The organism is Shinella sp. M31 (assembly GCF_049199205.1).
Taxonomy (GTDB): domain Bacteria; phylum Pseudomonadota; class Alphaproteobacteria; order Rhizobiales; family Rhizobiaceae; genus Shinella.
Genome location: NZ_JBLZPH010000079.1, coordinates 100,715 through 153,869, shown reverse-complemented (window position 1 = coordinate 153,869; position 53,155 = coordinate 100,715). Strand labels below are relative to the sequence as shown.

Sequence of the window (53,155 nt, the reverse complement as noted above, 5' to 3'; positions counted from 1 at the left end):
GATAGACGCCGCCGCCAGCATGGTAGCGGTTGGTGTAGGGATCGTAGGTGCGGTAGCGGTTCATGCACCAGCGCACATGGGCGTTGCGCCCGCCGCCATAGTAGCGCGGCCGTTCATAGCGCGGACGATAGTAGCGGCGCTCATAGCCGTAATGCGGGCGATGATGGCGGCGGTAGTAGCGCGGGCGCTCACAGCCATAACCGACGCAGACTTCCATCTGCGCCTTCTGCACGTCGCTCTTGGCCTGCAGCGGTACGGCAAGCGGCACGGCCTGGGCCGCTCCCATGGGCGCGATTGCGGAGGCGATGCCCATAACGCAACCGAAGACGAGATTTTTGATCTTCGACATGTGATCCTCTCTAGCTTTGGCGGGATTTCTCCCTGTCACGTCCCTGCTTTGCATTACGTTCACGCATTTTGTTTTATTCATGGTCGCGCGCCCGTCCTGTAGAGAGGATTTATCGCGGCGCGAACGATCCGCAAGAGGCAGAGGTGTTGCATGAGCCTGAAATTCGGAACCAGCGGCCTTCGGGGTCTCTCGGTCGATCTCGAAGGGCCGGCGACCGCGCTCTACGCCACCGCGTTCGCCCGCCATCTGCTCGCCTCCGGCATGGCCAGGCCCGGTGACGATATCCTGATCGGGCGCGATTTCCGCGCCTCCAGCCCCGCCATTTCGGCCATCGCGATCGCCGCCCTGCGCAAGGCCGGGCTTGAGCCGCGCGACTGCGGGACGCTGCCCACGCCGGCGCTCGCCCTGCTCGGGCTTTCCCGCAAGGCCGCCTGCCTGATGGTGACGGGCTCGCACATCCCGGCCGACCGCAACGGCATCAAATTCTACCGGCCGGACGGCGAGATCGCCAAGGGAGACGAGGCGGCGATCACCGCCGCCGCCGAGGCGATCCGCGCCGAAGGCACCGTCTTCGATGTCGGGCAGGAAAAGGCGCAGGATCTGCACGCCGAGACCATGGCGCTTTATGGCGCGCGCAACCGCGCCCTGCTGCCGGAGGCAAGCCTTTCCGGCCTGCGCGTCGGCGTCTACCAGCATTCCACCGTGGCACGCGACCTCTTCGTCGAGGTGCTCGCGCATTACGGCGCCGATGTCGTGGCGCTCGGCCGCTCGGAGAGCTTCATTCCCGTCGATACGGAAGCCGTCTCGCCCGAGACCGTGGCTCTCCTGCAAGGCTGGGCCGTGCAGCATGGCCTGCATGCCATCATCTCCGCCGATGGCGACGGCGACCGGCCGCTTGTGGCCGACGAGACCGGAACGCCGATGCGTGGCGACCTGATCGGCCTCATCGCCAGCCTCTTCCTCGGCGCGACCGTGATCGCGACACCCGTCACCTCCAATTCCGGCATCGAAGCGGCCATCGACGGCCGCGTGCTGCGCACCCGCGTCGGCTCGCCCTTCGTGATCGCGGCGATGAACGAAGCCGTAGGAGCCGGCGAACAGGCGGTTGCCGGTTTCGAGGCAAATGGCGGAACGCTGACGGCAACGCCCTTCCGCGTGAACGGTCATGATCTGGCGCCGCTGCCGACCCGCGACAGCCTGATGCCTATCCTGGCCGTGCTGTCGCTAGCGGCAGCCGAAGAAAAGCCGCTCTCCCTTATCGCGGCCGGCTTTGCCCTGCCCGCCGCCGCCAGCGACCGGCTGGAAAACTTCCCCGTCGAGACGAGTGCCGCCCTGATGGCGGAGCTGCGTTCGGGTGCCGGGCCGCTCGCCGCCTTCCTCGCGCCGATCGGCGTGCCGCAAAAAGTCAGCGACATCGACGGGCTGCGCATCACGCTGGAGGACAGGAGCGTCATCCACTTGCGCCCCTCCGGCAATGCGCCGGAAATGCGCTGCTATGTGGAAGCCGCCGACGAAGCCGCCGCCGTCATGCTTCTCGTCGCGGGACTCCAGCGCATCCGCGACTGGGCCCAAAGCCGATAAACAAGCTTTTTGCCAAGCCGTTGCAAAAACTTCAAAAAGCCTGTTGACACCGGCGGGCGGTCCTTCTACATCGCTCTCCGTCGCCCAGATGGCGGAATTGGTAGACGCGCCAGCTTCAGGTGCTGGTACTCGAAAGGGTGTGGAGGTTCGAGTCCTCTTCTGGGCACCAAATTCCCCGCTTCCTTACCAGGAGCGTTCTCAAAAAGCCCGGCTCAGCCGGGCTTTTTTGTTGCCGAAACGGCGCTGCTTCCTTCTCCTCCGGCAAAACAGAATCTTCCCCGGAAACGCTTGCGTTGACGGCGCGAAGGGCGGATAAGCCTGAAAAATAGTCATCTGCCTTTCATAGATCAGGATCATCGTGGCCCCACCTCAACACGATGCCCACAAATCGGGCATCCTGTCCAAATTCCGGCTCTTCTCTCCTATTCTTGCCGGCGCAACGTTGAAGGAACGCCTGATCGGCTGCCTCGGCGCGCTGATCGGCATCGGCCTCACCGGCCTCGTTACAAGCGTCTTCATGGGTCACGACCCGCATCTGCCGCTGATCGTGGCGCCGGTCGGTGCTTCCGCCGTGCTGCTCTTCGCTGTGCCGGCCAGCCCGCTGGCGCAGCCCTGGTCGATCGTCGGCGGCAACGTGATCTCCGCCTTTGTCGGCGTCACCGTCGCCACCCTGGTGCGCGATCCCGCCATCGCCATCGGCCTTGCCGTTGCGCTTGCCATTCTTGCCATGTCGCTCACCCGCTCGCTGCATCCACCGGGCGGGGCGGCGGCGCTGACGGCGGTCATCGGCGGGGCAGCGGTCGCGCGCGCCGGTTTCTGGTTCCCGATCGTGCCGGTCGGCGTCAATTCGTTGCTGCTCGTCCTGCTGGGCATCGCCTTCCACCGCTTCTCCGGCCGGCAATATCCGCACAAGCAGGCGGTCGCCCCCGTCAACACGCACAAGACCGCCGATCCGCCGGCCGCCTTCCGCGTCGGCTTCAACACCGAAGACATCGACGCCGCCGTCGCGAGCTTCAACGAGACGCTCGACATCAGCCGCGCCGACCTCGACGTTCTGCTGCGGCAGGTCGAGTTGCAGGCGTTGATGCGCCAGCGCGGCGATCTCGTCTGCGCCGACATCATGTCGCGCGACGTGGTGACGGTAACGGCGGATGTAAGCGCCGAGGAGGCGCGCAGCCGGCTGCTCGATCACGACATCCGCACCCTGCCGGTCGTCGATGCCGAGGGCCGACTTCTCGGAACCGTGGGCCTGCGCGAGCTGGCCGCCATGGCGCCTGTCTCGCCGCTTCCGATCTCGCAGGCCAGGACCGCCAGTTCAGGCGACCCCGCCATCGGTCTCCTGCCGCATCTCACCGATGGCGCGACCCATGCTGTCGTCGTCACCGACGACGACAACCGCGTCGTCGGCATCATCTCGCAGACCGATCTTCTGGCGACGCTCGCCAAAAGCCTCTCCCAGACCGGCCCGACGGGCGTGATGGGCGGGCACGGACAAGGAATCTGACCCCCATGCAAAAGCAGTGTTGCCGCGGGCTGATCGGTGTGAAGCCGGCAGCCCCCTTCCAGTGATTTTTCAGAGAAAGACGAAAGGAGTGCCGTCATGGCGACTGTCGACGAGAAGCTTGAACCCATCCTGGCCCAGGTGCTGCAACGCAACCCCGCCGAGCCGGAATTCCACCAGGCGGCCCGAGAAGTGCTTGAAAGCCTCGGCCTCGTCGTCTCCAAACACCCCGACTACCTGAAGGATGCGCTGATCGAGCGCATTTGCGAGCCGGAACGCCAGATCATCTTCCGCGTGCCCTGGGTCGACGACAAGGGCCAAGTCCAGATCAACCGCGGCTTTCGCGTGCAGTTCAATTCGGCGCTCGGACCTTACAAGGGCGGCCTGCGCTTCCACCCCTCGGTCAATCTCGGCATCATCAAGTTCCTCGGCTTCGAGCAGATCTTCAAGAACGCGCTGACCGGCCTGCCGATCGGCGGCGGCAAGGGCGGCTCGGACTTCGATCCGAAGGGTCGCTCGGAAGGCGAGATCATGCGCTTCTGCCAGTCTTTCATGACGGAACTCTACCGCCATCTCGGTGAATATACCGACGTACCGGCCGGTGATATCGGCGTCAGCGGCCGCGAGATCGGCTGGATGTTCGGCCAGTACAAGCGCCTCACCAATCGCTTCGAGGCCGGCGTCTTCACCGGCAAGGGCCTGAGCTATGGCGGCTCGCTGGTGCGCAAGGAAGCGACCGGCTACGGCGCCGTCTACTTCACCCGCGCCATGCTGGAGAGCCGCGGCACCGGCTTCGAGGGCAAGAAGGTCACCGTATCGGGCTCCGGCAATGTCGCGATCTACGCCATGGAACAGGCCATTGCCTACGGCGCCAAGGTCATCGCCTGCTCGGATAGCTCCGGCTATATCCTCGACGAGGCGGGCATCGACCTCGATCTCGTCAAGGAGATCAAGGAAGTGCGCCGCGAGCGCCTGTCGCAATATGTTCTGACGAAGAAGGACGCGCATTTCATCGCGTCCGGCAAAGGCTCGATTTGGGATGTGCCTTGCGATGTCGCGCTTCCCTGCGCCACGCAGAATGAGCTGACCGGCAAGGACGCCAAGTCGTTGATCAGGAACGGCGTCATCGCCGTCGCCGAGGGCGCCAACATGCCCTCGACGCCGGAAGCCGTGCGCGCCTTCCAGGAGGGCGGCGTGCTGTTCGGCCCCGGCAAGGCGGCCAATGCCGGCGGCGTCGCCACCTCGGCGCTCGAGATGCAGCAGAATGCCAGCCGCGACAGCTGGAGCTTCGAGACCGCCCGCGAGCGCCTCGGCCAGATCATGCAGGGCATTCACGACCGATGCGCCGAGACCGCCGAGGAATATGGCGCCAAGGGCAATTACGTGCTCGGCGCCAACATTGCCGGCTTCATCCGCGTGGCCGAATCCATGCGGGCGCAGGGCGTCATCTGACGCGCCTACCGATCCCTAGGCAGCAGACGGTCCCGGACCCTCTCCGGGGCCGTTTTCGTTGGCGGCGACGAAGGCCTGACCGAAGCGACCGCCGGCCACGAGGCGGATGCGCGGGCGCGCCTCCGGGGCAGGCTGAGCGGATGTCGGCTGGTAGAGCACCTTTTCCAGCACGACCCAGTCGCGCCGTCCCTCCGGCCGGTCGAAGGCCATGGACTGGCCCTCGCGCAGGCCGAGCAGAGCAAGGCCATAGAAGGTCGTGACCGGCATGAAGGCGCCGCCGGCTACATAGGTGCCGGGCAGGCAGAGCGTCCTGACATCGGTGAGGCCGCTCGCACAGCGGAAGGTCACGCGGGCATCGATCATCGCGAGATCGGCCGGGATGCTGCCTTCAAGCACCAGGCGGTGGCCCGAGAGCTTGCGGCGGAGGAGTGTGCGCCATTCCTCCGTCAGCGGCGGGGTGTCGGCCGCCATCTTTTCCAGCACATAGCCGTCGCGTAGCGTCAACAAGGCGGGATTCTGTCCCATCGTCATTCTCCATGTGAAACCTTGGTGGAGAAGCCCCCTGGCCGCGGATGCGGCACAGGGGGTCACGATCCTGCGACGAGGCAGCCTCCGATGCGCCCGGCGAGGGAAAAGGACAGGAACTTCATGGCACGCGTAACCGTCAGGAGGCCTGGGCGGCTTCGGGGGCCGCATGCACGGCGATCACGCTGAGCCGCCGCACACGCCCGTCACGCCCCGCCCAGTCGATCGACTGGCCGGCGGAAAGACCGAGCAGGGCCGCGCCGACCGGCGTCAGCACCGAGATGCGCTGGCGGGAAATATCGGCATCGCCGGGGAAGACGAGTTCGGCACTCTGCGGCGCCTCGTCGTCGATGCGGAATTCGGCGAAAGAGCCCATCCGCAGGATGCCAGGCGCCACGCGGGCGTCATCGACGATCTTCGCGCGGTCGAGCTCGACGGCGAGCTGTTCGGCGGCGTGCGGATCGCGCTCGACCAGCCGGTCGGCCAGGTTCGACAGGCGCTCGTGTTCGGAACGGGCGATGGTGATGGCCGGCCGGCGGCCGCTCTTGGTCTTGGCAGTCATGGAAACCTCGCGCACGGGGTCACGCGGCCCTCAAGGGCACGCGGAAATTCGGAACCTGGGAAATGGATGTCGCGCTTTTCTGGCGCGGTGACGTGCTGGACGAAACCGCTATGCCCCCACGGCCGGGGCGCGACGCGACCAAGCCGAGGGGCTAGTGTCCTGCGAGAGGAAACAGCCGTTTCAGAAACCGGGCAAGGGAAGGCATCGTCGTCATGCCCCATGATGGGACGAGGCTGGCGGCAAAGTCAAGCAGGGCATGCTGGCTGTGCTGCTGAAAGACAGCTAGGCCGTCCGTCGCGAGAATTGATTTGTCAGTGTACTGACCACGCTTCATCCTGCCGCCCGGATGTTCCAGACCGGATATCTGCGAGGAGGAGGATGCGATGGCAGATGACGACAGACCCGCGATTTTCGCCTCGCCGGCCTGCTTCCTGCACGAGATCGACCCCGCCTATGCCGGCCTGCCGGGGCCGCTCGACGGGCAAGCCTGGACGGATGTTAACCGCTGGCGCAAGGCCGAGCGGGAGCGATTGATCGCCAAGCGGCTCGCCCTGCCGGCCGCGACGCGTCTTGCCCATGACGAGGTGATCGCGGCCCATGTGCTAGACGAGATCGGCGATGTGACCGGCCGCATCGTTAGCGCCTACTGGCCGTTTCGCGGCGAGCCGGATTTCCGGCCCTTTCTACACGAAGTATCCAAGCGCGGGGGGCTGACGGCCCTGCCCGTCGTCGTGGAAAAGGGGCGGCCGCTGGAATTCCACCTGTGGCAGACGGGCGAGGCGCTTTCGCGCGGCGTCTGGAACATCCCCATTCCTGCGGAAGCGAGACCCTGCAAACCGGATATCGTCATCGCCCCCGTCGTCGGCTTCGACGCTTCCTGCTACCGGCTCGGCTATGGCGGCGGTTTCTTCGACAGGACGCTGGCGGCGATGGCCGGGAAGCCGCGCGTCATCGGCATCGGCTATAGCGGATCGCGCATTGCGACCATCTATCCGCAGCCGCACGACATTCCGATGGATATAATCCTCACCGAGGCCGGTATCATCAGGCCTCAGGTCTCCACCGTGCGCGCCTTGACATAGAGCGCGCGGCCGGCAAACCAGCCGTTGATGCCGGCGCCGAGGCCAAGCAGCACGAAGAGCACCGCGCTCCAGGCGAAGCTACCCGTCCACCCCCTGATGAGGCCGACGACCAGCGGGCCGATAGCGGCCAAGAGATAGCCGACGCATTGCGCCATGCCGGAAAGATGCGCGGCGACATGCGGATCGCGCGTGCGCAGCACGATGAGGGTCATGGCGACCGCGATCAGTCCGCCCTGCCCGATGCCTTGCAGCACCGCCCAGATCCAGACCGACCAGAGCGGCGCAAACAGCAGGCCCAGCAGTGCCACCACCGCGAAACCACAGAGCGTAACGTTGATGAGCCGCTGGTCCTTGTCCCGCACGGCGAGATGGGGCGCGACGAGACAGGACGCGGCCTGCACCATGACGGACATGGAAACGATCGCGCCGGCGGTGACGCCATCCAATCCGCGATCGCGCAGGATCGGCACCAGCCATCCGAAGACACAATAGGCGAGCGCCGATTGCAGACCCATGAACAGCGTCACCTGCCATGCCAGCCGGTCACGCCACAGCCCCTCGACGCGAAAACCGGCGCGCTTGGCCTGCGTGCGGGTGGCCAGCACCTGCGGCAGCCAGAGCAGCGCCACCAGCAAAGCGGGCAGCGACCAAGCCGCCAGAGCGCCGTCCAGCGAACCGCCGAGTGCATACTCGATGGGCAGCGTCAGGCCGGCGGCACCGGCCGCGCCGGCGCAAAGCGCCATGGTGTAGCAGCCGGTCATCAACGCCGCCCGATCGGCGAAATCGCGTTTGACGAGACCGGGTAGCAGCACATTGCCGACGGCGATCGCACCGCCTGCCAGCGCGGTGCCAAAAAACAGCAGGGGAATGGACGACAGGCCGCGCAAAGCCGTGCCGAGCGCTACCAGCAGAATGACGGCGAGAAGCGTGCGCTCCGTGCCGATGCGCTGAGCAAGTTTCGGCGCAAGCGGCGAGAACAGGCCGAGGCAAACGACGGGCAGCGTCGTCAGCAGGCTGGCGCCGGTGGGCGAAAGGCCGAGCACATCGCGGATTTCCGGCAGCAGGGCCGAGGCGCTGGAGAAGACCGGACGCAGATTGAAGGCGATGAGCACGAGGCTGGCACCGAGCAGGACGCGCGCCGCCGTGCTTTTCGGCCGGTGCGGCTCGGGTGCCGGCACGCTGTCGGCTTCGGCGTCGATCAGATCGATGGCGCCGGAATCGTTTGGGAGGGTCATGACAGAAGCAGCTTATCGAGGGCAGTGAGGACGGGGGCCATGAAGCGGCGGACGGCGGCGTCCGCTTTGTCGGGATCGCCGCTTTCGATGGCATCGACGATGGCGGCATGCGCGGCCATGTCAGGTTCGGGAAGGTCGTCTTCGAGGGTGGCCGCGATGGTTTCGGCGATCACCGTGGAGAAGAAATCGTACATGCCGATCAGCACCGCATTGTTCGACGCGGCGATGACGGCCTGGTGGAAGGCAAAATCGCGGGCAATAAAGGTCGCCCGATCCCGGTCTTCGGAATGGCCACGCTCGGACAACAGCATTCTAAGCCCGGCCACCACGGCGGGCGTCTGGCGCAAGGCGGCAAGACGGGCGGCTTCGACATCGAGCGCCAGCCGCGCCTCGAACTGGTCGCGCAGGCCGGCGCGGCGGGCCATGGTGAGCGGATGCGCGGTATCGGCCGTCGAGAGCACATACGTGCCGGAGCCCTGCCGCGTCTCGAGATAACCCTGTGAGGCAAGCACGCGCACCGCTTCGCGCACCGTGCCGCGGCTGACCGACAGCATGGAAGACAAGGCCGCCTCGTTCGGCAGCTTTTCGCCGATCGCCCAGCGGCGGGCGATAATTTCCGTGCGGATCGCCTCCACGGCGGTATCGGCGAGATTGGTTTTGCTGAGGGCGTGCATGGGCATAATCATAAAGTCATCAGATGACTTTATGATTATCGGACACTGGCGGGATCGTCAAAGACATTCTGCCCGGCACTTGGCCTGCACCGGGCAGAAGAGGATTACTGCTTGCGCGGCCAGGTATCGGCGAGGCGATAGCCGGCCGGCCACGGATCGTCGGGATCCAGCATCACCTGGCTGGTGCCGGTGATCCAGGCGCGGCCGGAGATTTCCGGCACGATGGCCGGGCGGCCGCCGACCGTGGTTTCGCTGAGGATACGGCAATCGAAGCGCGAATCGAGGATCGAATAGCCGGAGAAGGACTGGCCGATCTTGATCTCGCCCTTAGCATGCAGCACGGCCATGCGGGCGGAGCAGCCGGTGCCGGTGGGCGAGCGGTCGAGCTTGGCTGGCTGGATGACCACGGTGTTGCGGCCATGCAGCGCGCCATCGCGCTCCTCGACCGGCAAAGTGAGCTGGCAGAAGGAGATGTGGTTCCATTCCGCGTTTTCCGGATGGGTGAAGCCGAGCTGTTCGTTGGCCGCCTTGGTGATGCGGATGCCGGTTTCGGCGAGTTCCCGCGCCTCGTCCGGTGTGACCGAGAAACCAAGAGCACGGGCGTCGGCAAACACAAAACTGTCGCCGCCATAGGCGGTGTCGACGGTGAGCGTGCCCAGGCCCTCCACTTCCAGCTTCACATCCAGCTTGTCGGCGAAGGAGGGCACGTTGGTGACGGTGATGCGCTCGGCCTTGCCCTTGCGGCACGTCGCCACGACATTGACCAGCCCGCCCGGCGCTTCCAGCACCATGTGGGTTTCCGGCTCGACCATCGGCACGATGCCGCTGTCGAGCAGCACGGTGGAAACGCAGATCGAGTTGGAGCCGGACATCGGCGGTGTATCCTCGGGCTCCATGATGATGAAGCCCATGGTGGCGCGCGGGTCCTTCGGCGGCACCAGCAGGTTGATGTGGCGGAAGACGCCGCCGCGCGGTTCGTTCAGCACGAAGTTGCGCAGTGCCTTGTCCTGGGCGATGAAGTTGCGCTGCTCCCAGAGCGTCGCGCCCGGCGGAGGCGCAACGCCGCCGACGATGACGTCGCCCACCTCGCCTTCGGCGTGGCAGGAAACGATGTGAATGACCTTGCTGCTGCGCATGGCTCTCTCCGATGTCCCATTTTCGCGGCGATGCCGGATGCGGATCGACGCGGATGACCCTTTATAGAAATATTGGATCCAATATACAATATTCATTATCGAAGTGTCGTTTGTTGCTCCGCCTCCGGTTTCACCTTATGACCATAGGCGCGATTTTCAGGGGTTGAACGGGATGAAATTTGCTGCCGTCGATGTCAGGCAGGCCGCGTCGGCGGCCGACCTCGTCTATGAGGCGCTGCGCAAGGCGATCATCGAGGGCAAGATCGCCGTGGGCGACAATCTGCGCCAGGAAGAGATCGCGCAGATGTTCAACACCAGCCGCATCCCCGTGCGCGAGGCGCTGTCGCGACTGGAACAGCACGGCCTCATCACCACCCAGCGCTACAAGGGCGCGGTCGTTGCCGGCCTGTCCATCGAGGAGATCGACGAGATCTTCGAGTTCCGCGCGCTGATCGAGGCGGAGGTCATGCGCCTTGCCGTGCCCAATCTCGACCGCGCGACGCTGGAAAAGGCGCGCGGCTATTGCGATGCCTTCGACCGGGAGACAGATCCGCACCGCTGGGGCGAGATCAACCGCCAGTTCCACACGACCCTCTACGAGGCCTCCGGCCGCCCCTATTATCTGCAGAACGTGCAGTCCTCGCTCGACCGCATCGACCGTTATCTGCGTGCGCAGCTGACCTTCACCAACGGCGTGCCGCGCGCCGGCCGCGAGCACGAGGCGATCCTTATCGCCTGCGAGAAGGGCGATGCCGACCTCGCCTCTCGGCTGACGCGCGACCACATCCTCGACGCGGGCCGTTCGCTGATGACGTTTTTGCGCGAACAACGCGGCTGATCGTTCCGAGGATTTTTGCCGGAATGCTGGGCGGGATTTTCCCGCCCTTTTCGTTTTCTGCCTGCCAAAGTGCCGGAATTGCGGAAATCTCGCCTTGGGGAGACTTGACGACGCTTTCGGCAAAAGGCCCTCTTAAAACGATTGATAGCGCGGGCAGAGAATTGTATTTCTTTTGTCGACAAGAGGATTTTTCATGACCGACACCGATTCCCTTCCCGAGCGCAAACGCGGCTCCGGCGTCAAAATGGTCTACGACCTGCTGCGCGACGAGATTCTCGACCTGAAGATCGCGCCCGGCAGCCCGATCGACGAAGTGCAGCTGGCCGAGCGTTTCAAGATGTCGCGCACGCCGATCCGCGAGGCTTTGGTGCGGCTCGCCGGCGAAGGGTTGATCGAGACGCTGCCGAACCGCTCGACCATGGTGTCGAACATCGATTTCATGAACCTGCACACCTTCTTCGACGCGCTGGTGCTGATGTACCGTGTGACGACGCGGCTTGCGGCGCAAAGCCACCGGCCGGAGGACATCGCTGTCATCAGGGGCTTTCACGAGGACTATGCCGCCGCGCTCAAAGCGCGCGACCATCTGACGATGATCGCCACCAACGCTGCTTTCCATGCGGCCATCGCCGAGGCCGGACGCAATCCCTATTTCACCAGCCTGTTCCGCCGGCTGCTCGATGAGGGGCGCCGCATCCTGCAGCTCTATTACCAGTCCTATGAAGAGCACTTCCCGCAGCGCTTCGTCGATGAGCATGCCGCCATCATCGCGGCCATCGAGGCGCGTGATATCGAGGAGGCCGACCGGCTCGGCAAGGCCCATGCGGAGGCGATCGTCGCCCAGGTGCAGAAGCTGTTCAGCCGCAACGACAGGCTCGACATCGCGCTTTAAATTCAACGCGTTCATCGTTGTATTTTTCTTGTCGACAAATAAAATGCAAGATGCTATACCCACAATCAGAGAGGGGGAGGCCTGAGGCATCGTGCCGGCTGACCACCCGATGAACCGCCAAAGGAGATCGACATGAAGGCCAAGATTTTTTCCGGTGTCATTCCCGCCCTGATGACGCCCTGCAAGGACGACCGCTCGCCGGATTTCGACCAGCTGGTGCGCAAGGGTAAGGAACTCATCGCCAAGGGCATGTCCGCCGTCGTCTATTGCGGCTCCATGGGTGACTGGCCGCTCCTGACGGACGAGCAGCGCATGGAAGGCGTCGAACGCCTCGTCAAGGCCGGCATTCCGGTCATCGTCGGCACCGGCGCCGTCAACACCGCTTCGGCCGTGGCACATGCCGCGCACGCCCAGAAGGTCGGCGCGCAGGGCCTCATGGTCATCCCGCGCGTGCTGTCCCGCGGCTCCGTCGTTGCCGCCCAGAAGAACCACTTCAAGGCGATCCTCTCGGCCGCCCCGGATCTTCCGGCCGTCATCTACAACAGCCCCTATTACGGCTTCGCCACCCGCGCCGACCTGTTCTTCGCGCTGCGCGAAGACCACAAGAACCTCGTCGGCTTCAAGGAATTCGGCGGCGCTGCGGACATGCGCTATGCGGCCGAAAACATCACCAGCCGCGACGATGACGTCTCGCTGATGATCGGCGTCGACACCTGCGTCTTCACCGGCTTCGTCGATTGCGGCGCCGTCGGCGCGATCACCGGCATCGGCTGCGTGCTGCCGAAGGAAGTGCTGCACATGTGCGCGCTCGCCCAGGCTGCCGCCAAGGGCGACCCGGACGCCCGCGCCCGCGCGCTGGAGCTGGAATCGGCGCTCGCCGTTCTCTCCTCCTTCGACGAAGGCCCGGACCTCGTTCTCTACTTCAAGCACATGATGGTTCTGAAGGGCGACAAGGAATACGCGCTGCACTTCAACGAAACCGACGCGCTCACCGACAGCCAGCGCGGCTATGTCGAAAGCCAGCTCAAGCTGTTCGACACCTGGTATGCCGAATGGAGCAAGCTGCCGGGCGCGGTACAGACCTACAAGGTCTAAGCCTGTACGATCCTCCCAATGAGAAAGGCCCTCCGCAAGGAGGGCCTTTTTTGTTTGCAGCTGCCCCGATGACCCAGACCAAGGCATGACTCTCACTAGAGCCTGCCGCCGAAAGGCGGCTAAATATCGAAGAACACCGTCTCCCTCTCGCCCTGCAGATGAATGTCGAAACGATAGTGGTCGCCTTCACCCGCGGCGATGAGGGTGGGCACGCGCACGCGGTGTTCGATGCGGGCAAGCACCGGGTCTTCGGCGTTGGCCGCTTCCTCGTCGGCGAAATAGAGGCGCGTGTTGAGGCCGAGATTGATGCCGCGGGCGACGATCCAAAGCGAAATGTGCGGCGCCATCGGGCGGCCGTCGCGGAAGGGGACGCGGCCGGGTTTGATCGTGTCGAAACGGTATTCGCCGGTCACTCCGTCGGTGGCGCATCGGCCCCAGCCGGTGAAGTTGGGATCGGCGCTGCCGCGCAGTTCGGACGGGCTGTTGTAGAGGCCGGCGGCGTCGGCCTGCCAGATTTCGAGGAGCGCGTCCTTCAGCGGCGTGCCGGTGCCGTCGAGCACGCGGCCGGTGATGGTGATGCGGCGGCCGAGCGTTTTGTCGTTGACCATCGTGGCGCCGAGGTCGGCGTCGTAGACGCCGCGGATATCGGCATGGTTGGGCGTCAGGCCGATATGGACGTAAGGACCTGCCGTCTGCGAGGCGCTTTCCTTGAGGTATCCGAGGGACTGGACCATCAATTGCCCTCCATGCGGTTTTCGAACAAAGTCGAGCGGCGGCCGCGCAGCACGATGTCGAACTTATAGGCGCGCGCATCCATGGGGATCGTGTTGCCCCAATCGAGCGCGGCGACCAGCTGCTCGACGGCCGCCTTGTCCGGGATCGTCTGGACGATGGGACACTTCCAGATCATCGGGTCGCCCTCGAAATACATCTGCGTGATCAGCCGTTGGGCAAAGCCATGGCCGAAGACGGAGAAATGGATATGTGCCGGGCGCCAGTCGTTGACGCCGTTCGGCCAGGGATAGGGGCCGGGCTTGACGGTGCGGAAGGCGTAGCAGCCGTCTTGGTCGGTGATGGTGCGGCCGCAGCCGCCGAAATTCGGGTCGAGCGGCGCGAGGTAGCTTTCCTTCTTGTGGCGATAGCGCCCGCCGGCATTGGCCTGCCAGAATTCGAGCAGCGCGCCGGGCACCGGTCGCGCCCGCTCGTCCAGCACGCGGCCATGGACGATGATGCGCTCGCCGATGGCGCTTTCGCCCGGTTTTGCGAAATTGTGGATCAGGTCGTTGTCGAGTTCGCCCAAAATCGAGTGGCCGAACACCGGGCCGGTGATTTCCGAGATCGTACCGTCGAGTGACAGCAGGGCCTTCTGCGGTGAGCGCAGCACGGAGGTCTTGTAGCCGGGGGTGAGGCCCGGCGGGTGCCAGAGGCGGTCGCGCGAGAAGAAGGCGCCGGTTTCGGGTTCTCGGTTGGGGTGATCGCTCATCGTCGCCTCAGGTCGCCTGTTCCGCATCCATATCCGCAAAGACCTGCTTGGCTACGCGGATCGCCCGGTTGGCGGCGGGCACGCCGGCATAGATGGCCACATGCAGCAGCGCCTCGCCGATATCCTCGCGGGTCGCGCCGGTATTGGCGGTAGCGCGCACATGCATCGCCACCTCCTCGTCATGACCAAGCGCGGCGAGCAGCGCGATCGTCACCATGGAGCGCTCGCGCTTCGTCCAGCCGGGGCGCGACCAGACGGTGCCCCAGGCGCTTTCGGTGATCAGCGCCTGGAAGGGCTGGTCGAAGGGCGTGGCAGCGGCGCTGGCTCGGTCGACATGGGCGTCGCCCAGCACGGCGCGGCGTGTCGCCATGCCCTGCCGGTAGCGCTCGGATTGCGGTTCAGGCATGCAGCTTTCCTCCGGCGGGAAGGGTGTCGATGAAGGCGCGGATCATCTCGGTCAGCATCTCCGGCTGCTCGACGCAGGGAATATGCCCGGCATCCTTGATGACCTCGTAGCGCGCGCCGTGGATGAGTTTGGCCATGGAGAGCACGACATCCGGCGGCGTCGAGCCGTCCTGGTCGCCAACGACGCAGAGCGTGGGCACGGCGATGCGCTTCGTGGATTCCGTGAGGTCGGCATCGCGCAGTGCGGTACAGGTGGCTGCGTAGCCGACGGCGGACTGGCGCGTCAGCATATTGCGGTAGCCGTGATAGGCGGCGTTTTCCGGGCGGCGGAAGGCCGGCGTGAACCAGCGTTCCATGATGCCGTCGGCCAGGCTCTCGATGCCCTTCGTCTCGACGCTTTCGATGCGGGCGTTCCACATCTCGGCCGTGCCGATCTTGTGGGCGGTGTCGCAGAGAACGAGGCCCTTCACGAGATCCGGCCGCTTGGCCTCCAGCCCCTGGGCGATCATGCCGCCGACGGAGAGGCCGCAGATGATGGCGTCGCGGACGTTCAGCCGGTCGAGCAGGGCGGCGAGGTCGAGCACGTGGTCGTCGATCGAATAGGGCACCTGGCCGAGATCGGAGAGACCATGGCCGCGCTTGTCATAGGTGATGATCGGGAAATCGCCGGCAAGGCGCACCACCACGTCGCGCCAGATGCGGAAATCGGTGCCGAGCGAATTGATGAAGACGATGACCGGCTTGCCGGCCGGCCCGCCGATCAGCTGGTGATGCAGGATCACGTCGTTGACGGTTGCGAATTGCACGTCCTTCTCCTCCCGTTGCCGCAGATTGATCCTTCAATCCGGTTCGGTAAAATGATATTTTCGGCCGTTCTGATAACGGATAGGTTATGAAAAGCGTGATCGACAGCCGCATCAAGGTCCGCCATCTCCAGACCTTTGTCGAGGTGGCGCGACAGAAGAGCGTGATGAAGGCGGCCGGCCTGCTTCATGTCAGCCAGCCGGCGGTGACGAAAACCATCCGCGAACTGGAAGAGGTTCTAGGTGTCACCGTTTTCGAGCGAGACGGGCGTGGCATCCGCATCACCCGCATGGGCGAGGTATTTTTGCGCCATGCCGGGGCGGCGCTCGCGGCGCTGCGGCGCGGGCTCGATTCAGTCTCGCAGGCGCGCGCGGGCGAAGCGCCGCCGGTGCGCATCGGGGCGCTGCCGACGGTGTCGACGCGCATCATGCCCAAGGCGATGCGGCTCTTTCTCGCGGAAGAGACCGGGGCGCGGATCAAGATCGTCACGGGCGAGAATGCGGTGCTGCTGGAGCAATTGCGCCTCGGCGATCTCGATCTCGTTGTCGGGCGGCTGGCGGCGCCCGAGCAGATGACCGGCTTTTCCTTCGAGCACCTCTATTCGGAAAAGGTGGTTTTCTGCGTGCGGGCGGGGCATCCGCTGCTCTCCAGCGGGGCGGGCTTTGCCGGGCTCGATGCCTATCCGGTGCTGATGCCGACGGAGGGCTCGATCATCCGGCCCTTCGTCGAGCGGTTCCTGATCGCCAACGGCATTGCCGATGTGGCGAACCCGATCGAGACCGTCTCCGACGCCTTCGGCCGCGCCTTCGTGCGCGACAGCGATGCGGTCTGGATCATCTCCGAGGGCGTGGTGGCGGGCGATATCGCCGAGGGCGTGCTTTCGGCCTTGCCGATCGAGACGAGCGAGACAAAGGGCGCCGTCGGCCTCACCATGCGGGCGGAGATCGCCCCCTCCCTGCCGCTCGCCATTCTCATGCAGACGATCCGCGAGGTGGCGGGCGTGGTGGCGCCGCGGGCCTGACGGCGGTTGCGTCCGGCTGCCCATCATGTCAGCCTCGCGGTCTCAATCGCATGAGGAGAACGCGGGATGATCGTTCAGGCCTGCATCAACGGCGCGCGCGACGCGGCCTTTCATCCGACCTTGCCGCTGACGCCGCAGGCGATGGCGGCGGATTGCCTTGCCTGCATTCTCGCCGGTGCGGGCGAAATCCACCTGCATACGCGTGGCCCGGATGGGCGCGAGAGCCTTTCGGCTGAGGTCATGGACGAAACGATGCGGCTGGTGCGCGCTGCGGTGCCGGGAACGCTGGTCGGCGTTTCGACCGGAGACTGGATCGAGAGGAGCGATGTGCGCACGCTTTCGGCTATCGCTGCGTGGCGAGACCTGCCGGACTACGCATCGGTCAACCTGTCGGAACCCGCTGCGCCTGCCGTCATGCAAGCCCTCTCGGCGCGCGGCGTGGGCATCGAGGCGGGGCTTGCCTCTATTGCCGATGCGGAGCACCTTGTCGGCCTCACGCTGGAGCGACCGCCCCTGCGTATCCTTATCGAAATCGGCGAGCAGGATTTCGGCGAGGCGACGGCGGCTGCGGAGGGCATTCATGCCGTTCTCGAAAAAGCGGGTCTACGCCGGCCGATTCATTTGCATGGCATTGACGAGACCGTCTGGCATTTTGCCCGGATGGCGGCGGGCCGGCGCTGGTCGACGCGCGTCGGCCTTGAGGACGGGCGGTTGCTGCCGGATGGCACGGTGGCCAAAGACAATGCGGCGCTGGTGCGGGCGGCGGTGGAAATCTACCGGCAGGCCGCCGCTCAATAGGGCAGGCCGACATAATTTTCCGCCAGCACCGTTTCGGCAGCGCGGGAATGGGTGAGATAGTCGAGTTCGGCTTCCTGGATCTTCTGGTCGAAGGCGCCTGTGCCGGGGAAACGGTGCAGCATGCTCGTCATCCACCAGGAAAAGCGCACGGCCTTCCAGACGCGGGCGAGCGCCTTTTGCGAATAGGCGTCGATGCCGGCATTCGAGCGGTCTTGGTAATGCTCGATGAGGCCGCTTGAAAGGTAATGGACGTCGCTGGCCGCGAGGTTCAGGCCCTTGGCGCCGGTCGGCGGCACGATATGGGCGGCGTCACCGACGAGGAACAGTTTGCCGAAACGCATGGGCTCGGCGACGAAGGAGCGCAGCGGCGCGATGGATTTTTCGAAACTCGGCCCCGTCACCATCGCCTCTGCATGATGGGCAGGCAGGCGGCGGCGCAGCTCGTCCCAGAAACGCTCGTCCGACCAGGCCTCGATCTTCTCGTCCAGCGCGCACTGGATGTAGTAGCGGCTGCGCTTGAGCGAGCGCATGGAGCAGAGTGCGAAGCCGCGCGGGTGGTTGGCATAGACGAGTTCGCGATCGACCGGCGGCACCTCCGCGAGAATGCCGAGCCAGCCGAAGGGATAGACCTTCTCGAAGGTGCGTATGGCCTGTTCCGGCACGGCCTTGCGGCCGGCGCCGTGAAAGCCGTCGCAGCCGGCGATGAAATCGCAGTCGATGCGATGCGTGACGCCGTCCTTATCGTAAGTCACATAAGGCGACTGGTCATCGAAACCGTGCGGCACCACATTCGCCGCCTCGTAGATCGTTAGCCGGCTTTCAGCCTCGCGCGCCTCGATCAGGTCGCGGGTCAGTTCGGTCTGGCCATAGACCATGACGCGTTTTCCCCCTGTGAGATCCAGGAGATCGATGCGGTGGTCGCGGCCGTCGAAGGCGAGCGAAAAGCCGTCATGCGGCAGGCCCTCGGCCTTGAGGCGCGCGCCGACGCCGGCGGCTTCCGCCAGCCGCACCGTGCCCTCCTCCAGCACGCCGGCCCGCACCCGCGACAGGATATGCGCGAGGCTGGAGCGGTCGAGAAGGACGGTGTCTATGCCGGCCTTGCCGAGCAGCTGGCCAAGCAGCAGGCCCGATGGTCCCGACCCGATGATAACGACCTGAACGCGCATGATGTCCTCCCCTGACATGCCGTAAAGTTTCGGGAAGCCGGCGGGTTTGCGCAATGGACGGATCGATCCTCCGCTTGTACAAAACGAACATTGCCATCGGGAGGCAGCGCCATGACGAAAACCGTTCCGACCTACGATCTCTATGGCGAAAGAACGGGAAACAGCCCGGATTTCTGGCTGCATTGCGAGACGATCCCATCGCGCAGCAGCCTGCATCGTTATGAGATCGGCCTGCACCGTCACGAGAGCTTTTTCCAGATCCTGTACATTTCCGCCGGATCGGGCGATGCGCGCTTCGGCACGGAGACGGCGGCGCTGACGCCGCCGGCCATCGTCACGGTGCCGCCGGCCGTCGGCCATGGGTTTCGTTTTTCCCGCGATGTCGATGGCCATGTCTTCACGATGCTCGCCTCGCATCTGCGCCTTTCCGGCGAGGCCGGGCAGTTTGCCGCCGCGCCGCGCGTGACGCCGCTCGATGCCGGCGATCCCGACGGTGCCTTCGTGCTGGCGGCGCTGGAACGGCTGGCCGGGGAATGGGCGGGGCGGAAGAGCGGCCGCACGGACCTGATGGGGGCCTATCTGATCTCGGTGCTGACGCTTGCGGCGCGGCTGTGGAGCCGGGACAATCCGCCGGATAGGCCAACGGATGGCACCGAGACGGCGCGGCGTATGGAGCATCTCAACGGCCTGATCCAGCAGCATTTCCGCAGCCGGAAGCCGGCGCAGTTCTATGCGCGGGAAATCGGTATTTCGCCGACGCATCTCAACCGCGTCGTCAAGGCGGCGACGGGGCTCACGGCGCATGGCTATATCGCGCGCAAGCTGATCGACGAGGCGAAGCGCGCGCTGGTCTTCACCGAGGCGCCGGCGCACGAGATCGGCCTTGCCCTCGGCTTTGCCGATGCCGCCTATTTCTCTCGCGCCTTCCTGCGGGCGACGGGGGTGACGCCGCGCGCTTTCCGGCTGGCGGAGCGGGCGCGGCTGGCGGCTCAGTCGTCGGAGTAACGCTCTTCCGCCCAGGGATCACCGCGCATGTGATAGCCGTTGCGCTCCCAGAAACCGGCCTGGTCCCCCGGCAGGAAATCGATGCGCGTCAGCCACTTGGCGCTTTTCCAGAAATAGAGATGCGGCACGACGAGGCGCATCGGCCCGCCATGCTCGGTGGAGATCGGCTTGCCCTCCCAATGGGTGGCGAGAATGGCGTCTTCGGCGGCGAAATCGGCCAGCGGCAGGTTGGTCGTGTAGCCGTCATAGCTCGTCAGCATCACGAAATTCGCCTCCGGCCGCGGCATCACGATGTCGAGCAGGTCGCGGGTCGAAACGCCTTCCCAGTCGTTATCGTAGCGCGACCAGGTCGTTACGCAGTGGATATCGGACAGTTTCCGGCTCTGCGGCAAGGCGAGAAAATCCGTCCAGCCGAAGGAAACAGGGTTTTCCGCGCCGCCCTTCACATCGAGCCGCCAGCTTTCCGGGCGAATGACGGGTTGCTGGCCGAGATCGAGCACGGGCCAGTTCGTCACTAAATGCTGCCCGGGCGGCAGGCGGTCGGTCTCCGGCCGGGCGATGCGGCCGGTGAGGAATTTCCCCTGGTCTGCCCATTGGCGCTTGGTGCGGGTGAGCTTGCTCTCGTCGTCGGGCATGGCGGCCTCCTGTTGGCTGCAAAAGGTGGGGGCCGCGCCTGCGCTCTGTCAAGATCAGGCAAGCAGCGGCCGCAACGCCGCCTGCACCCCGCGCATCGCCGGCAGGTAGCGCTCGACCATCTCTTCCGCAGCGGCATGGGCAGCCGGCGCGCCGATATTGAGTGCCGCAACGGTGCGGCCACGGGCGTTTTCCAGCGGCACGGCGATGGAGCGCAGGCCGATCTCGAGCTCCTGGTCGATCAGGGCGTAACCCTGCTTGCGGACCGTCGAAAGCTCGTCCAGCAGGGCAACCGGATCGGTCTTGGTGAAGGGCGTGTTGGCCTTGCGGTCGGAGGCCTCGATGATGGCGCGGGCCTCGGCCTCGGGCAGGGCCGCGAGCAGGACGCGGCCCATCGAGGCGCAATAAGCCGGCAGGCGGGATCCGGCCATAAGGTTGATCGACATGACGCGCTTTTGCGCAGCCCGCGCGACATAGACGATATCGGCGCCATCGAGCACAGAGGCGGATGCGCTCTGGCCGACCGTTTCGGAAAGCTGGTCGAGAAACGGCTGGACAAGCCGCGGCAGCGGGGTCACCGAGAGATAGGCATGGCCGAGCCGCAGGATTTTCGGCGTCAGCTCGAAGAACTTGCCGTCATAGGCGGCGTAGCCGAGTTCGGCGAGCGTCAAAAGGCACCGGCGCGCCGTTGCCCGGTCGAGGCCGGTTTCTTTCGCGACATCGGTGATGGTGAGGCGCGGCTTCGTCTCGCCGAAGGCCTCGATGACCCGGAGGCCCTTGGCGAAGCCGCCGATGAAGTCCGTTTCCCGCATGGTTGTTCCCGTCTCCTTGTGGACGTTGCGGCGCTTCCCTCCTCTCCTGCTCGTGTCAAGCCAGAGCTTGACTGAGGAGAGTGCGGCGCACTCCAGCAGAATAATCCATTTTGTGCGTATATTGAACAAAAGTCAAATAGCGCACAAAATGGATTGCCGCTTTTCCCCTTCAGATTTATCTCTCTTGCCGACATCGGGAGATTGGCATGGACAAGAGCATCTCAAGTCTGGCGGAAGCGGTAGCGGGCATCGGCGACGGGGCGACGGTGATGATCGGGGGGTTCGGCGGCTCCGGCGCGCCGATCGAGCTGATCCACGCGCTGATCGATACGGGAGCAAAAGACCTCACCATCATCAACAACAATGCAGGCAACGGCCGCGTCGGCATCGCGGCGATGATCGATGCGGGGCGGGTGCGCAAGATGATCTGCTCCTTCCCGCGCTCTTCCGATCCGCGCGCCTTTACCGAAAGCTATCTGGCCGGAAAAATCGCGCTGGAACTGGTGCCGCAGGGCACGCTGGCCGAGCGCATCCGCGCCGGTGGCGCTGGCATTCCCGCCTTCTACACGCCGACGGGCTACGGCACCGAACTCGCCGAGGGCAAGCCGGTCGCGGACTTCGATGGCCGCATGTATGTGCAGGAGCGCTGGCTGAAGGCCGATTTCGCGCTGATCAAGGCGCATGTGGGCGATACGCACGGCAACCTCACCTACAACAAGGCCGCCCGCAATTTCAGCCCGCTGATGTGCATGGCGGCGGCGAAGACCATCGTGCAGGTCTCCAGGCTGGTGCCGCCGGGTGGCATCGATCCCGAACAGGTCGTTACGCCGGGCATCTTCGTCGACCAGATCATCGAAGTCGCTAATCCCGGCCAGGAAGAAGCGCTGATCCGCGCAGGAGTGGCCTACGCATGAGCATCGACACGCGAGACGATATCAAGCTTTCCAATGCCCAGATCGCCTGGCGCGCGGCGCAGGACATCGCCGACGGCGCCTATGTGAACCTCGGCATCGGCTTTCCCGAAATGGTGGCGCGCTATCAGCCCGAGGGTCGCGAGGCGGTCTTTCATACGGAAAACGGCATTCTCGATTTCGGGGAAGCGCCGCCGCTGGGCGAGGAGGATTGGGACCTGATCAATGCCGGCAAGAAGGCGGTGACGCTGAAGCCGGGTTCGGCCTTCTTTCACCATGCCGACAGCTTCGCCATGGTGCGCGGCGGCCATCTCGATGTCGCGATCCTCGGCGCCTATCAGGTGGCGGAGAACGGCGATCTCGCCAATTGGCGTGTCGGCTCCAAGGGCGTGCCGGCGGTCGGGGGCGCGATGGATCTCGTGCATGGCGCAAAGTCGGTCGTGGTCATCACCGAACACGTCACCAAGAACGGCGAACCGAAGCTCGTCGAGCGCTGCACCTTTCCGCTCACCGGCGTCGGCTGCATCACCCGTATCTATACCAGCCATGCCGTGATCGATATTGCCGACGGCCGCTTCGTGCTGCGCGAAAAACTGGCGGGCATGACGGTCGAGGAATTGCAGGCTATGACGGGCGCGACACTGCATATCGACGGCCCCGTCGCCGACCTCGCCGTGCCGGAACTCTGAGGAAACCTCCATGCCTGACGCCTATATCTGCGACTATATCCGCACGCCCATCGGCCGTTTCGGCGGCTCGCTTTCGTCCGTGCGTGCCGACGATCTCGGCGCGATCCCGCTGAAGGCGCTGATGGCGCGCAACACGGGTATCGACTGGGAGGCCGTCGACGACGTGGTCTATGGCTGCGCCAACCAGGCGGGCGAGGACAACCGGAACGTCGCGCGCATGGCGTCGCTGCTGGCCGGCCTGCCCGTTTCCGTGTCGGGCACGACGATAAACCGTCTCTGTGGCTCGGGCATGGATGCCGTCATCGCCGCCGCCCGCGCCATCAAGGCCGGCGAGGCGGAGTTGATGATTGCCGGCGGCGTGGAAAGCATGAGCCGCGCGCCCTTCGTCATGCCCAAGGCGGAGACGGCCTTTTCGCGGAGCGCGGAAATCCACGACACCACCATCGGCTGGCGCTTCGTCAATCCGCTGATGAAGAAGCAGTACGGCGTGGATTCCATGCCGGAGACCGGCGAGAACGTTGCCGAAGAGTTCAAGGTGTCGCGCGAGGATCAGGATGCCTTCGCCCTGCGCTCGCAGGCCAAGGCGGCTGCGGCGCAGGCGAATGGCCGTCTAGGCAAGGAAATCACGCCCGTCACCATTTTACAGCGCAAGGGCGACCCTGTCGTCGTGGAAAAGGATGAGCATCCGCGCGCGACGACAATGGAGGCGCTTGCCAAGCTCGGCACGCCCTTCAAGAAGGAAGGCGGCACGGTGACGGCGGGCAATGCGTCCGGTGTCAATGACGGCGCGGCCGCGCTGATCATCGCCTCCGAGGCGGCGGTGAAGAAATACGGCCTGACGCCGATTGCCCGCATTCTCGGCGGTGCCATGGCCGGTGTGCCGCCGCGCATCATGGGCATCGGCCCGGTCTATGCCACGCAGCGCCTCTGCGTGCGCCTCGGCCTCAAACCCTCGGATTTCGACGTAATCGAACTCAACGAGGCCTTCGCCTCGCAGGGCCTCGCCACGCTGCGCGAGCTCGGCATCGCCGACGATGCCGCGCAGGTGAACCCGAATGGCGGCGCCATTGCGCTCGGCCATCCGCTCGGCATGTCCGGCGCGCGCATCACCGGCACGGCGGCGCTGGAATTGCACCTTTCCGGCGGCAAACGCTCGCTTTCGACCATGTGCATCGGCGTCGGGCAAGGGATTGCGGTGGCGTTGGAACGGGTCTGATGGGGAGACGCCCCTCACCCTAACCCTCTCCCCGCAAGCGGGGAGAGGGAACGTGCCCGATAGAGGCGTCGAGCGGAATGAGACGGTGCGGCATATCCCTTCGCCCCGCTTGCGGGGCGAAGGTGGCGGCAGCCGGATGAGGGGCTTGGTCCGTAACGACAATTGACACGGCCCCGTCGCTCCGGCACCCATGCGGTCCGATAGTCTCGTTTCGATGACGGCCCGCCCATGTCCAAGACCACCCGCGCCACCCAGGCCCTCGCCAAGGCCGGCGTTTCCTTCACCGTCCATACCTATGACTACGACCCGACCGCCGACCGCGTCGGCATCCAGGCCGCCGAGGCGCTGGGGGAGAATCCGGCGCGCGTGCTGAAAACGCTGATGGCGGAGGTGGATGGCAAGCCGGTCTGCGTCATCGTGCCCTCGGATTGCGAGGTCAGCATGAAAAAGCTCGCCGGCGCCTTCAAGGGCAAATCGGCCAATATGATGAAGCCCGCCGATGCCGAGCGGCTGACCGGCTTCGTCGTCGGCGGCATCAGCCCGTTCGGGCAGAAGAAGCCGGTGCCGACAGCCATCGAGGACGCGGCGCTCGTCCATGAGGCCGTCTATATGAACGGCGGCCAGCGCGGCTTGCAGGTGCGGCTTGCGCCGCGCGATGCCCTGGCGGCACTGAAGGCGATTTCCGCATCCGTCATCGCCTGATTGCGCCTTCTCATTTGTTGCAGGGCACACTAAGTTTCATTCATCGATTTCAGAAAGACAGGCCTGTCATGACATATCCCGCCAATTCCGCTGCCGCCGTCGATCCCGCAAAACTCGACAAGCTCGCCGAGGTCGCCGTGCGCGTCGGCCTGCAGCTTCAGAAGGGGCAGGACCTCGTGATGACGGCGCCGATTGCCGCGCTGCCGCTCGCCCGCCTCATCACCAAATACGCCTACAAGGCGGGTGCCGGTCTCGTCAGCACCTTCTATGCCGACGAGGAGGCCACACTCGCCCGCTATCACAATGCGCCCGACGAAAGCTTCGACCGTGCCTCGGACTGGCTCTACGAAGGCATGGCCAAGGCCTATGCCAATGGTGCCGCGCGCCTCGCCATTGCCGGCGACAACCCGATGCTGCTCGCCAACGAGGACCCGGCCAAGGTCGCCCGCGCCAATAAGGCCAATTCCATGGCCTACAAGCCGGCGCTGGAAAAGATCGCCAATTTCGACATCAACTGGAACATCGTCTCCTATCCGAACCCGTCCTGGGCCAGGCAGGTCTTCCCCAACGATCCGGAAGACGTGGCGGTCGAAAAGCTCGCCAATGCGATTTTCGCCGCCTCGCGCGTCGATGTCGCCGATCCCGTCGCGGCCTGGGCCGCGCACAATGCCGGCCTTGCCAAGCGTTCGGCCTGGCTGAACGGCGAGCGCTTCGCAGCCCTTCACTTCAAGGGGCCGGGCACCGACCTGACGGTCGGCCTCGCCGACGGCCACGAATGGCATGGCGGCGCCTCCACCGCGAAGAACGGCATCACCTGCAATCCCAACATCCCGACGGAAGAGGTCTTCACGACCCCGCATGCGCTGCGCGTCGAAGGCCATGTCTCCTCGACCAAGCCGCTGTCGCATCAAGGCACGCTGATCGACGATATCCAGGTGCGCTTCGAAGGCGGCCGCATCGTCGAGGCGAAAGCATCGAAGGGCGAGGCCGTGCTGAACAAGGTGCTGGATACCGACGAGGGCGCGCGCCGGCTCGGCGAAGTGGCGCTGGTGCCGCATTCCTCACCGATCTCGGCGAGCGGCATCCTGTTCTACAACACGCTGTTCGATGAAAACGCCTCCTGCCACATCGCGCTTGGCCAGTGCTATTCCAAGTGCTTCCTCGATGGCGCAAGCCTTTCGCCGGAACAGATCCGCGCGCAGGGCGGCAATGAAAGCCTCATCCATATCGACTGGATGATCGGCTCCGACAAGGTGGATATCGACGGTATCCGCAATGACGGCAGCCGCGTTCCCGTGATGCGCGCCGGCGAGTGGGCCGGCGAGCGCGCATGACGCATCTTGGCGTGATCGGCGGCGGCGGCTGGCTGGCCGGGGCTCTGCTCCGGCCGGTTCTGACCGACCGCATCATCAAGCCTGCCGATCTCGTCCTGTCCTCGCGTTCCGGCAATATTTCCGGCTTCGAAGCTTGGCCGGGCGTATATATGACGACGGACAATGCCATCCTCCTCGATGCCTCCGACGTCATTCTCCTCTCCATCCGCCCCGCCGATATCGAGGCCCTCGAGCTGGATCTTCGCGGTCGCTTCGTGATCTCGGTCATGGCGGGCGTGACGGTGGAGGAGATTTCCGACCGGTTCGGTGCACAGCGTATCGTCCGCGCGATGCCGAATGCCTGCGCCGAACAGCGCCTGTCCTTCACGCCATGGTTTGCGACACGGGATGTGCGCAGGTCCGAACTGGATTTTGCCCGGCGGTTCTTCGCTGCATCCGGCCGTGAACATGGCATCAGCGGCGAATACGAGCTGGATTATTTCACGGCGCTGACCGGGTCGGGCGCGGCCTTTCCGGCGCTGATGGCGGATGCGATGATCCGCCATGCCATCGAATCCGGCATCGACCCCGACACCGCCGATCTTGCGGTGCGACAGCTTTTTTTGGGGGCCGCGACGCAGATGGCGGAAATCGAGCAGACCCCCGCCGATATCGTCGAGCTCTTCATGGAATATCGCGGCACCACGGCCGCCGGTCTCTCCGCCATGGTCGAGGCCGACCTTGCCCATGCCGTCTTCAGAGGGCTGACGGCCGCGCGGCGGAAGGCGCAGCGCGCGGACTGACCGCTTTTGCCGCCGGGGCCGACCGCGCCCATTGGCTGAGCCAGACGCTGGCGGTGAAGCCGGGCAGGCGGTGCGCGGCAGCGCGGGCTCAAGATGCCGTGGTTCAGATCCGGTCGACGAGTTTTTCGACGCGCAGAAGATGCGCGCGGCGCTTGGTGTCGTCGATGCGGTCCATGTCGTGCAGGCTGACCAGCTTGAAATCCAGCCCCTTGGCGCAGAAGGCGGCGATGCCGCGCTTCAAAAGGCGCTTGACGGGATTGCCCATATAGAAGTTCACGACCCACCAGGGCGAGCCCGTCGTGGTGAAGGCCCAGAACAGGTGGATATTTCCGAGCAACGGCCGGATGCGGCCGCCCTGCGGATCGTTCTCGAAGGCGACGCCGGGTGCGAAGACGCGGTCGAAGAAGCCCTTCAATATGGCCGGGAAATTGAACCACCATTGCGGGAAGACCAGCACCAGCCCGTCGGCCGCTTTCAGCCGGCCGATATAGGGCTCGGCTTCGGCGGGATCGTAGTCCGGCTCGAAATAGCGGCCGCGCTCGGACACGCTGAGGCGGGGGTCGAAATTCTCGCGGTAGAGATCGAGAAGATCGACCGTATGGCCGTTCTCCGTGAGTTTGCGGCGCACCGTCTCGGCCGTGCTGGCGGCAAAGCTGTCTTCCAGGGGATGGGCGAGCACGAGCAGAATACGCATGGCGGCCTCAGAACAGCGAGCCTTGGCGCGGTGCCGGTTTGGCCGCCTCCGTCTCCGGCTTGGCCGGCTTCTTGCGCGGCGGCGCGCTGCCGCCCGGATTGGTGCCCGCGCCGGTGACGGCCTCGACACTGCCGTCAGCGAATTCGATGGCGATGGCGCGGCCGGGCCCAAGCGCCGCCGCCCCCTTCACCGGCACGCCCTCCTCATCGCGCACCAGCGCATAGCCACGCTTCAGCACGTTGCGGTAGGAGAGCGATTGCAGCACGCGGTCCTGCGCCTGAACGAGGGCGCGGCGGCGCGAGAGGTCGCCGGACAGGGCGCTTTCGGCCCGCAATACGAGGCCCTTCAGCCTGTCGCGCGACCGCTCGGTCTGCGTCTTGATACGGGCGGGCGTGGCGCGCAGCGACACGTCGAAGGCGGAGAGACGGGCGCGCAACTGGTCGAGCCGGCGCTCGACGATGCGCTCGGCGCGCAGCACGCGATCGGCGACGCGCTGGCGGCGCTCGGCGATGCGGGTGAGCAGCATGTCGGGGCGCAAATGCGCTGCGGTACGCTCGAAGGCGCGGCGCTTGTTGACCGTGTTCATGTGCAGGCCGCGGCCCAGGCCGGCAGCGGCCTCGTCGAAACGGCGGCGCGGCAGCGCCAGGAGCTGGTCGAGCGAGGGCAGCGCGCGGGCGAGCGCGCGAACGCCCTGGCGGCGATTGTCCATCTGCCGCGCCGTCGCGCCGCGCAGGCGGGCGGTAAGCGAGGCGATTTCGGCGTCGAGATCGGCCTTCACCGGCACGGCCATTTCGGCGGCGCCCGTCGGTGTCGGTGCGCGGCGGTCGGCGGCGTGGTCGATCAGCGTCCAGTCGGTCTCGTGGCCGACCGCCGAGATCAGCGGGATTTTCGAGGCCGCGGCGGCGCGTACGACGATCTCGTCGTTGAAACTCCAGAGGTCTTCAAGACTGCCGCCGCCGCGCGCGACGATCAGCACATCCGGGATGCGGATCGGCCCGAGCGGATCGAGCGCGTTGAAGCCTTCGATGGCAGCCGCCACCTCCTGTCCCGAGCCTTCGCCCTGCACCTTGACGGGCCAGACGACGACATGAACAGGAAAGCGGTCAGCGATGCGGTGCAGGATATCGCGGATGACGGCGCCGGTCGGCGACGTGACGACGCCGATGACCTTTGGCAGGAAGGGCAGCGGCTTCTTGCGCTCGGTGTCGAACAATCCCTCGGCGGCGAGCTTGCGGCGACGTTCTTCGAGCAGCGCCATCAGCGCGCCGGCGCCGGCCGGTTCCAGCGCCTCAATGACGATCTGGTATTTCGAGGATCCGGGGAAGGTGGTGATCTTGCCGGTGGCGATCACCTCCATGCCCTCTTCCGGCTTGAAGCGCAGGCGCGAAAAGCTGCCTTTCCAGATGACGGCATCGATGCGCGCCTTGTCGTCCTTCAGCGAGAAATAGGCATGTCCCGAGGAATGCTGGCCGCGATAGCCGGATATCTCGCCGCGCACCCGCACCTGGTCGAAGGCTTGCTCGATGGTACGCTTGATGGAGCCGGACAGGTCCGACACCGAATATTCGGTGAGGTTGGTCGGCGAATCAGTGTCGGAAAAGAAGCTCATGGCGCAAATGTAGTGTGTTTGACGCCGCAGGACAGGGTGGATGCGGCGGCATCCCCAGTCCGTTTCCGACATCATGCGCCCTCGAAATGCGCCCGCGTCTCGGCATCGGCCGGGAAGAAGCTCTCGATCAGCACGCCCTGCACCAGCGCATCCTGCGTCGAGCCGAAGGAGGTGAGCGTGGTGATCCAGTTGAAGCGCTTCGTGCCGATCTTCATCTCGATGGGCAGGATCGGCAGGCGGTCGCCCTCCGGGAACGCTTCGAGTGCCGCCTTGATATCCTCCTCAGCGGCAAGCCGCTCGATGCGCTTGAGCAGCGGACTGCGCGGCCCCTGCAGCCAGGCCTCCGCACGGATTCGGTGCACGAGATCGGCAGCCGATTGCGCCCAGTTGACGACGATGGAGCGCAAGGGCGTCGGGCCGAGATAGGCCTCGAGGAAATTGTCGCCCGGAGAGACGGCGATGCCCGCCATGCCGGCAAGGCCGAGAAAGGCCTGGTTGGCGGTCAGTACATTGTATTCGTGATCGAAGACGACGCCCGGATAGGGATCGTGCCGGCCGAGGATGAGGCCGATCGCCTCGGCGACGGCGGGCGGCACGGCGGCGAGGCTTTTGGCCGGCGCCGTGCCGAAGCGCGGGCGAAAACCGGCGGCGGAAAACAGCAGGCCCTGATCGCGCGCGGGAATGTCGAGCACGGCGGAGAGACGCAAGATCATGCCCTCCGAGGGACGCGAGCGGCCGGTTTCGAGGAAGGAAAGGTGGCGCGAAGAGATGCCGGCCTCGTTTGCCAGTTCCAGTTGGCTCATGCGCCGGTGGCTGCGCCATTCCTTCAGGTGTTCGCCGAATTCCATTTCTCTCTCCGCCGGTTGCCCGCGCAGTCAACATGAGACGGGGCATGATTTCCATTACCTCTGACGTAATTGGTTTGCCGCACCGCGACCGGCAGGATCGGCCCATCGAAACGAAAGGAGCCCATCATGTTCGCCACCCCAAACCGCAATCTCTTGAAGTCCATCATGCTGTTCGACGGCGTCTTCTCGCTTGCCACGGCCGGTCTGCTCTTCGCCTTTTCCGGCCCGATCAGCGGCCTCGTCGGCCCGCTCGCCACGCCGGGCATTCTCCTGGCCTTCGCCGTCTTCTTCCTCTTCTGGGGCGGTTTTCACCTCGCGGTCGGCCGGCAGGAGCAGCCGTCGCCTTCCGCGGTGCGTTTCGCCATCACCGGCGATGCGCTCTGGGTGCTCGGCAGCCTTGCCGTGCTCGTTCTCGGTCACGGCAGCTTGACGGCGGTCGGCATGGGCCTCATTGCCGTCGCCGCCGTAGCAGTCGCCGATATCCTGCTGATCAAACAGATCGGCCTTGGCCGCCAGCGCAAGGCCCTGCTTGCCTGATGCATCCTTCGTCTCGCAATCCGCCCCTGCCATCGGCCGGGGCGATTTGCGTTTTGGGCGAAAACCTACCCCGCGGGAGAGATTTCCCTTGCCGGAAAAATGCTCTACCGTCGCGCCCAAATGACAATGGGGACTTTTCATGCGCGTTATCTTTTCCGAAGACCACAAGCTGAGGAACGCTCGCAGCGAGCTTTACGGCGGCGAGCTGGTGCCGCCCTTCGAGGCACCGTTCCGGGCCGAATGGATTCTGGCCGCGGTAAAGGATGCCGGCTTTACCGACATCGCCGCCCCGGAGCGCCATGGTCTCGAAACCGCGCACAAGGTGCATGACGCCGGCTACCTCTCCTTCCTCCAGACGGCCTGGGACCAGTGGAAGGCGGCCGGTTATAACGGCGAGGCGATCGCCACGTCCTTCCCCGTGCGCCGTACCTCGCCGCGCATCCCGACCCAGATCGATGGCCTGCTCGGCTACTATTGCAACGCCGCGGAAACGGCGATCTCGCCCGGCACCTGGGAGGCGGCGCTGTCCTCGATGCAAACGGCGCTGACGGCGGCCGATATCGTCGCCGGCGGTGCGAAGTCCGCCTTCGCGCTCTGCCGTCCGCCGGGCCACCATGCCGGCATCGACAGTTTCGGCGGCTATTGCTTCATCAACAACGCCGCCGTCGCCGCCCAGCGCTTCCTCGACAAGGGCGCCAAGAAGGTCGCGATCCTTGATGTCGATTTCCACCACGGCAACGGCACGCAGGATATCTTCTACGAGCGCGACGACGTCTATTTCGCCTCGCTGCATGGCGATCCGGCCGAGGCCTTCCCGCATTTCCTCGGTTATGCCGAGGAGACCGGCAAGGGTGCGGGTACCGGCACCACGCAGAACTATCCGATGCCGCCGGGCACGCCCTATTCCGTCTGGGAGGCGGCGCTGAAGGACGCTCTGAAGCGTATCGAGGCCTTCGGCGCAGAGGTGATCATTCTCTCCCTCGGCGTCGATACGTTCGAGGAGGACCCGATCTCCTTCTTCAAGCTCACTTCACCGGATTACATCACGATGGGCAGGGCGGTCGCGGCAAGCGGCGTGCCGGTGCTTATCTGCATGGAAGGCGGCTACGGCGTGCCGCAGATCGGCCTCAACGTCGCCAACACGCTGAAGGGCATTGCAGACTGACATCTTGCATCAAATTTCTTGAAGCAAGGCGTCACGATTATCCATTTGTCTGATGGCAGACCCTCCCCTACAGTGCCGCGCGTTACGAAGTGGCGCGCAAAGGTCACTGTAGTCTTTTGAACTTCAACACAAATCCCGAAATCGCCTGCGATTTCGGGATTTGTGTTGGGGGACTGGGTGCCCTAGGGGAAGAGTTATTATGGCAGATCAACAGGCGACGGCCAGCGGCGGCGGTCTTTCGGGCTCGGGCAATGCGGGGCTGTTTACGGGCATCCTGCTGTGCTTCGGCTCCATGTCGAGCATTCAGTTCGGTTCGGCCTTTTCGGCGACGGCGATCCATGCCTTCGGCCCCTCGACCACCACCTTCCTCCGCCTCGTCATGGCTGCGGCGATCCTCGCGCTGATCGTGCGCCCGCCGATGCGTTCCTATAGCCGTGAACAATGGAAGAGTGCCGCCCTGCTCGGCGCCACCATGGCGGCGATGACGCTGTGTTTCTTTGCAGCGATTGCCCGCATTCCGCTCGGCCTTGCCGTCGCCATCGAGTTTCTCGGGCCGCTGGCGGTCGCCACCTGGTCGCTCGGCAAGGGCTGGCGTCTGATCTGGCCGGTCGCGGCCTTCATCGGCGTCGTGCTCCTGTCGCATGACGGCGCGGGCTGGGTCGGCGATCCCGTCGGCATGCTGTTCGCCGTCGGCGCGGGCATCGGCTGGGGCACCTATATCATCCTCATGAAGAAGACCGGCGCGGTGTTCAAGGGGCTGGAAGGCCTCTCGATGTCGCTGCTCTTCGCCGCCATCGCCGCTGCCCCCTTCGGCTTGCCGCGCGTCGGCGAGGCCCTGAACCCGGAGGGGCTGGGCATGATGCTCGGCCTTGCCATTCTCGTGCCGCTCTTTCCCTACGCACTTGAGATGATCGCGCTGCGCCGCATGCCCATGTCGGCCTTCGGCATCCTGATGAGTCTCGAGCCGGCGCTCGGCGCACTGGCAGGCTTCCTCGTGCTCAGCCAGCCAATGACGCCCCTGCAGATGCTCGGCACGGCGCTGGTCGTGGCAGCGAGTGCCGGCGTCACATCGAGCGGAAACGGCGAAGGTGAGGGGAAAACCGCCTGAAAACGGCCCTCTTTCATGTTCTTGCCGCAATCGCTAGGTTGAAGCAGAATCATCGACGTTTCCGGGGACACTCCATGTTGAAGAAAGTTGCGCTCGTCGCGCTCGCCGCGACCTACCTTTCCGCCTGCACGACGACGGACCCCTATACGGGCGAGCAGAAGGTTTCCAACACGGCCGGCGGTGCCGCCATCGGCGCCGGCATGGGCGCGGTCGCGGGCCTGCTCATCGGCAACAACCCCGTGCAGCGCCGCAACGCCGCCTTGATCGGCGCGGGTGTCGGCGCGCTCGCCGGCGGCGCCATCGGCAACTACATGGACAACCAGGAATCGGAACTGCGCGCGCAGTTGCAGGGCACCGGCGTTTCGGTCAGCCGCGTCGGCGACCGCATCGTGCTCAACATGCCCTCGAACGTCACCTTCGCGACGGACCGCGACCAGGTGATCCCGCCGTTCTATCCGACGCTCGATTCGGTGGCGATCGTGCTGCGCAAGTTCGACAAGACGCTGATCGACGTCGACGGCCACACGGATTCGGTCGGCAATGCCGGCTACAACATGAATCTCTCCAACCGCCGCGCCAATTCGGTCGCCAATTACCTTGCCTCGCGCGGCGTCGATCCGCGCCGCATGTCGGCCATGGGCTACGGCCTGGAGCGCCCGATCGCCTCCAACGCGACGGAAATGGGACGCGCGCAGAACCGCCGCGTGGAAATCGCGATCTCGCCGCTCAAGCAGGGCTGATATCGGCCGCTTTCAGGACCGGATCATGCGAAGGGCCGTTTTACGGCCCTTTTGCTTGCTGACAAACCTCGCCGCACCCGCCATCGTCGTCCTCGGCCTCGTGCCGAGCATGACGGAAGAGAGGTTTTAGACTTTGTCAGCGGTTGAAGGGAGGCAGTGCCTCCCTTCTCCATCTTATTCGTCGCCCATCTTGAGCGCGGCGATGAAGGCTTCTTGCGGGATTTCCACCTTGCCGAACTGGCGCATGCGCTTCTTGCCGGCCTTCTGCTTGTCGAGCAGCTTGCGCTTGCGGGTGGCGTCGCCGCCGTAGCACTTGGCCGTCACGTCCTTGCGCAGCGCCGAGATGGTCTCGCGGGCGATCACGTTGCCGCCGATGGCGGCCTGGATCGGGATTTTGAACATGTGCTTCGGGATCAGCTCCTTGAGCTTCTCGCACATGTCGCGGCCGCGCTTTTCGGCGGCCATGCGGTGCACCATCATCGACAGCGCATCGACAGGCTCGCCGTTGACGAGGATCGACATCTTCACCAGATGGCCTTCCTTGTGGTCGGTGATCTGGTAGTCGAAGGAGGCATAGCCCTTGGAGATCGACTTCAGGCGGTCGTAGAAATCGAAGACCACTTCATTGAGCGGCAGGTCATAGGTCAACATGGCGCGCGTGCCGACATAGGTCAGCTCGATCTGGATGCCGCGGCGGTCCTGGCAGAGTTTCAGGATACCACCGAGATAATCGTCGGGCGTCAGGATCGTCGCGCGGATCCACGGCTCGTGGATTTCCGAGATCTTCACGACGTCGGGCATGTCGGCCGGATTGTGCAGCTCGCGCATCGTCCCGTCGGTCATGTAGAGCTGATAGACGACCGAAGGCGCCGTCGCGATCAGGTCGAGGTCGAATTCGCGCTCCAGGCGCTCCTGGATAATTTCGAGATGCAGCAGGCCGAGGAAGCCGCAGCGGAAGCCGAAGCCCAGCGCCGCCGACGATTCCATTTCGAAGGAGAAGGAGGCATCGTTGAGGCGCAGCTTGCCCATCGCCGAGCGCAGGTCTTCGAAATCGGCGGCATCGACCGGGAAGAGGCCGCAGAACACCACCGGCTGCGCCGGCTTGAAGCCCGGCAGGGCCTTGGCGGTCGGGCGCTTGTCCTCGGTGATCGTATCGCCGACGCGGGTATCGGCCACTTCCTTGATCGACGCGGTGATGAAGCCGATCTCACCGGGACCCAGACTATCCATCGCGACCATCTTCGGCGTCAGCACGCCGACGCGCTCGATCGTGTATTTGGCGTCCGTGCCCATCATGCGGATGGTCTGGCCCTTGCTGATGCGGCCTTCGATGACGCGCACCAGAACCATGACGCCCAGATAGGTGTCGTACCAACTGTCGACCAGCAGCGCCTTCAGCGGGGCCTTCTCGCCGCCCTCGCTCTTCGGCGCGGGCAGGCGCTGGACGATGGCTTCCAGCACGTCGGGAATGCCGAGGCCGGTCTTTGCCGAGATCAGCACGGCTTCGGACGCGTCGATGCCGATGACTTCCTCGATCTGTTCCTTGATGCGGTCGGGCTCGGCGGCCGGTAGGTCGATCTTGTTGAGTACGGTGACGAGCTCGTGGTTGTTGTCGATCGCCTGGTAGACGTTGGCGAGCGTCTGGGCTTCCACGCCCTGCGAGGCGTCAACGACCAGCAGCGAACCTTCGCACGCCGACAGCGAGCGCGAGACTTCATAGGCGAAGTCGACGTGGCCGGGCGTGTCGATGAGGTTCAGCACATAGGTCTCGCCGTCGTTCGCCTTGTAGTGCAGGCGCACGGTCTGGGCCTTGATGGTGATGCCGCGCTCGCGCTCGATATCCATCGAGTCGAGGACCTGTTCCGACATCTCGCGTTCGGCAAGGCCGCCGGTCGACTGGATCAACCGGTCGGCGAGCGTCGACTTGCCGTGGTCGATATGGGCCACGATCGAGAAGTTGCGGATATGGTCGAGGGGCGTCGAAGAATTGGTGCTCATGCGCGCCATATAGCAGCGCCGAAGATTCCCGCAAAGCGGTAAATGAAGGGTTTCGGGACGGGAAGCGCCGCTATTCCGGGGCTTTTCCCCCCTCGACCAGTGCGCCGGCATTCGGCACCTGGGCGCTGCGGATCTCGAAGGTCTCGCGCGCCTCGACCGGCACCGTCTCGCGGCGACGCAGACGGTGGGCGACGAAGGCGGCATAGAGGACCGCGACGGCCATGGCGGCATAGATGAAGGTTTTCGGGCCGAAGGTCGGCGTCAGCGCGGTCACGGCAAGCGGCACGAGGGTGGCGGCGGTCGACCAGGCGACGAGCAGCGTCGAGGCGAGCGGTACGAAATCCTCCGGATCCGTGCGGTCGTTGGCATGGGCGTTGGCGATGGAATAGACGCTTTCGGTCGCCCCTGCCCAGAGCGCGAAGACCAGCATGAGGATGACCAGCGCCTGGAAGGAGACGAAGAGCGCGGCGATGGCGGCCCCCGTGATCAACAGGCAGGTGAAGATCAGCACGAGGCGCCGATCAATGCGGTCCGACAGCGTGCCGAGCGGGTATTGCACGAAGAGCAGGCCGAACTGCATGACGAACATCAAGAGCGCCACGTCCTTCTGGCCGACATTGTTGGTGGCGGCGTAGATCGGTGTAAAGCCCTGCACGACCATGGAAAGACCGCCGGCGGCGAGCACGCCGATGAGGGCGACCGGCGAATTGCGCCAGGCCATGGCGAAATCCACGCTGACGCCGGCGGGTGGCGGCGGCGTCGGAAGCCGGGTCAGGCCGATCGGCAGGATAGCGAGCGTCGTGACGAAGATGGTGACGAGCGGCGCGAGGTTGCCATCGGCCGGCATCTGCCCGAACAGCCAGGCCCCGACGCCGAGCCCCAGCACATAGGCCATGTAGAAAAACGACATGGCCTTGCCGCGCCAGCGGTTGTCGGCCGCGTGGTTCAACCAGCTCTGGGCGATGATGAAATTCGCATTGCCCGCCGTCCCGTAGATGCCGCGTGCCAGAACCCAGAGGATCGGATTGACGCCCAGCGCCACGAGGAAGGCGGCGATGAGGACGAGCGCCATGGAGCAGGAAAATGCCCGTGCATGGCCGACGCGGCGGATGACCGGGCCGGCGAGGATGCAGCCGAGCAGGCCGCCGAAGGCAATCGCCGTGACGGCCGCGCCGGGTGTCCACGAGGGTGCGTCGGCGCGTGACAGCACATAGGGCACATAGGCGAGCATGATGCCGTTGCCGATGGCGACGAAGGTCATCGAAACGACAATGGCCGTTATGGAAAAAAGCGACGATGCCCGCTGTGTTTCCCCTGCCATGCGCCGCTCCCTCCGATTCTCGTGCAGCCACCATATCCGGTCAGGCCGATGTCGCATTGTCGCCGGAGCGGCATGCGCGAGAATTATTTTGGGATGAGGTCATGCCAGTTGACTCCATTATGCGGGAGAATTATTCTACGATAATGGAAAACGAAAACGATCCCCTGGAAAGCGCCATCGGCGAGCGGCTGCGGCAGTTGCGCATGGCCCGCAACCAGACGCTGGACGATCTGGCCGGCGCCTCGGGTGTCAGCCGGGCGATGATCTCGCGCATCGAGCGCGGCGAGGCGAGCCCGACGGCACAGTTGCTCTCGCGGCTCTGTGCGGGGCTCGACCTGACGCTGTCGGCCTTCTTCGCCTTTTCCGCCGAGGCGGGCGATCCGCTGTCGCGGCGGGAGACGCAGACCGTCTGGCGCGATCCGGAAACCGGCTATCAGCGCCGCGCCGTCTCGGCCGCCAACACGGCCTCGCGCGTCGAGGTGATCGAGGTCGAGTTTCCCGCCGGTGCGCGCATCGCCTATCCGCCGGAAACGGCGAAGGCGGGCATGACGCAGCATGTCTGGCTGTTTTCCGGTCGCCTGCGCATGACGATTGCCGGAACCGTGCATGATCTCAACCCCGGCGACTGCCTTTATATGAGCATCACCGAGGGCCATGTCTTCGAAAACCCCGGCGATGTGCCGGCGCATTATGCCGTGGTGCTGGACCGCGGCAGAGCCTGAGGGACCGATGAGCGATATCAGACTGCTCGACCATGCCGAAGCGCAGGCGCGTATCGGCGAATTGTCAGAAGTGCTGGCAGATTGCGTGGCCGGCGGCGCCTCCGTCGGCTTCATGGCACCCTATGGACCTGAAGATGCCGTACCGTTCTGGCAGGGCGTGGCGGCGGCGGTCGGCGCTGAGGCGACGCTGCTTTTTGCCGCCGAGCGCGAGGGCCGCATCGTCGGCACGGTGCAGATCGGCATCAGCCAGATGCCGAACCAGCCGCACCGGGCGGACGTGAAGAAGCTGCTGGTGATGGAAAGCGAACGCGGCCGCGGCGTGGCGCGCGCCCTGATGATGGCGGCGGAGGCCGAAGCCGCAAGGCGCGGCAAGACCGTGCTGGTGTTGGATACCGCGACCGGCAGCCCGGCGGAAACCGTCTATGAGCGGCTCGGCTGGCAGCGGGCGGGCGTCATTCCCGACTATGCGCTCTATCCGGACGGGCGCTTCTGCGCGACGACGTTTTTCTACAAGCGCATCGGTGCATGACAAAAACCCGGATGCAGGGGGCATCCGGGTTTTTGGCGGGTTTTCAGACGGGTTTTCGGGGAGGTCAGCGGCAGGCTGGATTATTTGCAGACCTTGATCTTCTTGATCACCAGGTTGCCATAGTAGTCGTAGGACTTGATCTTCTTGATGAAGCAGTGCGGCTTGTGGCCGTAGCCGTAATAGCCGGCCTGCGAGGGGGCGGCGAAGGAGACGGCGGCAACGAGGGCGATGGTGGCGGAAACGATGATCTTGCGCATGGGCACTCCTGATTGGTTGGGCCTGATCTCTGTGGAATGAGCCTCTCTCATCCGGTGTGACCAGACTTTCCCACGATCATCCGCCGTGCGCTGTTCCGCATGGAACAGGGCCGCGTTTATTCCGTCCCGATCTGGCGGATGGCGGCGAACAGCTCTCCGGCGAGCCGAAGCGCCGCGCCGCAGGCGACCACCATCTGCGGCAGGATCAGCCATTCCAGCGTCCAGGCGGCACCCGAGCGCTCCTGCTCATGCACCGCCGCCTGGGCGATCCCGCCGAGCTGGGCGGCGTTGAAACGGGCGAGCGTCACCAGCGCTTCGGCGGCGACCGGGTTCTGCTTGTGCGGCATGGCGGAGGAGCCGCCGCCGCCGGCAAGCATGATCTCGCCGCCGCGATCCGCCATCAGCACGATGTCCTGCCCGATCTTGCCGAGGCTGCCGGTGATGGCGGCGAGCAGGCCGGCAAGCTCGCCGATGCGGTCGCGCTGACTATGCCATTGCGGCGCGTCGACGAGGCCGAGCTCATCGGCCAACGCCGCACGCACGGCGCCTGCCTTGTCACCAAGCTTTTCCAGCGTGCCCGCCGCGCCGCCGAACTGCACGGCAAGCCCCTCCAGCGCAAAGATCTGCAACCGTTCGGCAACGCGCTCCAGCGGTTGCCGCCAGGCATCGAGGCGGTCGGCCACGGTGATCGCAATGGCCGGCTGCATGCGCGTGCGCCCCATCAGGCTGTGTGCGCCTGACGTTGCTGCGAGAACGGCCAGCCCGCCGATCAGCCCGTCCAGCCGCTCCTCCAGAAGGGGCACGACACGCGACAGGCGCAACATCAGGCCGCTGTCGATGACATCCTGGCTGGTCGCGCCGAAATGCAGGTGTTTTGCATGCGGCTCGCCAACGGCGGCGCGCAACTGCCGAACGAGATCCGGTACGACAACACCGTCGCGCGCCGTCGCGGCGCGCAGGCTTGCGACATCAGGCGAAAAACGATGCGCCGCACGCGCGATGGCATCGGCCGCCTCCACCGAAACGACCCCCGCCCCAGCCTCCGCCTTGGCCAAGGCCACCTCGAAGGCCAGCATGGCTTCCAGCTCCGCTGCAACGGAAAAGAACGATGCCGTTTCCTCGTCACCGAGAAGGCTGGAGAGATAGGGATGGTCGAAGGGCGAGACGGTCATGGGATCCTCTTTCGGGAGGCAGCGTGTGCCGGATGGATCCTCGGGTCAAGCCTGAGGGCGACGTCTGCCGGTGGAACCGTCGTGCCTAACAAGAGCGGCCGTTGATGTGCGTCGGTGCGGACGCCGATCGCCCACACAGCGGCCAATCGGCATCCCGCGGAACCGTTCGCCGGCTAATGAACGCTATGACGCGGTCAGGCGATCGCGTCGAGGCCCTTGTCCAGCAGACGGTCGAGCTGGTCGATCTCTGCGGCGGTGAGCGAGACGCCCTCCGTTTCCGACTTCGTGCGGGCCACGAAACGGCGCTGCGAGGGCAGGCGGGCGCCGCCGCCGACGATGGCTTCGAAAAGCACTTCGGCGCGGGCGAAGGGATCGCCGGGGCGGCCCTTGGCGAAGGCTTCTGGCGACATGGCGATGATGAGTTCGCCGTGGAAGGGCGCGAGCGTCGTGGTGCCGAGATAATCGAGCACTTCCGGGCTCGTCAGGTCACCGATCATGATGCCGGCCAGAAGTTCGATCATCGTGCCGATGGCGGAACCCTTGTGGCCGCCGAAGGGCAGCATGGCGCCGGCGAGTGCTGCTTCCGGGTCGGTCGTCGGGTTGCCGTCCGCATCGATCGCCCATCCCTCGGGCAGTTGCTTGCCGGCGCGGCGGTGCAGTTCGATCTCGCCGCGGGCGGCGACCGACGTTGCGAAGTCGAAGACGTAGGGCGAAGTGTCCTTGCGCGGCCAGCCGAAGGCGAAGGGATTGGTGCCGAGCAGCGGCTTGTTGCCGCCCGTCGGCGCGACCGTCGCATAGCTCGGGCACATGACGAGACCGGCAAGGCCCTCGTTCGTCACGGCCTCGACTTCCGGCCAGAGCGCGGAGAAATGGGTGCAGTCATTGATGACGAGTGCCGCGATGCCGAGCTTTTTCGCACGCTCGGCAAGGGCGGGCACACCGAGCTCGAAGGCGGGGTTGGCGAAACCGCCGCCGGCATTGACCTTGACGATGGCCGAGCTTTCGTTGCGGTCGAGCACCGGCACCGCATCCGGCTTCACCTTTCCGGCTTTGACGGTTCGCAAAGCGCCTTCGATGCGGTAGATGCCGTGCGACTTGCAGGCGTCCCGTTCGCCGGCGACGATGACGCGGGCGAGCGCGCCGGCCTGCACGGCATTGAGGCCAGCCTTGAGAAAGATCGCTTCGACGCGCGAAAACAGGGTGTCGATCGGCAGGATGGTGGTTTGCGTCATCGTTCGTCTCTTCAGGCTGGTGCCGACCCATGCAGGTTGGCGATTGAACATTTGCATACATAGAGTATACAAGATTTTGACAAGTGCAATTCGCCCGTCTCACTCCTATATCGGGCGAACCCCATTCCGCAAGAAAGGTACGTCTCATGGCTTTCACTCCCCACGGTAAACACCTCGTCGCAGGCGAATGGCTTGACGGCAACGGCACGTTTACCTCCTCGCCCGCCCATGGCCCGGCGCACGACTTTGCCGTCGGCACGGTGGAGCTGGTGAACCGCGCCGCGGAAGCGGCGGAAGACGCCTTCCTGAGCTACGGCTATTCCTCACGTGCCGACCGCGCCGCCTTCCTGCGCGCCATCGCCGACGAGATCGAAGCCCGCGCCGACGCCATCACCGAAATCGGCACGCAGGAAACCGGCCTGCCCGTCGCCCGCCTGCAGGGCGAGCGCGGTCGCACCACCGGGCAGCTGCGCCTCTTCGCCGACCATATCGAGAAGGGCGATTTCCTCGACCGCCGCTTCGACGCGGCCCTGCCCGACCGCCAGCCGGCACCGCGCCCGGAGATCCGCCTGATCCAGCGGCCGATCGGCCCGGTCGCCGTATTCGGCGCCTCCAACTTCCCGCTCGCCTTCTCCACGGCCGGCGGTGATACGGCAGCAGCCCTTGCTGCCGGTTGCCCCGTCGTCGTCAAGGGCCATTCGGCCCATCCCGGCACCGGCGAGATCATCGCCGAAGCCGTTCTTGCCGCCGTCAAGAAGACCGGTGTGCATCCGGGCGTCTTCTCGCTCATCCAGGGCGGCAACCGCCAGGTCGGCGAGGCCGTGGTGCAGCACCCGCTGATCAAGGCCGTCGGCTTCACCGGCTCGCTGGCCGGCGGCCGCGCGCTGTTCAACCTGTGCGCCGCCCGTCCGGAGCCGATCCCGTTCTTCGGCGAACTCGGTTCGGTCAACCCGATGTTCGTGCTGCCGGAAGCCGCGAAGGCCCGCGCGGAAAGCCTTGGCCAGGGCTGGGCCGGTTCGCTCACCATGGGTGCGGGCCAGTTCTGCACCAATCCGGGCATCGCCATCGTCCAGAGCGGCGCGGATGCCGACCGCTTCACGGCCGCTGCCGTCGAGGCGCTTGCCAAGGTCGCCCCGCAGACCATGCTGACCGATGGCATTGCGAAGGCCTATCAGGATGGTCAGGCGCGCTTTGAAAGCCGCAACACGGTCAAGCCGCTGCTGACGACTGAATCCACCGGCCGCAATGCCCTGCCGAACCTCTTTGAAATCTCCGGCGACCAGTTCCTTGCCGACCATGCGCTGTCGGAAGAAGTCTTCGGCCCGCTCGGCCTCGTCGTGCGCGTCTCCTCGGTCGACGAGATGGAAAAGCTTGCCCGCAACTTCGAGGGCCAGCTGACAGCGACCATCCAAATGGACGCCGGCGACCTGGAAGACGCCAAGCGCCTGCGCCCGTTCCTTGAGCGCAAAGCCGGCCGCGTGCTGGTGAACGGCTTCCCGACTGGCGTCGAGGTTGTCGACACCATGGTGCATGGCGGCCCCTACCCGGCCTCGACGAATTTCGGCGCGACGAGCGTTGGCACGCTGTCGATCCGCCGCTTCCTGCGTCCGGTATCGTACCAGAACTTCCCGGAGGGCCTGCTGCCCGAGGATTTTCTCAACTGATTCAAGCCTGAATCGGGCCTGAATCGGGCTTGACACGGCCGGGTCTTCCGAAAGGAAGGCCCGGTCATTTAACCGCGAAGAATACGGCCTGATCAACTACCTGAACCTGTTCATCAACCAGCAGGTCCGCACCGGCCGTTACAACGAGCTCTACGAAAAGTGGGTCGGCGGCGAAGTGCCGTCGCTTTCGGTCAACGGCGTTTATCGCTAATCTGCCGTTTTGAAGGCGGCGCGGGAGCTTCTTCCGCGCCGTCGATCGTTTCCGAAGGGTGAGACGGCAATGTTCAGTTACAATTTCCATTGGAATCAGGCGTTCAAGGCCCTGCCGCAGATGCTGGACGGTGCTTTGGTCACGCTCCAGATCGCCCTCGCCTCCATGGCCATCGGCCTTGCCGTCGCGCTCGCGCTGACGCTCTTCCGGTTGTCCGGCAACCGCATCCTCAACGGCTTTGCCACCGTCTGGGTCGAGATCGCGCGCAACACGCCGGCCCTCTTCCAGATCTACATGGCCCATTTCGGCCTCGGCAGCTTCGGAATCCACCTCAGCCCCTATACGGCGCTGCTGGTCGGCATCGCATTCAACAATGCCGGTTATCTCGCGGAAAACTTCCGCGGCGCGCTGAAGGCGATCCCGGAAACGCAGACCCGCGCCGGCCGATCGCTCGGCATGACGCCCCTGCAAGCCTTCCGCTACATCGTCATGCCGCAGATGCTGCGCATCGCCTTCCTGCCGGCCACCAACCAGATGGTCTGGGCAATCCTGATGACCTCGCTCGGCGTCACCGTCGGCATGAACACGGATCTCGCCGGCGTTACCCAGGCACTGAATGCAGTGTCCTTCCGGACCTTCGAATTCTTCGCGCTCGCGGCCGTCATCTACTACGTGATCGCCAAGGTCGTGACGCTCGCCGCACGCCTCGCCGCCACGCGCATGTTCCGTTACTGAGAGGGTAAACCATGTTCGATACCGCTCTCACGCTTGCCGATCTCGGCTTTCTCGCGCAAGGCGCCGTCATGACGCTGGCGGTCACGGCCGTCTCCGTGCTGGCCGGCACCCTTCTCGGCGTCGTCTTCGGCGTGCTGCGCAACCAGCTCGGCACCTACTGGTCGCTGCCGATCACCTTCCTGCTCGATATCTTCCGCTCCGTGCCGCTGCTCATCCAGCTCGTGCTCGGCAATGCGTTGCAGTCGATCATGAAGCTCGGCTGGGCGCCGTTCACCACCTCCTGCGTGGTGCTGTCGCTCTATACGGCCGCCTATTGCACCGAAATCGTGCGCGGCGGCATTTCCGCCGTGCCGACCACGACGCGCCGCGCGGCCCGCTCGCTCGGCATGACTTGGTGGCAGGACATGCGCTACATCGTGGCGCCGCTCGCCACCCGCGTCTCGCTGCCGGCCTGGATCGGGCTGACGCTTGGCGTCATGAAGGATTCGGCGCTGGTGCTCTGGCTCGGCCTGATCGAACTCCTGCGCGCCTCGCAGATCCTCGTCACGCGCCTGCAGGAACCGCTGTTCATCCTGCTGATCTGCGGCGCCATCTACTTCATCATCAGCTTCCCCATAGCCCGGCTTGGCGGCTATCTCGAAAAACGGTGGTCCAATGATTGAGATCGAAAACGTCCGCAAGTCCTTCGGCCAGCTCGAAGTTCTCAAGGGGATCAACCTCACCGTCCTGAAGGGCGAGGTGCTGACCATCATCGGCGGCTCGGGCTCGGGCAAGTCGACGCTGCTCACCTGCATCAACGGTCTGGAGACCATCGATGCCGGCCGCATCGTCGTCGACGGCACCGATGTCCATGCCAAGGGCACGGACCTTAACAAGCTGCGCCGCAAGCTCGGCATCGTGTTCCAGCAGTTCAACGCCTTCCCGCACCTGACGGTGTTGGAAAACGTCATGCTGGCGCCGGTCAAGGTGCTCGGCCAATCCAAGGCGGAAGCCGAGGCGATGGCTGTCAAGCAGCTGACCCATGTCGGCCTCGGCGACAAGCTGAAGGTCTATCCGAGCCGCATGTCGGGCGGCCAGCAGCAGCGCATGGCGATTGCCCGCGCGCTTGCCATGTCGCCGGCCTATATGCTGTTCGACGAGGTGACCTCCGCACTCGATCCGCAGCTCGTCGGCGAAGTGCTCGACACGCTGCGCATGCTGGCCTCGGAAGGCATGACGATGATCTGCGTCACGCATGAAATGAAGTTCGCCCGCGAAGTCTCCGACCGCGTCGCCTTCTTCCACAAGGGCGTCATGGCCGAGATCGCGCCGCCGGAAGAGCTGTTCGGCGCGCCGAAGGATCCGGAACTGAAGACCTTCCTCGCCGCAACGCATTGAGACCGTGATGAACACAGAGATTCAACCCGGCGTCGTCGTCATCGGCGCCGGCGTCGTCGGCCTGTCGGCGGCCATCGCCGCCCAGGCGCGCGGCCTCACCGTCACCGTTCTGGAACGCGACGCGCCGGCGGCTGGCGCCTCGGCCGGCAATGCGGGCGCCTTCGCCTTCACCGATATCCTGCCGCTCGCCTCGCCGGGCATCCTGAAGAAGGCGCCGAAATGGCTGCTCGACCCGCTCGGGCCGCTCAGCGTGCCGCCGTCCTATGCCGTGCAGATCGCACCCTGGATGTTCCGCTTCTGGCGGGCCTGTTCGGCCAGTCGCGTCGCCCACTCCACGGCGGCGCAGACCGCGCTGATGGACCTCTCCAAGGCCGAGCTGGAACCGTTCCTCGCCCAGACCGATACGCTTGGCATGCTGCGCAAGGAAGGCAACCTGCAGGTCTATGAAAGCCAGGCCGAGCTCAACGCCTCGCTGCCCGGCTGGAAAGCGCGCGAGCAGCACGGCGTCGAATTCCACCACCTCGATGCCAATGGCATGGCGGCGATCCAGCCCGGCCTTGCGCCGCGCTTCACGCATGGCACGTTTACGCCCGGCTGGTATTCCATCGCCGATCCCAAGCTCTATACGCTGGCGCTGGCAGATCATTTCCGCGCTAAGGGCGGCATGATCGAGCGGGCCGACGTCTCCGGCCTGCACCCGATCGAGGGCGGCGTGGAAATCCGCACCACCGACGGACGTACCCTGCGGGCGCAAAAGGTCGTGCTGTCGGCCGGTGCCTTCTCGCACCAGGTCGCCCGCTCGCTTGGCGAAACCATCCCGCTCGAAACCGAGCGTGGCTACAACACGACGCTGCCCATCGACGCCTTCGACCTGCGCACGCAAGTGACCTTCGGCGGCCATGGCTTCGTCGTGACCCGGCTTTCGACCGGCATCCGCGTTGGCGGCGCGGTGGAGCTTGGCGGACTGAAGCTACCGCCGAACTTCCGCCGGTCGGAAGCCATGCTGGAAAAGGCGCGCACCTTCCTGCCGGGCCTCAAGCCCCAGGGCGGCGTGCAGTGGATGGGTTTCCGCCCGTCGCTGCCCGACAGCCTGCCGGCGATCGGCCGCGCCCGCGCCACACCCAAGGTCATCTATGCCTTCGGTCACGGTCATCTCGGTCTCACCCAGTCTGCCGGCACCGCCCGGCTCGTCGCCGATCTCCTGACGGACCGGCCGACCGCCATCGACATCGCCCCCTTCTCGCCGCAACGTTTCTAGGAGCCATCCCATGACAGCGCTCTCCGCCCGCAGCATTCTTGCCGGAACAGCCTCCGGTCCGATCATCGCCGCGGGCGAGGCGCTGAGCTTCTGGGGCGGCGTCGATCCGGCGACCGGCCGCGTCATCGACGTGCACCATCCGCTGCATGGCGTGACGATCACCGGCGGCATCCTGATGATGCCCTCCAGCCGAGGCTCCTGCACCGGCTCCGGCGTGCTGCTCGACCTGGCGCTGACCGGCCGCGCGCCGGCCGCGCTTGTTTTTAGCGAGGCGGAGGACGTTCTGACGCTCGGCGCGCTGATCGCCGCGGAAATGTTCGGCAAATCGCTGCCCGTTCTGCGCCTTTCGCATGAGGCCTATGACGCGCTCTGTCGCGCCAAGACGGCGACGATCAGCAACACAGCGATTGAAGCCGACGGCCTCGTCATCCCCGTCTCGCCGCCGGCCACATCGGCCCTCGAGCTTACCGAGAACGACCGCGCCATGCTCGACGGCCGGGACGGCATCGCCGTGCAGCTGGCATTGCGCATCACCGTTGCAATGGCGGCACAGCAGGGTGCCGAAAAGCTCATCGACGTGGTGCAGGGCCATATCGACGGCTGCATCTATGCCAGCCCCGCCAACCTGACCTTCGCGGAAAAGATGGCCGATATGGGCGCCAAGGTATGCGTGCCGACCACGATGAACGCCATCTCCGTCGACCACGCCAATTGGGAAAAGCAGGGCGTGCCGCACGATTTCGGCGACCCGGCAGCCCGCCTTGCCGATGCCTATGTGCGCATGGGCTGTCGTCCGACCTTCACCTGTTCGCCCTATCTGCTCGATAGCGCGCCCAAAACCGGCGAGGCGATCGCCTGGGCCGAATCCAACGCCGTGATCTTCGCCAACACGGTGCTCGGCGCCCGCACGGCCAAGCATCCCGACTTCCTCGATCTCTGCATCGCGCTGACCGGCCGTGCGCCGCTCTCCGGCGTCTATCTCGACGAACACCGCAAGGCCAGGCGCATAATCGACGTCGACCTGCCCGACAATATCGACGACGCGTTCTGGCCGATTGTCGGCTATCTCGCCGGCCGCGCGGCACCCGACCGCATCCCCCTGCTGCGCGGCCTTGCTGCCGCCAAACCCACGCGGGACGACCTCAAGGCGCTCTGCGCCGCCTTCGGCACCACCTCCGCCGCCCCCATGCTGCATATCGAAGGCGTGACGCCGGAAGCCGACGGCATCGCCGCCGAGAAGGCCGACCACATAACCATCACGCGAGCCGACATGATCGACGTCTGGACCATGTTCAACGACGGCCCCGCCGAGGTCGAGCTCGTCGCCATCGGCAGCCCGCATGCCTCGGCCTCCGAATGCCGTGCGCTGGCCGATGCGTTGGGCGACCGCAAGCGTCACCCTGACGTCACCGTCATCGTCACGGCCGGCCGCGACATCATGGCTCAATCCAGCGATGTCCTGACCCGGCTCAGGGCGAGCGGCGTTCAGGTCCTTCCGGATCTCTGCTGGTGTTCGATTTCCGAACCGGTCTTCCCGACGAAGACACGCGCGCTCATCACCAATTCCGGCAAATACGCCCACTACGGTCCGGGCCTCTCCGGCCGCACCGTGCGCTTCGGCAATCTTGCCGACTGCATCGAGGCGGCGCTCACCGGCCGCGTGCCGCCACGCCTGCCGGCTTGGCTGACTTGAGGTTCAGTCCCGCTCGAACACGTCGCGCGTGTAGACCTTGTCCCTGACGTCATCAAGTTCAGCGGAGAGGCGATTGGCGACAATGAGGTCGGCGCGCCGTTTGAAATCTTCGAGATCACGAACGATCTCCGAGCGGAAGAACGTGTCGTCCTCGAAATCCGGCTCATAGATGATGACCGGAATACCCTTGGCCTTGACGCGCTTCATGATGCCCTGGATGGAGGATTCGCGGAAATTGTCCGAATCCTTCTTCATCGCGAGCCGATAGATGCCTACCACGTCGGGATTTCGCGCGACGATATCGAGCGCCAGAAAATCCTTACGCGTCGTGTTGGCATCGACGATAGCCCGGATGAGGTTCTGCGGCACTTCGGAGAAATTGGACAGGAGCTGCTTGGTGTCCTTCGGCAGGCAATAGCCGCCATAACCGAAGGACGGGTTATTGTAGTGTTTGCCGATGCGCGGATCGAGCCCGACGCCTTCGATGATCTGGCGCGTGTCGATGCCATGCGTCATCGCATAGGAATCGAGTTCGTTGAAATAGGCGACGCGCATGGCGAGATAGGTGTTGGCGAACAGCTTGATCGCCTCCGCCTCGCCCGATCCGGTGAAGAGCAGAGGCACGTCATCCTTCACCGCGCCCTGCTGCAGGAGGCTCGCAAAGAGGCGTGCCTCCGGCGTATCCGCCCCCATGACGATGCGCGACGGATAGAGGTTGTCATGCAACGCCTTGCCTTCACGCAGGAATTCCGGCGAGAAGACGATACGCGCGTCACCACGCTCGTCGCGCAGCGCCTGGGTGTAGCCGACGGGGACGGTGGACTTGATGACGATCGTGGCATGCGGATTGAGCGCCCGCGCCGCGTCGATGACCGCCTCGACGCTTTTCGTATCGAAATAGTTGGATTGCGGATCGTAGTTGGTCGGCGTCGCCACCAGAATGAAATCCGCCCCGGAAAACGCCTCTTCCGCGTCCGTCGTCGCCTTCAACCGCAGCGGCTTCGTTGCAAGATAGTTTTCGATCTCGGCATCAACGATGGGCGAGAGCCGCCTGTTGACCGTCGCCACCTTCTCATCGGAGATATCGTAGGCGACGACATCATTGTGCTGGGAAAGCAGCACCGCATTGGAAAGCCCGACATAGCCGATACCGGCGACCGCAATCGTAACCATGAAAATCCCGCCGGCAAAGCCGCTGAAACAGATGCTAAAGGCCCGGCAAAGGCCGGCCCTCGTGAATTCCGCAAACAGTATGGAGCAAGGGTTACAAAAGGATGGCGGACAGAGAGGGATTCGAACCCTCGATAGAGTTTCCCCTATACACGCGTTCCAGGCGTGCGCCTTCAACCACTCGGCCACCTGTCCGTCCGCTCGCTGCCGGTGGTTAGTCCGGCGCGGGTCGCTTTCCTGTTTCCATTCCGGCGAGACGGCGCGATATATACCGAGGTTTGGCGCGCAATCAACCGCTTTCTGACAGTTTTTTGAAGGATATGCCGCATCGCGGCGAAGGATTGCGCAGAGCCGCGCGTCTTCCTATCTATAGGCAGCAATGAAGCGGAGCGGAATTCGGCTCCCCAGGGCACCGGGAGGGTGCGCATGATACGGTTCGTCCTCAAGGCCATCAGTCTTTTTTCCCTCGTCGTCGCGGTCATGGCCGGCACGATCGATGCGATCCAGTCGGTCTCTGCCTCCGAGCCGGTGCTGACCCCGCTCGCCGTCGCCTGGAGCACGGCAAGCCCGGATACGATCGCGCTCGTTGCCGACGGCATCATGCGTAAGTTCCCCTATGCCTGGGATCCGGCGGCGCTCTGGGTGCTGTCGCAGCCGGCTTTTGCCGTGCTGCTCGCCGTATCCTTGTTCTTCTGGGTGATCGCCTACCGGCGCCCGCCCATCGCGGGCCGCTTCACCGCCTAATACATCAACCGCCGCCATCCTGTGCGGCCCGGCCAGGAGGCCATCCATGTTCCTGATCGACATGTTCAACAAGAAGACCGTCATGCCCGCGCCGGACGCCGCCCTTCCCGGCCGCGACCAGCCGGTCCCGACGTCTGAAACCCATTTCGTGAACGGCAACCCGCTGAAAGGCCCGTACCCGCAAGGGTTCAAGACCGTGCTGCTCGGCATGGGCTGCTTCTGGGGCGCCGAGCGTCTCCTGTGGAAGATCCCCGGCGTCTTCGTGACGGCGGCCGGCTATTCCGGCGGCTTCACGCCCAACCCGACCTATCACGAGACGACGACGGGCCTGACCGGCCATACCGAAGTGGTGCTCGTCGTCTACGATCCCGTCAAGGTCACGCTCGAAGCGCTGTTGAAGGCCTTCTTCGAGGCGCATGACCCCACACAGGGCATGCGTCAGGGCAACGATATCGGCACGACCTATCGCTCGGCGATCTATCTCGACGACGAGGCCGACCTTGCGACGGCGCGGCGGGCGCGCGACGCCTATCAGGCGGCCTTGGACGCTGCCGGACGCACCGACCGCATCACGACGGAGATCGCCAAGGCGGGGCCCTTCTACTTCGCCGAGGACGTGCACCAGCAGTATCTCGCCAAGAATCCCGGCGGCTATTGCGGCCTGCGCGGCACGGGCGTGGCCTGCGCCATCGGCTGAAGAGGCTTGAAAATTCGGGCAAACCCACGCCGTCGCGAACAGGGTTTTATCTTCCTGTTGGCGGCGGCTCGTATTTTTTACCACTTGAAAAATTTCTGGTGAATTTTTCCCGGCGCCGTGCAAGGATGCCGCCAGCCTGACCCAAGGGAACGGGTCGGTGGCTCCGCCGCGCGCCCATCCAGCGCCGCGCGGAAGGTCCCTATAAGATCAATAGCGAACAGGGCTGCACAATGAAAAAAACCCTTCTCACCCTTCTTGCCACGGCCGCCATGTCGGCGACGGTTTTCGCCGCCGATATCAAGCCGGCGATCATCTATGACCTCGGCGGCAAGTTCGACAAGTCGTTCAACGAAGCAGCCTATAACGGCGCGGAAAAGTTCAAGACCGAGACCGGCATCGAGTACCGCGAATTCGAAATCGCCAACGACGCCCAGCGCGAACAGGCGCTGCGCCGCTTCGCCGGCGACGGCAACAACCCGATCGTGATGGCCGGCTTCTCCTGGGCAGCGCAGCTCGAGAAGATCGCCGCCGAATATCCCGACACCAAGTTCGCCATCATCGACATGGTCGTCGACAAGCCGAACGTCCGCTCGGTGGTCTTCAAGGAAGAGGAAGGCGGCTGGCTCGCCGGTATCCTTGCCGGCATGGCCTCCAAGTCGAAGACCGTCTCCTTCGTCGGCGGCATGGACATCCCGCTCATCCACAAGTTCGCCTGCGGCTACATCGGCGGCGTGAAGTCGCTTGGTGCCGACTATAAGGTACTCGAAGCCTATACGGGCACGACGCCGGACGCCTGGAACGACCCAGTCAAGGGCGGAGAAATCGCCAAGTCGCAGTTCGACCAGGGCTCGGACGTGGTCTACCACGCTGCCGGCGGCACGGGTGTCGGCGTTCTCCAGGCTGCGGCCGACGCCGGCAAGCTCGGCATCGGCGTCGATTCCAACCAGAACGGCCTGCATCCGGGCAAGGTCCTGACCTCGATGGTCAAGCGCGTCGACGTCGCCGTCTACGACGCGTTCATGACCGCCAAGGACGACGCATTCAAGCCCGGCATCAACGTGCTCGGCCTGAAGGAAAACGGCGTCGACGTCGCGATGGACGACAACAACGCACCGCTCATCACCCCGGAAATGAAGGCCGCCATCGACAAGGCGCGCGCCGACATCATCGCCGGCACGGTGAAGGTCCACGACTACATGACGGACGAGACCTGCCCCTACTAAGCGGCATCGACGGCCCGTTTGCGTAAAGCAGACGGGCCGATTCCGTTTTCGGGCTACCCCTTTGCCGAACGATCCGCTGCGGCGCTGCCCGCTCAGTAATGCGGCGGGCGGGTGATGGCCGGGGCTTCGCCGGCACCTTCTTCCAGCAAGAGAAACCGCTCCGTCAGCCGGTCGAGCTTCGTTCGGACCTGCTCGACCACACGCCATTGCTCGGCGAGCTGGTCGGAGAGTTCATCGATCGTAACGGCCTGATGGGCGACATGCTCTTCCAGGCGGGCAATGCGCTCGGCGTCGGTCTCGTCAGGCAGATCGGTCATGGCTGTCCTCGTCGCTTCGTGCGGCAGGCCCGACCTATAGCGGGGGAGCTCTCGGCCCGCAATCGGGCTGGACAAGTGCTGCGGAAGCAACAAGACTACAACCGGCAGGCCGAAAAACGGCCCGTCGGCCCTAAATCCCCGTAAGAGTGGATCGTCATGAGCGAACTGGCAATCGAACTGAAGGGCATCGACAAGAGCTTCGGCCTCGTCCACGCCAACCGAAACATCAACCTGAAGGTCCGCAAAGGCACCATCCACGGTATCATCGGCGAAAACGGCGCCGGCAAATCCACCCTCATGTCGATCCTCTACGGCTTCTATCAGGCCGACCACGGCGACATCCTGATCAACGGGCAAAAGGTCAATATCCGCGATCCCAATGCGGCGATCGCCGCCGGCATCGGCATGGTGCACCAGCACTTCATGCTGGTCGAAAATTTTACCGTGCTTGAGAACATCATGCTCGGCGCAGAGGAAAGCCAGATTCTGAACGCCGGCATCACCAAGGCGCGTGCCGAGCTGAAGCGGCTCGAGAAGGAATATGCGCTGGAGGTCGATCCGGACGCCGTGATCGAGGAACTGCCGGTCGGTATCCAGCAGCGTGTCGAAATCCTGAAAGCGCTCTACCGCAAGGCCGATATCCTCATTCTCGACGAGCCGACGGGCGTTTTGACGCCGGCCGAGGCCGATCACCTATTCCGCATTCTCGGCCAGCTGAAGGACCAGGGAAAAACCGTTCTGCTCATCACCCACAAGCTGCGCGAGATCATGGCGATCACCGACGAGGTCTCCGTCATGCGCCGCGGCGAGATGGTGGCGACGCGCACGACCAGGGAGACTTCGGTCGAGGAGCTGGCCGAGTTGATGGTCGGTCGCCGTGTTCTGCTGCGTGTCGAAAAGGGCGAGGCCAAGCCCGCCGACGTCAAGCTTTCGGTCAAGAACCTGACCGTGCGCGACAGCCGTGGCGTGACCATGGTGGACGACGTGTCCTTCGACCTCAGGGCCGGCGAGATCGTCGGCATTGCCGGCGTGGCCGGCAACGGCCAGTCTGAACTTTTGGAAGCGATTTCCGGCATCCGCCGCGCCAAGTCCGGCACCGTGCTGCTCAACGGTCGCCCCGTCGACGTGACCGGCAATGCCGACCCGGCGGAGCTGCGCAAATGTGGGCTCGCCCATGTGCCCGAAGACCGCCATCACGTCGGCCTCGTGCTGAAATTCGAGGAAAGCGAAAACGCCATCCTCGGCTATCACGATGATCCGAAATACCGGAAGGGTTTGACCCTCGATGTCAACGCCATCCGGGCCGAGGCCGAGGAGAAGATCGCAGCCTATGACATTCGCCCGCCGAACCCGCGGCTGAAGACCGCCAATTTCTCCGGCGGCAACCAGCAGAAGATCGTCCTGGCCCGCGAGATGGAGCGAAACCCGGATGTGTTGATCATCGGCCAGCC

General features: G+C 64.9%; 56 protein-coding genes, 2 tRNA genes and 1 pseudogene (2 of these 59 cut by a window edge). 34 read left to right on the top strand and 25 right to left on the bottom strand.

Going from position 1 to position 53,155, the window contains the following annotated elements:
• Positions 1-349, bottom strand: partial view of a BA14K family protein gene (locus tag ACOZKU_RS13365; RefSeq protein WP_421579293.1) — the 5' portion only. The gene continues 26 nt to the left of window position 1, outside the view; only the first 349 of its 375 coding nucleotides appear in the window; it begins with the start codon at positions 347-349; the stop codon falls past the left edge of the window.
• A 150-nt stretch (positions 350-499) separates the two neighbouring features.
• On the opposite strand from ACOZKU_RS13365, the gene ACOZKU_RS13360 reads away from it, so the two are divergent.
• Both ACOZKU_RS13360 and ACOZKU_RS13355 read left to right on the top strand, forming a co-directional pair.
• A complete protein-coding gene (locus tag ACOZKU_RS13360; protein ID WP_421579292.1) occupies positions 500-1,930 on the top strand; it encodes a phosphomannomutase in 1,431 nt (476 codons plus the stop codon).
• Between the two features lie 82 nt (positions 1,931-2,012).
• Positions 2,013-2,099, top strand: a tRNA-Leu gene (locus ACOZKU_RS13355).
• A 29-nt stretch (positions 2,100-2,128) separates the two neighbouring features.
• On the opposite strand, the gene ACOZKU_RS13350 is transcribed toward ACOZKU_RS13355, so the two are convergent.
• Positions 2,129-2,287: a hypothetical protein gene (locus ACOZKU_RS13350; protein WP_421579291.1), complete on the bottom strand. Its 159-nt coding sequence runs from the start codon at positions 2,285-2,287 to the stop codon at positions 2,129-2,131.
• Between ACOZKU_RS13350 and ACOZKU_RS13345 the strand changes: the two genes are divergently transcribed.
• Positions 2,283-3,434, top strand: a complete 1,152-nt coding sequence (locus ACOZKU_RS13345) for an HPP family protein (protein ID WP_421579348.1) — start codon at positions 2,283-2,285, stop codon at positions 3,432-3,434. The two genes, ACOZKU_RS13350 and ACOZKU_RS13345, sit on opposite strands and share 5 nt — an antisense overlap.
• Before the next feature lie 96 nt (positions 3,435-3,530).
• Complete coding sequence (gdhA, locus tag ACOZKU_RS13340; protein WP_421579290.1) at positions 3,531-4,883, top strand: NADP-specific glutamate dehydrogenase; 1,353 nt, start codon at positions 3,531-3,533, stop codon at positions 4,881-4,883.
• A 15-nt stretch (positions 4,884-4,898) separates the two neighbouring features.
• On the opposite strand, the gene ACOZKU_RS13335 is transcribed toward gdhA, so the two are convergent.
• Positions 4,899-5,408 carry a hypothetical protein gene (locus ACOZKU_RS13335; protein WP_421579289.1) on the bottom strand — a complete coding sequence of 170 codons (510 nt, stop codon included), beginning with the start codon at positions 5,406-5,408 and terminating at the stop codon, positions 4,899-4,901.
• A gap of 139 nt (positions 5,409-5,547) precedes the next feature.
• A complete protein-coding gene (gene rnk / locus ACOZKU_RS13330; RefSeq protein WP_421579288.1) occupies positions 5,548-5,970 on the bottom strand; it encodes a nucleoside diphosphate kinase regulator in 423 nt (140 codons plus the stop codon).
• Between the two features lie 383 nt (positions 5,971-6,353).
• Between rnk and ACOZKU_RS13325 the strand changes: the two genes are divergently transcribed.
• The gene (locus ACOZKU_RS13325; protein WP_421579287.1) at positions 6,354-7,052 is read left to right on the top strand and encodes a 5-formyltetrahydrofolate cyclo-ligase; all 699 of its coding nucleotides are present in this window, start codon (positions 6,354-6,356) and stop codon (positions 7,050-7,052) included.
• Here ACOZKU_RS13325 and ACOZKU_RS13320 read toward each other — a convergent pair.
• From ACOZKU_RS13320 to ACOZKU_RS13310, 3 genes are all read right to left on the bottom strand, one after another.
• The gene (locus tag ACOZKU_RS13320) at positions 7,022-8,287 is read right to left on the bottom strand and encodes a CynX/NimT family MFS transporter (protein WP_421579286.1); all 1,266 of its coding nucleotides are present in this window, start codon (positions 8,285-8,287) and stop codon (positions 7,022-7,024) included. The genes ACOZKU_RS13325 and ACOZKU_RS13320 overlap by 31 nt on opposite strands.
• Positions 8,284-8,961 (bottom strand): FadR/GntR family transcriptional regulator, encoded by a 678-nt coding sequence (locus tag ACOZKU_RS13315; RefSeq protein ID WP_421579285.1) that lies wholly within the window; start codon positions 8,959-8,961, stop codon positions 8,284-8,286. Before ACOZKU_RS13315 ends, ACOZKU_RS13320 begins: the two co-directional genes overlap by 4 nt.
• 104 nt (positions 8,962-9,065) lie before the next feature.
• Complete coding sequence (locus ACOZKU_RS13310) at positions 9,066-10,097, bottom strand: trans-3-hydroxy-L-proline dehydratase (RefSeq protein ID WP_421579284.1); 1,032 nt, start codon at positions 10,095-10,097, stop codon at positions 9,066-9,068.
• Between the two features lie 172 nt (positions 10,098-10,269).
• Here ACOZKU_RS13310 and ACOZKU_RS13305 point away from each other — a divergent pair, with 172 nt between their 5' ends.
• The 3 genes from ACOZKU_RS13305 (at position 10,270) to ACOZKU_RS13295 (ending at position 12,922) form a co-directional block, all read left to right on the top strand.
• Positions 10,270-10,935: a GntR family transcriptional regulator gene (locus ACOZKU_RS13305; RefSeq protein WP_314090736.1), complete on the top strand. Its 666-nt coding sequence runs from the start codon at positions 10,270-10,272 to the stop codon at positions 10,933-10,935.
• A 193-nt stretch (positions 10,936-11,128) separates the two neighbouring features.
• Entirely contained in the window at positions 11,129-11,827 is a 699-nt protein-coding gene (locus ACOZKU_RS13300) for a GntR family transcriptional regulator (protein ID WP_314090739.1), read from the top strand.
• Positions 11,828-11,959: 132 nt separating this feature from the next.
• Entirely contained in the window at positions 11,960-12,922 is a 963-nt protein-coding gene (locus tag ACOZKU_RS13295; protein ID WP_421579283.1) for a dihydrodipicolinate synthase family protein, read from the top strand.
• A 119-nt stretch (positions 12,923-13,041) separates the two neighbouring features.
• On the opposite strand, the gene pcaG is transcribed toward ACOZKU_RS13295, so the two are convergent.
• From pcaG to pcaD, 4 genes are read right to left on the bottom strand one after another with little or no spacing between them, the layout of a single operon-like run.
• Entirely contained in the window at positions 13,042-13,656 is a 615-nt protein-coding gene (gene pcaG, locus ACOZKU_RS13290; protein ID WP_421579282.1) for a protocatechuate 3,4-dioxygenase subunit alpha, read from the bottom strand.
• Positions 13,656-14,405 (bottom strand): protocatechuate 3,4-dioxygenase subunit beta, encoded by a 750-nt coding sequence (gene pcaH / locus ACOZKU_RS13285; RefSeq protein ID WP_421579281.1) that lies wholly within the window; start codon positions 14,403-14,405, stop codon positions 13,656-13,658. Before pcaH ends, pcaG begins: the two co-directional genes overlap by 1 nt.
• 7 nt (positions 14,406-14,412) lie before the next feature.
• Positions 14,413-14,811, bottom strand: coding sequence for a 4-carboxymuconolactone decarboxylase (pcaC, locus tag ACOZKU_RS13280; protein WP_421579280.1), 399 nt, complete (start codon positions 14,809-14,811; stop codon positions 14,413-14,415).
• Positions 14,804-15,616: a 3-oxoadipate enol-lactonase gene (gene pcaD / locus ACOZKU_RS13275; RefSeq protein WP_421579279.1), complete on the bottom strand. Its 813-nt coding sequence runs from the start codon at positions 15,614-15,616 to the stop codon at positions 14,804-14,806. The genes pcaC and pcaD overlap by 8 nt, the downstream gene beginning before the upstream one ends.
• A gap of 95 nt (positions 15,617-15,711) precedes the next feature.
• Here pcaD and pcaQ point away from each other — a divergent pair, with 95 nt between their 5' ends.
• The gene (pcaQ, locus tag ACOZKU_RS13270) at positions 15,712-16,635 is read left to right on the top strand and encodes a pca operon transcription factor PcaQ (RefSeq protein ID WP_421579347.1); all 924 of its coding nucleotides are present in this window, start codon (positions 15,712-15,714) and stop codon (positions 16,633-16,635) included.
• A gap of 66 nt (positions 16,636-16,701) precedes the next feature.
• On the top strand, positions 16,702-17,433 hold the full coding sequence (locus tag ACOZKU_RS13265) for a 3-keto-5-aminohexanoate cleavage protein (protein ID WP_421579278.1): 732 nt from the start codon (positions 16,702-16,704) through the stop codon (positions 17,431-17,433).
• Here the strand turns inward: ACOZKU_RS13265 and pobA are convergent.
• Positions 17,427-18,599 (bottom strand): 4-hydroxybenzoate 3-monooxygenase, encoded by a 1,173-nt coding sequence (gene pobA / locus ACOZKU_RS13260; protein WP_421579277.1) that lies wholly within the window; start codon positions 18,597-18,599, stop codon positions 17,427-17,429. The two genes, ACOZKU_RS13265 and pobA, sit on opposite strands and share 7 nt — an antisense overlap.
• Positions 18,600-18,710: 111 nt before the next feature.
• Between pobA and ACOZKU_RS13255 the strand changes: the two genes are divergently transcribed.
• Positions 18,711-19,604: a helix-turn-helix domain-containing protein gene (locus ACOZKU_RS13255; protein ID WP_421579276.1), complete on the top strand. Its 894-nt coding sequence runs from the start codon at positions 18,711-18,713 to the stop codon at positions 19,602-19,604.
• Here ACOZKU_RS13255 and ACOZKU_RS13250 read toward each other — a convergent pair.
• Both ACOZKU_RS13250 and ACOZKU_RS13245 read right to left on the bottom strand, forming a co-directional pair.
• Positions 19,589-20,239, bottom strand: a complete 651-nt coding sequence (locus ACOZKU_RS13250; protein ID WP_421579275.1) for a sulfite oxidase-like oxidoreductase — start codon at positions 20,237-20,239, stop codon at positions 19,589-19,591. The genes ACOZKU_RS13255 and ACOZKU_RS13250 overlap by 16 nt on opposite strands.
• A 54-nt stretch (positions 20,240-20,293) precedes the next feature.
• On the bottom strand, positions 20,294-21,049 hold the full coding sequence (locus tag ACOZKU_RS13245) for an IclR family transcriptional regulator (protein ID WP_421579274.1): 756 nt from the start codon (positions 21,047-21,049) through the stop codon (positions 20,294-20,296).
• Positions 21,050-21,255: 206 nt separating this feature from the next.
• On the opposite strand from ACOZKU_RS13245, the gene ACOZKU_RS13240 reads away from it, so the two are divergent.
• The 6 genes from ACOZKU_RS13240 (at position 21,256) to ACOZKU_RS13215 (ending at position 26,683) form a co-directional block, all read left to right on the top strand.
• On the top strand, positions 21,256-21,963 hold the full coding sequence (locus tag ACOZKU_RS13240; RefSeq protein WP_421579273.1) for a 3-oxoacid CoA-transferase subunit A: 708 nt from the start codon (positions 21,256-21,258) through the stop codon (positions 21,961-21,963).
• The gene (locus ACOZKU_RS13235) at positions 21,960-22,649 is read left to right on the top strand and encodes a CoA transferase subunit B (RefSeq protein WP_421579272.1); all 690 of its coding nucleotides are present in this window, start codon (positions 21,960-21,962) and stop codon (positions 22,647-22,649) included. The genes ACOZKU_RS13240 and ACOZKU_RS13235 overlap by 4 nt, the downstream gene beginning before the upstream one ends.
• 10 nt (positions 22,650-22,659) lie before the next feature.
• Positions 22,660-23,865 (top strand): 3-oxoadipyl-CoA thiolase, encoded by a 1,206-nt coding sequence (gene pcaF, locus ACOZKU_RS13230; protein ID WP_421579271.1) that lies wholly within the window; start codon positions 22,660-22,662, stop codon positions 23,863-23,865.
• 228 nt (positions 23,866-24,093) lie between these two features.
• The gene (ybaK, locus tag ACOZKU_RS13225) at positions 24,094-24,567 is read left to right on the top strand and encodes a Cys-tRNA(Pro) deacylase (RefSeq protein ID WP_421579270.1); all 474 of its coding nucleotides are present in this window, start codon (positions 24,094-24,096) and stop codon (positions 24,565-24,567) included.
• Between the two features lie 68 nt (positions 24,568-24,635).
• Positions 24,636-25,901: an aminopeptidase gene (locus tag ACOZKU_RS13220; protein WP_421579269.1), complete on the top strand. Its 1,266-nt coding sequence runs from the start codon at positions 24,636-24,638 to the stop codon at positions 25,899-25,901.
• Positions 25,898-26,683, top strand: coding sequence for a pyrroline-5-carboxylate reductase family protein (locus ACOZKU_RS13215; RefSeq protein WP_421579268.1), 786 nt, complete (start codon positions 25,898-25,900; stop codon positions 26,681-26,683). Before ACOZKU_RS13220 ends, ACOZKU_RS13215 begins: the two co-directional genes overlap by 4 nt.
• 103 nt (positions 26,684-26,786) lie before the next feature.
• On the opposite strand, the gene ACOZKU_RS13210 is transcribed toward ACOZKU_RS13215, so the two are convergent.
• From ACOZKU_RS13210 to ACOZKU_RS13200, 3 genes are all read right to left on the bottom strand, one after another.
• Entirely contained in the window at positions 26,787-27,377 is a 591-nt protein-coding gene (locus ACOZKU_RS13210; RefSeq protein WP_421579267.1) for an NAD(P)H-dependent oxidoreductase, read from the bottom strand.
• A 7-nt stretch (positions 27,378-27,384) separates the two neighbouring features.
• Complete coding sequence (gene xseA, locus ACOZKU_RS13205; RefSeq protein ID WP_421579266.1) at positions 27,385-28,986, bottom strand: exodeoxyribonuclease VII large subunit; 1,602 nt, start codon at positions 28,984-28,986, stop codon at positions 27,385-27,387.
• 71 nt (positions 28,987-29,057) lie between these two features.
• Positions 29,058-29,834 (bottom strand): helix-turn-helix domain-containing protein, encoded by a 777-nt coding sequence (locus ACOZKU_RS13200; RefSeq protein WP_421579265.1) that lies wholly within the window; start codon positions 29,832-29,834, stop codon positions 29,058-29,060.
• Positions 29,835-29,960: 126 nt separating this feature from the next.
• On the opposite strand from ACOZKU_RS13200, the gene ACOZKU_RS13195 reads away from it, so the two are divergent.
• The 4 genes from ACOZKU_RS13195 (at position 29,961) to ACOZKU_RS13180 (ending at position 33,384) form a co-directional block, all read left to right on the top strand.
• Positions 29,961-30,371 (top strand): hypothetical protein, encoded by a 411-nt coding sequence (locus ACOZKU_RS13195; RefSeq protein ID WP_421579264.1) that lies wholly within the window; start codon positions 29,961-29,963, stop codon positions 30,369-30,371.
• 139 nt (positions 30,372-30,510) lie between these two features.
• Positions 30,511-31,536 (top strand): histone deacetylase family protein, encoded by a 1,026-nt coding sequence (locus ACOZKU_RS13190; RefSeq protein ID WP_421579263.1) that lies wholly within the window; start codon positions 30,511-30,513, stop codon positions 31,534-31,536.
• Between the two features lie 199 nt (positions 31,537-31,735).
• Positions 31,736-32,644, top strand: coding sequence for an EamA family transporter (locus ACOZKU_RS13185; RefSeq protein WP_421579262.1), 909 nt, complete (start codon positions 31,736-31,738; stop codon positions 32,642-32,644).
• 74 nt (positions 32,645-32,718) lie between these two features.
• Positions 32,719-33,384, top strand: a complete 666-nt coding sequence (locus tag ACOZKU_RS13180) for an OmpA family protein (protein ID WP_421579261.1) — start codon at positions 32,719-32,721, stop codon at positions 33,382-33,384.
• A gap of 174 nt (positions 33,385-33,558) precedes the next feature.
• On the opposite strand, the gene lepA is transcribed toward ACOZKU_RS13180, so the two are convergent.
• Both lepA and ACOZKU_RS13170 read right to left on the bottom strand, forming a co-directional pair.
• Positions 33,559-35,391, bottom strand: a complete 1,833-nt coding sequence (gene lepA / locus ACOZKU_RS13175; protein ID WP_314090806.1) for a translation elongation factor 4 — start codon at positions 35,389-35,391, stop codon at positions 33,559-33,561.
• A 61-nt stretch (positions 35,392-35,452) separates the two neighbouring features.
• A complete protein-coding gene (locus tag ACOZKU_RS13170; RefSeq protein WP_421579260.1) occupies positions 35,453-36,703 on the bottom strand; it encodes an MFS transporter in 1,251 nt (416 codons plus the stop codon).
• Between the two features lie 143 nt (positions 36,704-36,846).
• Between ACOZKU_RS13170 and ACOZKU_RS13165 the strand changes: the two genes are divergently transcribed.
• Together ACOZKU_RS13165 and ACOZKU_RS13160 are read left to right on the top strand one after the other, a co-directional pair.
• On the top strand, positions 36,847-37,425 hold the full coding sequence (locus ACOZKU_RS13165) for a helix-turn-helix domain-containing protein (RefSeq protein WP_421579259.1): 579 nt from the start codon (positions 36,847-36,849) through the stop codon (positions 37,423-37,425).
• A 7-nt stretch (positions 37,426-37,432) separates the two neighbouring features.
• The gene (locus ACOZKU_RS13160) at positions 37,433-37,954 is read left to right on the top strand and encodes a GNAT family N-acetyltransferase (protein WP_421579258.1); all 522 of its coding nucleotides are present in this window, start codon (positions 37,433-37,435) and stop codon (positions 37,952-37,954) included.
• An 80-nt stretch (positions 37,955-38,034) separates the two neighbouring features.
• On the opposite strand, the gene ACOZKU_RS13155 is transcribed toward ACOZKU_RS13160, so the two are convergent.
• From ACOZKU_RS13155 to ACOZKU_RS13145, 3 genes are all read right to left on the bottom strand, one after another.
• Positions 38,035-38,211 (bottom strand): hypothetical protein, encoded by a 177-nt coding sequence (locus tag ACOZKU_RS13155; protein ID WP_244761374.1) that lies wholly within the window; start codon positions 38,209-38,211, stop codon positions 38,035-38,037.
• Positions 38,212-38,327: 116 nt separating this feature from the next.
• Positions 38,328-39,383, bottom strand: a complete 1,056-nt coding sequence (locus ACOZKU_RS13150; protein ID WP_421579257.1) for a 3-carboxy-cis,cis-muconate cycloisomerase — start codon at positions 39,381-39,383, stop codon at positions 38,328-38,330.
• A gap of 194 nt (positions 39,384-39,577) precedes the next feature.
• A complete protein-coding gene (locus tag ACOZKU_RS13145; RefSeq protein WP_421579256.1) occupies positions 39,578-40,615 on the bottom strand; it encodes an Ldh family oxidoreductase in 1,038 nt (345 codons plus the stop codon).
• Positions 40,616-40,761: 146 nt separating this feature from the next.
• On the opposite strand from ACOZKU_RS13145, the gene ACOZKU_RS13140 reads away from it, so the two are divergent.
• From ACOZKU_RS13140 to ACOZKU_RS13110, 7 genes and pseudogenes are all read left to right on the top strand, one after another.
• The gene (locus tag ACOZKU_RS13140) at positions 40,762-42,279 is read left to right on the top strand and encodes an aldehyde dehydrogenase (NADP(+)) (RefSeq protein WP_421579255.1); all 1,518 of its coding nucleotides are present in this window, start codon (positions 40,762-40,764) and stop codon (positions 42,277-42,279) included.
• A gap of 70 nt (positions 42,280-42,349) precedes the next feature.
• Positions 42,350-42,490: pseudogene (locus ACOZKU_RS13135) on the top strand (amino acid ABC transporter substrate-binding protein); the annotation flags it as partial.
• Between the two features lie 69 nt (positions 42,491-42,559).
• Positions 42,560-43,225: an amino acid ABC transporter permease gene (locus tag ACOZKU_RS13130; protein ID WP_314090832.1), complete on the top strand. Its 666-nt coding sequence runs from the start codon at positions 42,560-42,562 to the stop codon at positions 43,223-43,225.
• An 11-nt stretch (positions 43,226-43,236) separates the two neighbouring features.
• A complete protein-coding gene (locus ACOZKU_RS13125) occupies positions 43,237-43,887 on the top strand; it encodes an amino acid ABC transporter permease (RefSeq protein ID WP_421579254.1) in 651 nt (216 codons plus the stop codon).
• Positions 43,880-44,602 (top strand): amino acid ABC transporter ATP-binding protein, encoded by a 723-nt coding sequence (locus ACOZKU_RS13120; RefSeq protein WP_421579253.1) that lies wholly within the window; start codon positions 43,880-43,882, stop codon positions 44,600-44,602. Before ACOZKU_RS13125 ends, ACOZKU_RS13120 begins: the two co-directional genes overlap by 8 nt.
• 7 nt (positions 44,603-44,609) lie before the next feature.
• Positions 44,610-45,860 carry an NAD(P)/FAD-dependent oxidoreductase gene (locus ACOZKU_RS13115; RefSeq protein ID WP_421579252.1) on the top strand — a complete coding sequence of 417 codons (1,251 nt, stop codon included), beginning with the start codon at positions 44,610-44,612 and terminating at the stop codon, positions 45,858-45,860.
• 10 nt (positions 45,861-45,870) lie between these two features.
• Positions 45,871-47,553 (top strand): aconitase X, encoded by a 1,683-nt coding sequence (locus ACOZKU_RS13110; RefSeq protein ID WP_421579251.1) that lies wholly within the window; start codon positions 45,871-45,873, stop codon positions 47,551-47,553.
• 3 nt (positions 47,554-47,556) lie between these two features.
• Here the strand turns inward: ACOZKU_RS13110 and ACOZKU_RS13105 are convergent, their stop codons facing one another.
• Both ACOZKU_RS13105 and ACOZKU_RS13100 read right to left on the bottom strand, forming a co-directional pair.
• Positions 47,557-48,726, bottom strand: coding sequence for a nucleotide sugar dehydrogenase (locus ACOZKU_RS13105; RefSeq protein WP_421579250.1), 1,170 nt, complete (start codon positions 48,724-48,726; stop codon positions 47,557-47,559).
• 102 nt (positions 48,727-48,828) lie between these two features.
• A tRNA-Ser gene (locus ACOZKU_RS13100) sits at positions 48,829-48,918 on the bottom strand.
• Between the two features lie 231 nt (positions 48,919-49,149).
• On the opposite strand from ACOZKU_RS13100, the gene ACOZKU_RS13095 reads away from it, so the two are divergent.
• The 3 genes from ACOZKU_RS13095 to ACOZKU_RS13085 all read left to right on the top strand — a co-directional run bounded on the left by ACOZKU_RS13095 (position 49,150) and on the right by ACOZKU_RS13085 (position 51,387).
• Complete coding sequence (locus ACOZKU_RS13095; RefSeq protein WP_314090852.1) at positions 49,150-49,467, top strand: hypothetical protein; 318 nt, start codon at positions 49,150-49,152, stop codon at positions 49,465-49,467.
• 46 nt (positions 49,468-49,513) lie between these two features.
• Complete coding sequence (gene msrA / locus ACOZKU_RS13090; protein WP_421579249.1) at positions 49,514-50,164, top strand: peptide-methionine (S)-S-oxide reductase MsrA; 651 nt, start codon at positions 49,514-49,516, stop codon at positions 50,162-50,164.
• 230 nt (positions 50,165-50,394) lie between these two features.
• A complete protein-coding gene (locus tag ACOZKU_RS13085; protein ID WP_421579248.1) occupies positions 50,395-51,387 on the top strand; it encodes a BMP family lipoprotein in 993 nt (330 codons plus the stop codon).
• 92 nt (positions 51,388-51,479) lie between these two features.
• On the opposite strand, the gene ACOZKU_RS13080 is transcribed toward ACOZKU_RS13085, so the two are convergent.
• The gene (locus ACOZKU_RS13080; RefSeq protein ID WP_421579346.1) at positions 51,480-51,695 is read right to left on the bottom strand and encodes a SlyX family protein; all 216 of its coding nucleotides are present in this window, start codon (positions 51,693-51,695) and stop codon (positions 51,480-51,482) included.
• Between the two features lie 165 nt (positions 51,696-51,860).
• On the opposite strand from ACOZKU_RS13080, the gene ACOZKU_RS13075 reads away from it, so the two are divergent.
• Positions 51,861-53,155, top strand: the 5' portion of a protein-coding gene (locus tag ACOZKU_RS13075; RefSeq protein WP_421579247.1) for an ABC transporter ATP-binding protein. Its footprint extends 241 nt past the window's final position; only the first 1,295 of its 1,536 coding nucleotides appear in the window; its start codon is at positions 51,861-51,863; its stop codon lies off the right edge, out of view.

What these genes read in the sequence shown, in the direction of transcription:
- ACOZKU_RS13360 (WP_421579292.1), top strand. Translation starts at nt 500, where the DNA reads ATGAGCCTGAAATTCGGAACCAGCGGCCTTCGGGGTCTCTCGGTCGAT.
- ACOZKU_RS13350 (WP_421579291.1), bottom strand. Translation starts at nt 2,287, where the DNA reads ATGATCCTGATCTATGAAAGGCAGATGACTATTTTTCAGGCTTATCCG.
- gdhA (WP_421579290.1), top strand. Translation starts at nt 3,531, where the DNA reads ATGGCGACTGTCGACGAGAAGCTTGAACCCATCCTGGCCCAGGTGCTG.
- ACOZKU_RS13335 (WP_421579289.1), bottom strand. Translation starts at nt 5,408, where the DNA reads ATGGGACAGAATCCCGCCTTGTTGACGCTACGCGACGGCTATGTGCTG.
- rnk (WP_421579288.1), bottom strand. Translation starts at nt 5,970, where the DNA reads ATGACTGCCAAGACCAAGAGCGGCCGCCGGCCGGCCATCACCATCGCC.
- ACOZKU_RS13325 (WP_421579287.1), top strand. Translation starts at nt 6,354, where the DNA reads ATGGCAGATGACGACAGACCCGCGATTTTCGCCTCGCCGGCCTGCTTC.
- ACOZKU_RS13320 (WP_421579286.1), bottom strand. Translation starts at nt 8,287, where the DNA reads ATGACCCTCCCAAACGATTCCGGCGCCATCGATCTGATCGACGCCGAA.
- ACOZKU_RS13315 (WP_421579285.1), bottom strand. Translation starts at nt 8,961, where the DNA reads ATGCACGCCCTCAGCAAAACCAATCTCGCCGATACCGCCGTGGAGGCG.
- ACOZKU_RS13310 (WP_421579284.1), bottom strand. Translation starts at nt 10,097, where the DNA reads ATGCGCAGCAGCAAGGTCATTCACATCGTTTCCTGCCACGCCGAAGGC.
- ACOZKU_RS13305 (WP_314090736.1), top strand. Translation starts at nt 10,270, where the DNA reads ATGAAATTTGCTGCCGTCGATGTCAGGCAGGCCGCGTCGGCGGCCGAC.
- ACOZKU_RS13300 (WP_314090739.1), top strand. Translation starts at nt 11,129, where the DNA reads ATGACCGACACCGATTCCCTTCCCGAGCGCAAACGCGGCTCCGGCGTC.
- ACOZKU_RS13295 (WP_421579283.1), top strand. Translation starts at nt 11,960, where the DNA reads ATGAAGGCCAAGATTTTTTCCGGTGTCATTCCCGCCCTGATGACGCCC.
- pcaG (WP_421579282.1), bottom strand. Translation starts at nt 13,656, where the DNA reads ATGGTCCAGTCCCTCGGATACCTCAAGGAAAGCGCCTCGCAGACGGCA.
- pcaH (WP_421579281.1), bottom strand. Translation starts at nt 14,405, where the DNA reads ATGAGCGATCACCCCAACCGAGAACCCGAAACCGGCGCCTTCTTCTCG.
- pcaC (WP_421579280.1), bottom strand. Translation starts at nt 14,811, where the DNA reads ATGCCTGAACCGCAATCCGAGCGCTACCGGCAGGGCATGGCGACACGC.
- ACOZKU_RS13265 (WP_421579278.1), top strand. Translation starts at nt 16,702, where the DNA reads ATGATCGTTCAGGCCTGCATCAACGGCGCGCGCGACGCGGCCTTTCAT.
- pobA (WP_421579277.1), bottom strand. Translation starts at nt 18,599, where the DNA reads ATGCGCGTTCAGGTCGTTATCATCGGGTCGGGACCATCGGGCCTGCTG.
- ACOZKU_RS13255 (WP_421579276.1), top strand. Translation starts at nt 18,711, where the DNA reads ATGACGAAAACCGTTCCGACCTACGATCTCTATGGCGAAAGAACGGGA.
- ACOZKU_RS13250 (WP_421579275.1), bottom strand. Translation starts at nt 20,239, where the DNA reads ATGCCCGACGACGAGAGCAAGCTCACCCGCACCAAGCGCCAATGGGCA.
- ACOZKU_RS13245 (WP_421579274.1), bottom strand. Translation starts at nt 21,049, where the DNA reads ATGCGGGAAACGGACTTCATCGGCGGCTTCGCCAAGGGCCTCCGGGTC.
- ACOZKU_RS13240 (WP_421579273.1), top strand. Translation starts at nt 21,256, where the DNA reads ATGGACAAGAGCATCTCAAGTCTGGCGGAAGCGGTAGCGGGCATCGGC.
- ACOZKU_RS13235 (WP_421579272.1), top strand. Translation starts at nt 21,960, where the DNA reads ATGAGCATCGACACGCGAGACGATATCAAGCTTTCCAATGCCCAGATC.
- pcaF (WP_421579271.1), top strand. Translation starts at nt 22,660, where the DNA reads ATGCCTGACGCCTATATCTGCGACTATATCCGCACGCCCATCGGCCGT.
- ybaK (WP_421579270.1), top strand. Translation starts at nt 24,094, where the DNA reads ATGTCCAAGACCACCCGCGCCACCCAGGCCCTCGCCAAGGCCGGCGTT.
- ACOZKU_RS13220 (WP_421579269.1), top strand. Translation starts at nt 24,636, where the DNA reads ATGACATATCCCGCCAATTCCGCTGCCGCCGTCGATCCCGCAAAACTC.
- ACOZKU_RS13215 (WP_421579268.1), top strand. Translation starts at nt 25,898, where the DNA reads ATGACGCATCTTGGCGTGATCGGCGGCGGCGGCTGGCTGGCCGGGGCT.
- ACOZKU_RS13210 (WP_421579267.1), bottom strand. Translation starts at nt 27,377, where the DNA reads ATGCGTATTCTGCTCGTGCTCGCCCATCCCCTGGAAGACAGCTTTGCC.
- xseA (WP_421579266.1), bottom strand. Translation starts at nt 28,986, where the DNA reads ATGAGCTTCTTTTCCGACACTGATTCGCCGACCAACCTCACCGAATAT.
- ACOZKU_RS13200 (WP_421579265.1), bottom strand. Translation starts at nt 29,834, where the DNA reads ATGGAATTCGGCGAACACCTGAAGGAATGGCGCAGCCACCGGCGCATG.
- ACOZKU_RS13195 (WP_421579264.1), top strand. Translation starts at nt 29,961, where the DNA reads ATGTTCGCCACCCCAAACCGCAATCTCTTGAAGTCCATCATGCTGTTC.
- ACOZKU_RS13190 (WP_421579263.1), top strand. Translation starts at nt 30,511, where the DNA reads ATGCGCGTTATCTTTTCCGAAGACCACAAGCTGAGGAACGCTCGCAGC.
- ACOZKU_RS13185 (WP_421579262.1), top strand. Translation starts at nt 31,736, where the DNA reads ATGGCAGATCAACAGGCGACGGCCAGCGGCGGCGGTCTTTCGGGCTCG.
- ACOZKU_RS13180 (WP_421579261.1), top strand. Translation starts at nt 32,719, where the DNA reads ATGTTGAAGAAAGTTGCGCTCGTCGCGCTCGCCGCGACCTACCTTTCC.
- lepA (WP_314090806.1), bottom strand. Translation starts at nt 35,391, where the DNA reads ATGGCGCGCATGAGCACCAATTCTTCGACGCCCCTCGACCATATCCGC.
- ACOZKU_RS13170 (WP_421579260.1), bottom strand. Translation starts at nt 36,703, where the DNA reads ATGGCAGGGGAAACACAGCGGGCATCGTCGCTTTTTTCCATAACGGCC.
- ACOZKU_RS13165 (WP_421579259.1), top strand. Translation starts at nt 36,847, where the DNA reads ATGGAAAACGAAAACGATCCCCTGGAAAGCGCCATCGGCGAGCGGCTG.
- ACOZKU_RS13160 (WP_421579258.1), top strand. Translation starts at nt 37,433, where the DNA reads ATGAGCGATATCAGACTGCTCGACCATGCCGAAGCGCAGGCGCGTATC.
- ACOZKU_RS13155 (WP_244761374.1), bottom strand. Translation starts at nt 38,211, where the DNA reads ATGCGCAAGATCATCGTTTCCGCCACCATCGCCCTCGTTGCCGCCGTC.
- ACOZKU_RS13150 (WP_421579257.1), bottom strand. Translation starts at nt 39,383, where the DNA reads ATGACCGTCTCGCCCTTCGACCATCCCTATCTCTCCAGCCTTCTCGGT.
- ACOZKU_RS13145 (WP_421579256.1), bottom strand. Translation starts at nt 40,615, where the DNA reads ATGACGCAAACCACCATCCTGCCGATCGACACCCTGTTTTCGCGCGTC.
- ACOZKU_RS13140 (WP_421579255.1), top strand. Translation starts at nt 40,762, where the DNA reads ATGGCTTTCACTCCCCACGGTAAACACCTCGTCGCAGGCGAATGGCTT.
- ACOZKU_RS13130 (WP_314090832.1), top strand. Translation starts at nt 42,560, where the DNA reads ATGTTCAGTTACAATTTCCATTGGAATCAGGCGTTCAAGGCCCTGCCG.
- ACOZKU_RS13125 (WP_421579254.1), top strand. Translation starts at nt 43,237, where the DNA reads ATGTTCGATACCGCTCTCACGCTTGCCGATCTCGGCTTTCTCGCGCAA.
- ACOZKU_RS13120 (WP_421579253.1), top strand. Translation starts at nt 43,880, where the DNA reads ATGATTGAGATCGAAAACGTCCGCAAGTCCTTCGGCCAGCTCGAAGTT.
- ACOZKU_RS13115 (WP_421579252.1), top strand. Translation starts at nt 44,610, where the DNA reads ATGAACACAGAGATTCAACCCGGCGTCGTCGTCATCGGCGCCGGCGTC.
- ACOZKU_RS13110 (WP_421579251.1), top strand. Translation starts at nt 45,871, where the DNA reads ATGACAGCGCTCTCCGCCCGCAGCATTCTTGCCGGAACAGCCTCCGGT.
- ACOZKU_RS13105 (WP_421579250.1), bottom strand. Translation starts at nt 48,726, where the DNA reads ATGGTTACGATTGCGGTCGCCGGTATCGGCTATGTCGGGCTTTCCAAT.
- ACOZKU_RS13095 (WP_314090852.1), top strand. Translation starts at nt 49,150, where the DNA reads ATGATACGGTTCGTCCTCAAGGCCATCAGTCTTTTTTCCCTCGTCGTC.
- msrA (WP_421579249.1), top strand. Translation starts at nt 49,514, where the DNA reads ATGTTCCTGATCGACATGTTCAACAAGAAGACCGTCATGCCCGCGCCG.
- ACOZKU_RS13085 (WP_421579248.1), top strand. Translation starts at nt 50,395, where the DNA reads ATGAAAAAAACCCTTCTCACCCTTCTTGCCACGGCCGCCATGTCGGCG.